Below are 57,671 nucleotides of genomic sequence, written 5' to 3'. Positions count from 1 at the left end.
CCCATCTCTTAAAACCATACCTGTTACCCAAGGAATCGTTCCTGGATTTTTTGCAGTACCATCACCTTTATCAATATCAATAGGATGCTCTACTATTTTTTCTAATTTACCTGTTTCTGCATTTATAATATGAAATCGCTTATCAGATAACCCACTATATGTAAGCTCTACTGCCAATAGTGTTTTATCATCTATAGCAGCATAGTTATCTAAAGTAGATTGAAAAGCAAAATTTGCTTTTTCTATCAATTTACCGCCCTCATCTAAACCATAGGCTATGCATTTGTCATCATCTGAATACCCTGCAGTAAAAACCGTATTTTTTACGTTATGAAAAAATCTCCAACCTTTTAGTGGTGTTCCTTGTCCTTCTACAGAGATTTCACCAGTAGTAAGTGATGCCAATGATGGTAATTCTAAAATATAATCTACCGGAGATGCATCTCCAACAGGAAATGCCTGAAAGCCAACTACATATTTAGAAACAGAAGTTGGGGTTGGATCTATAAGTTCTCCATCATCATCACTACTACAAGAAGTAGCTAGTATTGATACTGCTATTAGCAGCATCAAATATTTAATATAATTTATTATTTTCATTTTGGTGTGATTTATAATTATTACTAGTTTTTATTTGTTAAATAGTATCTTAATTTTACATAGAAAGCTCTTCCGGATTGTTGTATTTCAAAATTGTCATACACTTTCTCGTCTGTTATATTTCTTGCTTGTACAGAGATATTATAGGTTCCCTTTTTAAAGGAGTACCCTAGTTGTACATTATGCGAAAGTTGCTCTGGTATAATATCCCTATCATTAGGGTCTCCTTCTACAAAAGAGGTAAGTGGATAATCATGTACATAGTAAGAACCCCAGGAGAATGTTATTTGGTCGTTTGTAGAAAAAACATCTTTTAAGTTACATCCAATTCTGGCATTACCAAATAGATAAGGAATATTAGCAATCCGTTGGTTTTTTAGAAAATCAACGCCAGAATTATCTCCTACATTGCGATCTATAATATTTTGATAGGTTGCGTTAAGGTCAAGAAATAGAATATCATTATATAATGTTCTGATTTCACCTTCTACTCCTGTACTTCTGGCTGCTGCAGTATTATAAAATCTAGAAAAAATCCCTTCAGATCGAATTGCGACAAAATTTTCTGATTCTCTAAGAAAAACATTAGTGTCAAAACGCAATTTAAACTTATTAATATCTGTGTTTAAAAGAACTCCCAGGTTTGCATTATAGCTTTCTTCTGGTAATAATTCGGGGTTTGATTTCAATAAAAATCCATCTCCAAACACCTCATAGCCATCAGGAATCCTAAATGTTTTCTCAAACGAACCTTTTATCTGAACATGATCAGAAAATTTATAGGTAGATGCGAACCCATACCCTAGTTCTTCGAATGTATTCTCTACTTTAGTAAAACGATCTGCTTCTACAGTAGTAAATGAATCCTCAATAATACCTTCTGAGTTTAGCAAATATCCTTTAGCGAATAGCGTAGTACTCCAGGTATCATCAAACAAGCCCAAATTATATGATACCCCAAATATATTTTTGTCTATAATATGAGGATCATTAAAAGGTATTCTTCCAACTCTGGCAGGATCTTCACCTTTTCTTTTAACATAATTCTTGGTGAAATTAATATTTAACTTACTCTTGTCATTGATTTTATAACTCCCAAAAGCATTAATTAAATGTGTATTATCCTTAAACTCAAATAAGGTTTTACTAAATTCAAGCTCTCCTAAGTTTTGGTCTCCCCTTTCAATAAAATTACCAAACCAATCATATTTTCGAGCAGAAGTATCTACTACTTTGTCATTATTTTGACCAATAGAGGCATACAATTTTACTTTCAATTTTTCCTTGAGTAGATTTGCTTTTTCAAAAGTGACAGAAGCTTTAATTACATTATTCTCTGTAAACACTTCGCCAAAGGGATTCTGGGGATCAATGGGATGTTGAATCTCATTTTTATTGGCAGATGCAGTTATACCAACCAATAATTTATCAGCAAATTTTTTGTCAACAAAACCAGTTTCCAGGCTGATCATTTGAGAATTATATGCGTCATGAAATCGCTTTACATTATCGCGTCTAACTCCTGTATCATTGCCCAGTTCATCTCTTACTTCGATATCATCTATCTTATAATCATTATCAGAGTAATTATAAAAAGAAGAAACTTTTACAGCAAAGCCTTTATTGCTATAATATTGTCCATTTATGGTAGCGCGATGTGTATTAAAAGAACCTGTATCATAGGATACATCCAGGAAATCATTTTTGCGTTGGTTTGTAATGATGTTTACTGCTCCTCCCAAAGCATCTGCTCCTAAATATATAGGAACAACACCTTTATAAACCTCTGCTCTCTCTACCAATGTGGCAGGAAAATTATTTAAGGATAATGAGCTTCCAAAATTTTCTAAAGGAATACCATCAATAAAGAACTTAACTTGTTTGCCGGATAAACCGTTTAATGAAAAATCAAAACCAGAACCCAAACCTCCTCTTTGTCTTACATTAACACCAGGAATAGTCATTAAAATTGAATTAATATCTACACTTATATTTTTAAGCCCCTTGGTTTGTATAACTTCAACTTCAAATGCTTTTTCTCTTGTATTTTGAGCGTTAGATTTTCCCTTTATAATTACATCACTTAATTCCTTTATATCTTCCTGTAACACAATAGTGAGGGATGTAATCTTTGAATTACGTACTACTATCTTCTTTATATATTTCTTAAAACCTACAAAACTGGCTCTTAAAGTATATGATCCTGAAGGTATTTCTATATCGAATTTACCATCAAAATCACTTACAGTTCCTGTGTTTTTGAGTTCTAAAATTTGTATAGATGCTTCGGGAATCGGATTAGAATCTTGATCCAAAATTACTCCTGTTACCCTGCTTTGAGCGTTACAGACCATTGCGTATAAAAACAGAAAAAAAAGACAACTGTTTTTTCTTAAAATAATCACTGACATTACAATTTTTTTTAAACAATTTAGTTTAGACTTTATATTATTATTTATATTTGGTCTAAATAAATTTAATTGCAAAATTAGTATCTAGGGAAAGAGAAAAATGACGCATCATGGATAAAAAAAGACGCAATAAAGAATTGTCAAAAACAACAAACTCAAATCATCAAAATAAATGCACATTAGATACTATTATAGAGCTAATTAACACCCAGGAACACTGTGGTATACTTACAAAAAAATTTCAATTCCTGCCCGAATATGGAGATGGCTATTTAGAGTATAACCATTTTGGCGGATTACATATAGCTATTTTTGATGTATCCTTAAACAAGGATTTTAATGTTTATGGGACACATGTGATAAATGCCCTAGAGCTTTCTTATCTAATTGATGGTGAACAAATCATTAAAATTGATGGAAAAAATTATGACTTGATTTATGAAAGCCAGGAAAGTTATCTTGTTTATATATCCCAAACTTCTGGTTCTATTAAATATCACAAGAACAAATACTTTAAAGAGATTAAAATCAGGATGAGTCCAGATTTTATCAAAAAGCATAAACTCGACTCAGAGTATGGAATCCGTGAAAAATATGAATTAGAAAGACAGGATAAAGATTTCACAAAACCTTTATGTACCAAAACTCAGGAAATACTTGCAGAACTATTAACCGATACCCGACAGGGACTATTAAAGCGCTTATTCCTGGAATCAAAAGTGCTAGAATTACTCTCCCTACAATTAGATATACAAAAGAATACTAAAACAGAGGTCTCAAATACGGATAACCTTATTAAAAAGCTATATGAGGTCCAGTTTATTATAAATTCTGATTTGACCATTCAATATTCTGTTCACGAATTAACTCGTATGGTTGGGCTTAATGATTTTATCCTTAAAAAAGAATTTAAACGCGTTTTTGGTACAACAATCTTTGAATATGCTTTGAATTTGAGAATGACAAAAGCCAAAAAATTATTACAACATGGAAAAAAACCAATATATGAGATTTCAGAATTAGTAGGCTACAAAAATTCTACTCATTTTACTGCAGCTTTTAAAAAACTCGAAGGTATTACGCCCAAAAAGTATAGACAAAGAGGATTAGAAACAATACGGTAAAAACAACTTTGTATTGCATATGTTTATACATCCCAAAAAACTTGACCTACTAACTTATCTGATTACTTCCTAAGATATCATTATATTCTTCGTGAAATAAAACACCTAAGACTAATTCTTCTAATCCATCCAAAATTTCTGGAGTCAACTTAAAATTAATTTCTGCTTTAGGAGTATTACATTTTATGGTTTTATAAAAGTTTTTATTATCGCAGTTTTCACATTCACATCCTTTTCTGGCAGAGCGAATAACAGTGAGAAATGTTTTTATTTCTTTACTATTCATCAAAACGGCAATATCACCTATTTGTAATTGTATTTTTTGCTTTACCTCTTCTTCATTATTTTTTTTCACCGTATAAGCGGTACCAGTACTATTACAATATAATGGATCTAAAATATACATATCTATCAAATTTTGATATTCAAATTTATTGCATTATTTTTATTTAGAATAATTAAAAATAATATATTTTTGTAGAAATATTTAATTATAACCATTATGAAAAAAATAGGCTTGTTCTATGGGTCAGATACAGGATGTACTGATGACATCACAAAAGATTTTGTTTCCCTTTGGGATAGTGAAGAATTAGACGTGCGAGAAATTGATGATGTATCTAAAGAAGATTTTGATCAATTTAGAGTCTTGATTTTAGGATTATCAACATGGTATGACGGAGATCTACAAAGTGATTGGGAGGCCTTTTTTGATGATTTTAAAGAAATTGATTTTACTGATAAAGTAGTAGCTATCTATGGTTTGGGAGATCAAATAGGATATGGAGAATACTTTGTAGATGGTATTGGAATACTAGCCAAAGTCGTATTAGAAAACGGAGGAGAAATTATTGGACATTGGCCCATAGAAGGATATCGATTTACAGACTCTGTAGCTATCATAGAAGAAAAAGAAGATTATTTTTATGGGCTTGCATTGGATCATGATAATGAATCTCAATTAAGCGATGAACGCTTAGAAAAATGGATCCATCAGTTAAAGTTAGAATTAGAACCTTATCTAGTTTTAGAAGAAGAAGTTGTTTTAAGCTAATTAATCATTAGATTTCTACTTTTACTTTTCTAGATTGTGCATTTATGAGGATTTCCATTTTGCGAAGGTCAAATGTACTAATCTTCATGCATGCTTCTACCCATAAATCTGTGATTCTTAGAAGTTCTTCTTTTTGTAATGGAAAAACATTTTTCTTGCTTTTTACATGATGGTATTCAAAGTTAAATCTTTCGGATGCTTTTTTCACAAAACTGTGTAAAGATACTATTGCTTCTCCTTTTTCGGTCAATTCTTCAATTAACCCCAATGATTGCAAATACCTTGCTTTATGAATTTTATCGCTTTTCAAAATTGTATCAGCATCTCCTGCACTAAGTTTTCTCGATAACAAACTATAGGCCCCCATCCCCGGAAATAGATTAAATTTGTTTTCTGGTAAGCAAAACTGCGTTTTTTCTTCTGCAATAATATAATCGTGAGCTAATGCACATTCAAATCCACCTCCATATGCATTTCCCTCTACCAATGCGATCGTTAATACAGGTAGATCAAAAGAAGTATATATATTGTAAATAGCATCAATACATAAATATGCATACGTTTTTAGATTATCTATATTTTTAGATTGTATATTTTCTAAGAAAAACTGAAGGTCTCCTCCCATATTATAAATTCCTTTATGTTCTGAAGCCGAAACGATGAATTTAAGAGGACGATCAGGGTGTGAAAAATAATCCTTTACCCAAGATGTAAATTCTTTAAATTCTTCCAATCCTTTTAAACAAAAATTAGGCATTCCTGTATCTTTGATTTTCCATAATAAAAGCTCATGGCTTTTAAAATATTCTACTGTAATACAATCAAATTGTCGCATGATATTAAGGTTTTTGTAGGGATATTGAATTCTTTGTGATATTATTCTGTTTTTTTGTTTTCTTCGACCAAAACGGCTTATCAAACAGTAATTTTTGGATTCCGAGTGTTAGCATTATATAAAGAGGAATCAAAATCAAAACACCTGCAATACCAAATTGCTGATATCCTAAAGCTCCCATTCCCCAACAAATAATCACCCATTGAATGATGTATATCGTGGTTACTCGTTTACTACAGTAGTATAAAAACTCAAAAACTCTATTTGTTTTTATATAGGTCACCAATATATTCGCCAACCACATTAAGACTAAATTGAATCCTGCTAAATAAATAGTTCCGCCTGGTCCTAAATGGAAATAATCTCCGAAGTGATATTCAAAATTATAAAAACACAACCCTCCGCCAGTCAGCATCAAAAGAACGCCCGCTACAAACATTCTTTTAAATATATATGCATTACTTTTATTTTTCTCTTTGTACCACATTCCAAAGAACACCCCAATGAGTATAAAAGAAAACCAAGGAAATACAGCAAAATATACATTCCACTCTGCTCCCCACATTAGATCTAAGATATAATCCACACTTCCTATTCCTAATCGGAAACCGTGTACCTCCTTGGTTACTACAGCTATTGTAAATGCAATAATTAATGGTACATATTTGTTTTTCGAAAATTTGTTTATAATTCCCATAAATAATAAAGAAACTCCTGCAAGTTGTAATATATCACCTGTAAGCAGCATGTAAATCATGTTATCTACGGTAACAGGAGCTGTCCAGCCATAGGCTTCTATAAAAGCATCTGGCATTGTGCCGATTAAAACGGGTAAAACAAATTTCAGAAAGTTCATTATATATCCTGCTGCCAGAATATATAATGCACGTTTTATAGACAATACTATACTTTGATTTCTGGATAAGGTAAATGACACCCCCATTGCAATTAAAAACATCGGAGTTCCCTTTCCTATAAAATGAACTACTCCTCCTAACCAAGTATTTGATTGTGTAGATATATCACCATATATCCATAAGGTATGTACTATGATTACCATCAATACACTTACTCCCCTTGCTAGATCTATGGCTAAAATTCTATTGTTATTTCTCATTTATCTTTACGCTTATACTTCTTTTTGTACTCGTTTTATTAATTCGTCTCGTATCCATGCTTCGGATCTATAATCACTTGCTTTTTTACCTCCATCAATATGATTCCAGCCTGGGTACATAATCAAGTATTTAAATTTGTCCGATAATTTTTTTGCTGTCTTCATATCGGCCCAAAGTTCTTTCCATAATAGTAACTGAATTTGCCATAAACTCTCACTATTTATACTATCTCCCATTAGTCCATATTCTGGTTTTTCATCATCTAGTTCTACCTGTAGGGTTCCAAAAATTTTATCCCAAATAGAAAAAGTCTCTCCATAGTTTGTGTCTAAGTACTTATGATTTTTTGCGTGATGTACCCTATGTAAAGAAGGAGTTATAAAAATCCACTCTAACCAAGGCTGTCTACCGACTAACTTTTCGCTCACATGTTCATAAAGTCCATATAGATTTGCTATTAACTCTATGATAAAAATCATAAATGGGTCAAATCCTAATAAGGGAAGCCATAATATTGTATGTGGCATATGTAAAAAAATAAGAAATGACCCTCGTACTGCTACTGTTAACTTCATTTCTTCTGCGGTATGATGCACCCCATGGATACACCAAAAGAATCGAATTTTGTGCCCTATAAAATGCAATACATAAAACATAAAATCATATAAAAAATAGGCTAGTATCCATATATACCATTCATATCCCAAGGTAAATAAGCGATATTCATACCCCCACATCATTATTCCCAAAATCACAATCTTACCAAAAAAAATGTATGGAATAGATTCTAATATATAGGATACAATATTTACTACGCCCTCTTTATGGCTTTCTATTTTCCTGGTTATAAATAGAATAATCCATTCTATAACCACAAGAGTTATAATAATAATTCCAGAAATACTCTGAAACTTATCTAACCATATTTGAATTGTTTCGTTCATATCTTGTTAGAAAAAATAGATTAAACTGATCTTCTTTTATATGTTACTTATAGCGTGGGAATGCTTACTCTACTTTTACAATACTCTGCTATAGGGTTTATAAGGGTTCCCACTAGTTGTAAACTCTCTATAGGGTCTGCAAGACTCAACATTTGTTTTGTATTGCTTAGTTGTAACCTATTGAGGCAACATCTGTCAAATTCTGGTGCAAAAAGATCATATTTCTTGAACTGTGGTTCTAATTCAGGATGTTTTCCTTGATATGTGTTTACACAATCAGCAACTAACTCCCAGAATAACGTTTCAGGATATTCACAATATTCTTCAAGTATATCTCCCATAAACCTAAAAAAGCAATCAAATACATCTGTAAAAATTGAAAGTATTTTCATCTTATCAGAAGTTTTGGTATACAATCGTTTTACTTCTTCAGGCAAGTTTAATTCTGAATTAAAAACGATTACTTCTTCGGTAATATCTTTCATTAATATCTTTACAGGAGCATGATTCTCCATCACCATAATCAGGTTTTCCCCATGTGGCATAAAAACCAACTCATAGGTATAAAAACAGTGTAATAAAGGAGCCAGGTAACACTGCAGGTATTTCTTGATCCAGGTTGAAGTATCAAATGGAGAAGCCTGTATCAATTCTGCTAATAATGAAGTATTATCATTATCTATATGTAAAAAGGCAGCCATGGTCATCACTTGCTGATCTTCTTTGATTTTAGATCCGGGAGCTTCTCTCCATAAGGCTGAAAGCATTTTATTATGAGGATTTGTTTTGCCCAAAATCTCATAATTAAGGTTTCTATATCCAACCGTAGCAACTTCGCCCAACATTGTAAAGCCAGCTTTTTTAAGGTATTTATCATCTTTAAACAACTCGGTTATCCAAGTGGTTATATGCGGGGTACTTTGCATATAATATGGAGAAAGACCTCGCATAAACCCCATATTTAAAATAGATAGTGCTGTTTTGGTGTATAATTTATCAGGAGTAGTTTTATTGTATAACGTTCTTATCGACTGTTGCGCAGAATATTGATCTTCTCCTTTTCCCAGAAACACGAGATCCATATTTGCAATATCTGCAGCAAAAATGTGAATGATCTTATTATGCCATTGCCAGGGGTGAACGGGTATAAAAACATAGGATTCCATATCTAATCCCAATTCTTCTAATGTATTATTAAATTTGGCTATGGTAGCGACACCTAATTCTCGCCTCATTAGTGATTTATATTCAAATCCTTTTACTGCGGTAAATGTCGCTTTATCTTGATGACCAGCCAGCCATATAATTTGAAACGAATTATCGGTTTCGGGTGCATATTTAATGTAATCTTCGGCATCAAAACCTATTCGCCCATTATTAGCCACAAAACAAGGATGTCCTTCGGTCATTGCATGTTCTATTACCTGAAAGCTACATTGTGCTAATTCTTTTGAAGAGCATTTTTTATTGTGATATTTATATGCCGCACCAGATAAGGTACTGGTAATTTCTTCGAGATAAGTAGGTAACATATCATCAGGAATCCCCAAAGTATCTTTAAATTCTAAAATAAAATGTATAGCATCTACAGTTACCAGATTTCCATTTTGTCTTTTAACAAGGCTATTCTCATCAATATGCCAATGATCAAGACTTCGTTTTTTGGCTTTAAACTCATAGGTAATTTCTGGTATATCAGAAACCAAAATATAATGACCCCAATATTTTTCCTGATACTGAGGTTTTGGTTGTAAGAGCAATTCGTGCGTAAATTCGCTAATTGCTTTTTTAACAAGGGCTCGATTTACTTTTTTCCAAACATCGAGTCTTAGATGATCAAGATTAACTTCTGGTTGGATTACCATATCTAACTTAGTCATTGGTTTTAGTTTTATGTACTATATTTTTATCTTCTTCTAGTAAGAGAGCTTTCTCGTAACCTTTCTTATCACAAAAAGCTAATGCTGCTGTTTTATGAGGTAATTCAACTTCTTTATGATATTTAAATCCCGCCCTTTTATTAAGTGTATGAATTTTTTCATTTCTCACATCTGGTTCTACAACAATGCGATCCGTTTGAGAGTCACTAAACAGATATTCGAGAATAGTAGAAAACACATGCCAGGTAAAATTTGGAATCTTTTTTTTGACAGGACTAACCAAAACATGCATCCCACAATCTCCTTTCTCTGCCTTATAGTATGCTGAAATAGGATCTTTTAAGGCGTGATAACGTTCCATTAAAAAGATTGGTTGATTATTTAGTATACCTATGAAAGCATCATGATGATCTGATTCGATTATTTCTTGATATGCAAGTCTTACTTCTTCTAAAGTATGCTCTTGCATTCCCCAATAAGTAGCATAAGATCTGGTGACCCAATCGTAAATAGTTTCGGTATCTTTTTCTATATCCAAAAGACGTAAATGTATATCTCCAAGACCTTTAATAGTTTTAGAAAAAATAGTGGTTGGTATGATTACAGCGTTATTCATAAAAAGGAATCTTATACTTGAGAGCTGGGTTTTTCTTTTCTAAAAGCGGCAATAGGATTTTGTAATCGTCCTGCAAACTGAAGTAATGCAACAGGATCATCCAGATCAATCATCTGTTTATTGTTATTTAATTGTAGCCTGTTAAGACACGATAGATGAAATTCTGGCGCAAAAAGATCGTATTGTTTAAATTTGGTTTCCTTTTCTGGATAACGTTCCTGATAATGTTGAATATTTTCTGCTACTAATCCCCAGAAATTCTCTTCAGAATATCCTGCGTGTTCAACCAGGATATGTGACATAAATCTAAAAAAGCCATCAAAAACATCTGTAAAAATTGATAGTAATTTCACATCCTCGGGAACCGGAGCGTACATACGTTTCAGATGCTCTGGCAATTTAACTTCCGGGCTAAGAATACAAGCTTCCTCGGTAATATCTTTCATTAATATTTTTACCGGTATGTTATTTTCTAATACCATAATGATATTTTCGCCGTGAGGCATAAACACCAAATCAAAATGATAAAAACAGTGTATTAGCGGACTTAGATATGCCTTAAAATAATCATGTAACCATTCTGATATGGATAATCCTGAAGCAGCAATAATTTTGGGTAGTAATGCTTCGCCGGTTTGATCAATATGCAGAAAAGCAGCCATTGTCATTGGTTTTTGCCCCTCGTCGATCATACCCATCGGGCTTTCTCTCCATAATGACGCCAGCATTTTATTATAGTCATTATGTGGCCCGAACTCTTTGAAATATGGATTTACATAGCTAACAGAACCTATTTCTCCCAGCATTTTAAATCCTGTTTCTATGATGTATGGATCATTATACAATAATTCTTCTAGCCAAACTGCCATTTTTGGAGCTGTACCCAAATAATATAAAGGCAATCCTCTCATAAATCCCATATTTAAGATAGAGAGAGCTGTTTTGGTATATAACTTATGGGGATTCGAAATATTAAATAATGTACGTATCGATTGTTGAGCGAGATATTGATCCGGACCATAACCCAAACAAATCAGGTTTCCTTTGGCAATCTCTGGAGAGAATATATTAGCTAATTTATTAAACCATTGCCAGGGATGCATCGGAATAAAGTAGTACTCATCTGGATCAAAACCCTTATTTTTTATTACAGTATTAAATGATGAAATTGTATCTGAATCTAATTCTTGTTGAATTAAGACTTCATATGGTAAATCCTCGATAGCAGCATATACGGCACTACTTTTATGACCTGCTAACCATATGAGATAAAAAGAATTTCCGGCTTCGGGAGCATACGATCTATAGTCACTACTATCAAATCCTATTCGGCCATTATTAGCTACAAAACCAGGATGACCTTCCATCATTGATTGCTCGATAGTCTGAAAATCTGCAGAGACCAAATCTATTGCTAAAGGGTTTCTTTTTACATGTTTAAAAGCACTTCCATACAAGGTGCTAATAATTTCTTCGAGATATACAGGCATTGTAGTAGTATCAATCCCTAATTTGTCTTTAAACTCTTTGATAAACAAAATAGCATCTAGCTTTACCGATTTTCCGCATTCATATTTCTGAATAGAAACTTCGCTAATCCATAAATGATTTAAAGCCAATTGTTTTCCTCGAAATTCATATCTAATCTCGGGGTTATCGGCTTCCAGAGTATACATACTCCAACCATCTCTTAGTTTTTCTACTATTTTGGTTTGTATAAGTAGCTCATGACTAAATTCACATATTGCTTTTTTGATTAGTAAAGTATTTACTTTAACCCATAACTCTGGTTGTATATGGGATACCGATTGTTGGGGCGAAACGGCGTTGTCTAACGTATTCATTGCACTTCGTTTATGGATTTGTGGAAATAATTTAAGTTGGTTATGTTTTTGTCTGGTTAAGAAAGCGAGTTGTGCCGTTTTATGCGGAAGCTCAACAATCGTATCAAGCTGAAATCCTAAACGTTGGCAAATCGCAAACATCTTTTTATTTCTTATATCGGGTTCTACTATAATTCGATGTACTTTTTCATCCCGAAAAACAAAATTCATGATCGTATCAAACATATACCATGTGAAGTTTTCAATTTTACCTTCGGATGATGGTGCTACTATAATATGAATCCCGCAATCATTGTTCTGGGCCGGATAGTATTTTCCGATAAGATCTTGTTGTGGATGATAACGTTCTAATACAAAAACGGGACGTTCTTTATATACACCAACAAAAATATCATAATGATCTGGTAGAATTAATTTAGCATATTCGGCTTTTACTTTCTCGACCGAACTCTGTTGCATACCCCAGAACACGGCATAATCCCGATTTACCCAATCGTGTAATACAGTACTATCTGTTTCAATATCAAAATGCCGTATATGAATATCCCCAAAGCCCATATAAGACGATGAAAACTCATATCCTTCTTTTGCAGGTGTTATTAAACTTGTATGTTCTTGAACTGACATATAAAATCTTTATGTTTTTGCTAGGTCTTTTACTCGTGTTCTAGATGTTGTTCTGTGAAATATGAAATAGTACATTCCGAGTGTGATCAAAAAACCTGCTAATGCTACTCTAAACGGAATTTGTAATCCATGATGATCCACCAAAATTCCAACCGAAAAAGAAGCTAGTAATACTCCCAGATTCTGAAAAAAATGCACTTTACTGTAATCAATAGCATAAGAATTCGGAGAGCTGAATTCAAACAATAATACATCAAAACGTACAACTCCCTGAAAAATCGCCCACCCATAAATAATTCTTCCCAATATTACAATCGTTTCAACAGGGAGTCCTTGAAGTATTAGCCCTATCATTCCCAGGAATAATGCCGATAGGATACTCTTATTTTTATATTTCGGAATATGCTTTGTATTAATCCAAAGGGCAATTAATGCTACAAAACCAGGTATAGCATATATACATCCAGAAATTAATTTACCATCATAATCAGAAAGGCTTTCCCAGTATAGTGAGAAAAAAGGACGGATTAGAAAATCACTAAAATATAAGACCATTGTTACTAACCCAATCTTAAGGATAAAACCTTGGGGAATAATTTTATCCTTAGCATCAAGAGTTGATTGAGTTTCAATAATTTTATTTGTATCATATTTTTTGCTACGCAGTACATACATACTTATTCCCATTTGCATAAAATCTCCAGCAGCCATCACCAGAAAAATATAACTGGCATCAACAAGGTCTACTGTCAATCCGCCAATCACTGCTCCTAAAATCCCTCCCAGATGTACAACAACAGAGAGTAACCCGATGGTGCCTGTATGTTCTTTTTTGGTAATAATTTTTAAGATATAGGGATATACCAAAAGATAGCTTCCTTTAAATATTACCATAATCAAGGATATGATCCAGAAGTTAATATAAGAGGTCGTCCAATAACAGTATAATGCTAATATTCCTGCAATACATTGGGTATATACCAAAATATTAAGCTCGGCCATTTTTTTGGATATGTAAGCCCAAAACGGAAATGCAATCATCACCATAAAACAAATAGCTGCAAAATAATATCCTACATATTTGGGGTCTGTAACCCCAAATCGAGCTTCAAAAAACTGTGGGTAAAAAGGGTGTAACAAATAATCGCTTACTACCGCTACCAGAGTCATGAGGATAAGGATTTTTTTTAAAGTCATTGTAGAGTTACAATTATAAACCTCACAGGCTTGTGCTGAACTTAATTTTAGCACCCTATAAGGTTTGTGGTTTACCTTAAAACAGGTTCTTCCGTATTAATTTCTTCTTCTTGGGTTACTTCAAATTGCTGAAAAGCAATACGTTTTTCTATCGGGTAATATTCTTTTCCTGTTAGTTCTTTAATGATAAAAGAATTGCGATAACATGCCATTCCTAAATCTGGAGTTACGAACCCGTGAGTATGTAATTCTACATTTTGCACATAGATATCCTTACCTTTCTTATCAATACTATAATTGCGATGTACAGCGTATCTGTTTTTATCATCCCATTTAATATGATCTGTTATACCGTCTACAAATTCTGGTTTCTGATAGGTATAGCCAGTTGCTAATATTAGTGCTTCTGTTTGATGGCAGTATCTTTTATTTTGTTCAATTTGGTGTAATTCAAGATCAAAAGTGTTTTGATTTTCATTATACTCTGCTGTGGTCAATTCAGAATTAGTACGCAATGATATCTTAACATCATTAGTCAATTGCTTGGTATAAATCATATCATAGATATCTGCAATTAGATCTTGGTTAATTCCTTTAAAGAGATGTTTTTGATTTTGAATTAAATGATCCTTTTTATCCTGTGGTAGATTATAGAAATAATCCACATACTCTGGAGAAGTCATCTCCAAAGTTAATTTAGAATACTCTAATGGAAAAAATCTTGGAGATCTGGTAATCCAGTTTAATTGATATCCTTTTGTTTCAACATCTTGCAAAAGATCATAAAAAATCTCTGCTGCACTTTGCCCGCTACCTAATATGGTTATAGATTTTTTGGATTGTACTACTGTTTTACTCTTTAGATATGATGAAGAATGAAATGCTTTTCCTTCTAATTGTTTGCAACATTCTGGAACATAAGGTTGAGTTCCTGTTCCTAAAACCAGTTTTCTTGCTTTGTATATTTTTAATTCATCAGTCTGTGTGCATTTCGAGGTAACAACATAGTACTCTTCTTTTTCATTATATTGTATATGAGTTACTTCGGTATTAAAAAACAAGTTGGGTAATTTTTGTATCACCCATTGGCAATATTGATTGTATTCATTACGAAGTAGTAGGAAATTTTCTTTTATATAGAAAGAATACATCCGCCCTTGTTTTTTTATATAATTCAAAAAACTAAATGGGCTGGTAGGATCTGCCAGAGTCACCAGATCTGCCATAAACGGAATCTGTAATGTGGTATCCTGAAGCAACATCCCAGGGTGCCAATCAAACTTAGAGTTTTTGTCTAAAAAAACTCCTTCCAACTCATTAATAGGTTCGGTCAAACAAGCTAATCCCAGATTAAAAGGACCAATACCTACCGCTACAAAATCTATTATTTTAGTATCATTCATCATATGTTGTTTTAATTATTTGTGGCATAGATTAATCCTTGTTCTTTAATCATTTTAATAACCTCTATCAAATCTTCCTTTGTCGTTCTCGGATTTAACAAGGTAAATTTTAAGTAGGTTTTATTATTTAGTTTGGTACTTGCTACAGAAGCTTTACCATCATTAAAAAGTGTATTTTTAATATACAGATTTGCTGCATCCAATATTTTTTCATCGGATACGCCAGGGATTTTAAATCGAAACACAAGAGTACTTAGTTCTGGTTGATGTGCTACTTCAAAATAAATATCATCTTTAATGATATAATAAACTTCACGGGCCAGGTAATGTACTTTTTCCAGAAATCCTCCCAAAGTTTTAGTTCCGGTTACTTTTAAAGTAAACCATAATTTTAAAGCATCAAATCGTCGGGTAGTCTGAATAGATTTTTCAATCAAATTTGGATATTCTTCATCCCGATTTTCTATAGGATTAAGGTAATCTGCGTAGTAAGAAATATATTTAAAATATTTTGTGTCTCTAACCAGAAAAGCACTAGAGCATACCGGCTGAAATAAGGTTTTATGAAAATCAATAGTCATCGAATCAGCATATTCGACTCCTTTAAACATATGTTTATGGGTATCGGTCAAGACATAACATCCTCCATATGCTCCATCTACATGAAACCAGATATTATATTCTTTTGCAATTTTAGAGATGGTTTGTAAAGGATCAAAACTTCCAAAATCTGTTGTTCCTGCTGTAGCAACTATTGCTATTGGAATATTGCCTTGTTGTTTTTCTTTTTCTATAGCTTGTACCAGAGCATTTACCTTCATCTTCATCTTATCATCGGTATCTATAGGTATTACAGAATCATATCCCATACCTAATAAAGCTGCATTCTTTTTGATACTGAAATGTGCTTTATCTGAACAAAAAATACGAAACTTACTTACCTCATCAGACCACCCATTCTCTTTTAGGTTGATACCATAATGTGTAAATGCATAATGATCTCGTGCCATCAAAAGTGCCTTGAAATTAGACTGTGTACCACCACTGGTAAAAACTCCATCTGATTCTGCAGGAAAATTCATTTCGTTACAAATCCAACGAATCATCTCTTTTTCTATTAATGTAGCAGATGTACTTTGATCCCAGGTTTCGATAGCTGTATTAACAGATGAGGCTATTAAATCCCCTACTAATGCAGGTAATAAAACAGGGCAATTAAGATGCGCTACGTAATGAGGATGGTGAAAAGAAATTGCATGATCAAGAAACACATCCTTGATTTCTCGTAATGCCTGATCTAATGTTAAATTGGCATGTGAATTTACAGAAATACCTTCTTTACGGGACTTTAGCATTTCTGCGGATTCTCCGCTATAGAAACAATCATTATCCAAAAAGGTTTTAATATATTGAACAGTTTTTTGTATGTACTCTTCGTATTCGTGTTTAGAATGAGTATCAAAAAGGTAGTCAACCGCAAGGTCAGGTTTAAGGGTAATTTGGGTTTCCGACAGCATAGTTATTTTTATTTGGTCTAAATAAATTTTAATGCAAAACTAACTATCATTTGAAATAACTAAATGACGGAAACTGGATAAAAAATGACGTGAATATTTAACTAGGTGTTACTTAATACATACCTAATATTATTTTGAAATTTTATAGATAAATACCGAAGTGGTTTAAACATTTAAACTCTAATACTTATGGGTTAAACACTAAACGATTTAATAAAGTATTAATTACTTTATGCTATATTTTATTTAGAGATAAACACATAAACAATTGATTTTAAGTATATTACAATCAATAACATAAACAACAATATTCATTTACCTTATTTAAAAAATCTAAAACACTTTATTTTAAGTAATCCGAAATTTCAACATACTCAACATCCTCTCTATCTTCATAAAAATCTTTCAAAACAGCTCGATGGGCTCCTCCTACAATAACCAAAAGTCTATCATCTTTTTGTGTTTGCATATCAATATTAGCCATAATATGAAAATTGCGTTCCCACCATTTCGAAACAAACTTTACTCCAATATAAGTTGAATCAGAAACAAACTGAGCAGTTCCTTTTAAATATTGATTTTTATTTTTTAAATCTTCTTTGTTAGAATTTTTATAAGCAAAATACTCTAATAATGTTGTTGTTTTTAAACGTTTGGAATCTTGTTTATCATTTTCTTTAATACTTGATAGAAAAGTTTCAAATTTTTGCTTTTCATACTTTTCTGCATATTTAGACAACGGTGCAAAAGGAAGCGACATTTTTTGATCTATGCAATAGATTTTTTGATGCCCTAACTCTTTGGCAAGACGAAAACCTAATTGATCAATTTCATTAATGGTTAAAGCATATATGTCTTTAAGATATTCTTTATAATCATCATTGAGTTTATCCTCTTTTCTGTAAGGATACTCAACCATAATTTTTGTTGGTTTATATGTTTTAAGTGCCTCTATTAGCAAACGAATTTCTTTTTGTCTTTTATCAGACTTAAAATCATCAAGATCCATTGATGAATAATCTGAAGTAGTAGCAAAATGGAATGTACCTAATAAAGCAATGTTGGGTAATTCTACTTTTTCTTTAGATGATTTTGCCTGTTTGGTATTCTCACATGACAGGAACAACACAATAATAGAAAGCAATATTACAGAAAACGGAGTTTTAAGATTCATCATGTACCATATTTATAGTAAAGATGTTAATTTACTTAAGTTGTTACAGAAAAGGTCTTTTCGTGATAAATAACAATCAAAGAATGATATGTAATCGTCGTTTTTTGAAAGATAAATTCTGAATGTTTCTTAAATCCAAGTGAAACTTCTCGCAAAATGCTTATTATCTACCTCTAATACATGAGTAAATAATTATCAAAGTATTTTTTGAGAGTTCACTTAGATATTCAAGAATAAGAGTTAGAGTTTATGTAATACCTCTTTTTTGATTAAACTGATTGATATATAGTTATTTTTTTGATTTCACTATACTCTCAATCGGTTTCCCCGCATTTTCAACAGGGTATTCATTTCCCATAACCGCAGCAACTGTTGCAGCTATTTGGTTACTGTACAACTGTTCGGTATTTTTTACTTCTCCCAAAGCAGTTATTCCTTTTCCGAAAGCAACAATCCATACTTGTCCAGCATTTTTTATCTTTGTTCCGTGGCTTTTCCAGGTGTCCAGAGGCTCTGTTCCTCTACCATGATCTGTAGAGATAATAAAGACGGTATTGTCTTTATAATATGAATCCTGTTGGGTAAACTCCCATAATTCTTTGATCATACCATCTGTGTTATGAGCCGCTTTTAAATAAGCTTCATAGTCTCCGTCATGAGCAAAATCATCTGTTTCACCATATGCGATATAGACTAAATCAGGATGGTTTTTCTTCATATACTCTAGCGTATAGTGATGAGTAAAAGCATCTAAACGAACCGTACTCCAAGGGCTTGGAGTCTGATCCTGTAACTGGTTTAAAAATACTTCTCGTTGACTAAGATTGTTTCCTTTGGCGGCCTCAAAACCTGCATTAACAGGAACTCCTGAGCGATCTTCGTTTACGATATACGGAAATACATCCCAGCTTCCAAAAGCTGCTACTTTTCCTTTATAATTTGGCAGATTATTTGTTATTTCCAATACCGTTCTATTTGGATTATTTATCTTTTTATTGCTGTTGATATTCTTATCATCGGCAACCCCGGTTAAGATCTCATTATATCCCGGATATGAAAACCACATCATATTCGTTAGATTGACTTTACTTCCTGCATTTCTATTTCCGTGTAGTTGTCCCATAGAAGCAATATCCTTCCAAAAAAATGGCATTAGAGCCTCTCTTCGGTCTTTTGCTTCTGATCTCCAAAAATCTGCTTTTAGCTTCGTCGTATCATTTACATATGTCTTATTCGTTACTAATAGTGAATCAGGACCAGTATAAAGTTCTTGCCAACGTAATCCATCCAAAGTGATTAAAATTACTTTTGGCGAATTTTCTTTTTGCGCATTACCATTAACTGCAAACAAATGCATAGCAAAAACGACTATAAAGATTATATTTTTTTTCATTCGTTATTTTCTTAAATGTTAGTCTAAATTACAATATCACTTAACTAAAACCTTGTGATCATTAGTTCTCCCACCAGCCTTTTATATTGATATCGTTGCCTCCCATCTGGGAAATTGCCTGCTCATAATTTTCATTATTAAGTGTTTGCTCGCTATCAGGATATAAGAAACGTACAGGTACACGATCACTGTTTACATTATCTGGTCCCGGAACAACTACCGAAGGTAACCCTGTTCTTCTAAAATCATACCAGGCTTCAAGACCGACCAAAAATGATGCTAACCATTTCTGAGTGATTATTGTTTCCAACTTATCATCATATGCTACACCAGTTTGTGCAAGATAAGCAGTAACATCCTGATTAACATCCCAGTACTCAAAAGATAATCTCACACCATCTTCATATAATGTTTTGGCATCTGCCGTAACCCAGCCTCGTTGCGCAACCTCTGCAAGTATGAAATGTACTTCGGCTGCTTGTATGATTGCGGCTTTTACACTATTTGGAGAATCATAAAAGAATGATTGATTTATTCTTGATACATTACTGGCACCCCCATTAAAAGTTGATGCATTATCTTCACTCAATCCATTAGTTAATCCTACAAAAAGACCTGGATCATCATCAGGGTTATCTGTGGGCTGAAACCACTTTGATAGACGTTGGTCGTTAAATTGTTTTAAAATGCTCTCACTGGTTTCACTAAGTCGGTGTTCATCAAATCCACCGATTCGACCAGTACTTATAGGCCATGAATCTATTTGTGTCGTTGCTGGGTATGATACCGCTGCATTATCTGCATTGGTTGTTATAAAAACACCGGTATCTACTATCTCTTTCATCTCTGAAGAAACATCTACTTTGTTCGAAATCCTTAAAAGATAGCGAAGTCTTAAAGAGTTTGCCAGTTTTCTCCATTTTTCAAGGTCGCCTCCATACAAAACATCACCACCAAGGATAGGCTGTCCGATTGCCAATTGTTGTTCTGCCTTTTTTAAATCCAGAAGAATTGCAGTATAAATATCTTGTTGATTATCATACTTGGGAGTGAAGTTCCCGTCTTTACCATCTATCGCTTCCGAAAAAGGAATACTTCCCCAGTTATCTGTTAGAATAGAAAAGACATAAGATCTAAGGATTAATGCCATCCCTTCGTAACTTGTGTTTTTGGTCTCTTCTTGCAATGAAGTTTTTAAAATAAGGTCAATTTCCGGAAGAATCCCGTAGTATTCATTCCACAGTCCAGATTCTGAGCCCCATTCATAACGGTCAAAACCTGTAAAATTGATCTTTGCTGTCAACTGGCCTACAATATTTCCTCTATCCCATCCAGATTGTGCTGCTCTATTAGCAACAGTAGAGATAACTGTAGATAATAATAAATCTGAACTTACTTCTTCAGGTTGGTTGGGATTAGCATTCGTTTCTTCAAAATCATTAGTACATGATAGCACTGATATCAATATCGTTACTCCTAATATTATATATTTTTTCATCTTTTTTACTTTAGAAAGTTACATTTAGATTAATCCCATAGCTTCTGGAGCTTGGCAATGCCATATCTTCAACTCCTGGCACGATAGTCCCTCCATTGAAAGAAATGGTCTCTGGATCAAAATGAGGGTTTTCTGTCCATAGCGCTAAATTTCTACCTACCAATGATAATGACAGGCTCTTAATGATAGTCTTTTCAAGAATTTTTTGAGGGAAGTTATACCCTAAACGTACTTCTCGTAGTTTTAGAAAAGAGGCATCAAATATCCCTATTTCTTCGTTTCCACGATTATAACGCCACCAATAATAATCTCGTCCAGAAAGCACTACATCATTTGGTCTATAGCTTCCATCTGCATTTTGGATAACACCTTCTGAGATGATTCCTGTTTCTCTTCCAACAGCGGTAAAATCCATCATTCCCGAAGTACCGCCGATCAGGGTTGTTCTAGACATGATTTCTCCTCCTTGTCTCCAATCAAATAAGAAACCAAAATTAAATCCTTTATAACTAAATGTATTCTGCCAACCTACAGTAAAATCCGGATTATAATTTCCTAATTTTTTTAAGTTTGGATCTCGCACAGAAAAGCCATCTTCATTGTGTACGACCTGACCAAAAAATTGACTACTAGGATCATCTACCGTTACCAGACCTGTACCGTAAATATCTCCCATTCTACCTCCAACTTGGGCTAGTACATTAACATAATTAGAGGATATCTCATACGTATCTAAATTATCAATCAAAGATTTTACTTCACCACGTGCGCTGGTGAAATTAACATTGGTTTCCCATGTAAATCCATTTTTACTTTTTATAGGCTTAGCATTTAACACAACTTCAAAACCAGTATTTTCGATTTCACCCGCATTAATAATCCTTGATTCGAATCCAGAAGTATTAGACACAGGTAAAGTCAGGATTTGATTCTTTACTGTAGATTTATAATATGTAACATCAAAACCTAAACGGTTATTAAAAAAACGGATATCTGCTCCAACTTCGGTTGATGAAGCTTCTTCTGGTTTCAAGTTTTCATTGCGCAATATATCTGACGCATTTACACGTTGAAAATTACCAAAAGGCTCATTAAACGAAAATGTGTTTCTAAGCGCATAAGGATCGGTGTCATTACCAACAACAGCCCAGCCACCACGAAGTTTTACAAAAGAAAACATCTCTGGTAATTCTACCATATCAGATATTATAGCACTAAGACCGACAGATGGGTAGAAATATGAGTTATTACCCTTAGGTAATGTACTCGACCAATCATTTCTTCCTGTAATATCCAGAAAGAGAAAGTTTTTATATGAAAAATTGGCAAATGCGTATAATGAATTGATTTTACGCTTATCATTAAATTGTGTTTTTGACAATGGTTCTGCCGAATTTTCGAAATTATAAATTCCAGGGACTGATAATGAGTTTGCACTAATTCGTTTATATCGATTTTCTTCTTCTCTGGTATTACCTCCCACAGATAATCCCATGGTAAAATCTTCATTTAGGGCTTTATTATATTGCAGGAGAAAATCGGTGTTTTGTTCTTTGAAGAAAATATCATCTTCTCGATATTGTCCTTTTGCAAATCGCTGTGTACTATAGGCTCGTCTACTGGCACGTAGTTCACTAAAATAGTCAACACCTGTACGTAACATAAGAGATAGACTAGGTGTGATATTCATATCTACCCTAGCATTACCAAAAACACGGTTTTTATCAAATCCATTTGTGTTTTCATTTAATGTAAAAAATGGATTATCATGCCAATTATAATTGTAATTAAACTGCTGCCTCCCTTCAAGACCAGGTTGCCAGTAATTGCGAAGTGAATTCATATTAATCTGGCGTCCAAACCAAACCCATAAATACATGATATTCTCTGTACCGTAAGAGTTGTTTGGCCGATTATTACTTTTGCTATTGACGTAGTTAACCGATGAAGAAACTTTTAACCATTTTGTTAAATTATAAGAACCGTTTAGCGCATACGTTCTTCTGTCATAATCTGTATTTGGCAGAATGCCCTCACTTTCTAAATTTGTTAAGGAAAGTCTTAGATTCCCAAATTCATTCCCTCCTGTTAAAGCCAGGTTTGTTGTTATTGTTGATCCTGTTTTAAAAAAGTCTTCAATATTATCAGGATTAGATTTCCATGGTGTTAGGATAATTTCATCTGCAAAAGTACCATCAGAATTTCTTGGTCTTACTGCAAAATCTCCTGCTCTAAAACCACTTGTTGTTGGGCTATCATGCTGAGCAATCAACTGTCCATTTAAACGTGGTCCCCAACTCTCATCAATATTATCATTTATACCGCCTCCAAATCCATCAAGAAAGGTAAATTCTCCTCCAGCACCCTGGCCGTATTGATTTTGATATTTTGGTATTCTTAATGCATTTTCAAAGGTTACATTTTGCGTAAAACTAATTCCAAGCCCTTTTGTTCTTTCGGCAGACTTCGTAGTAATTAAAACCACCCCATTTAATCCTCGAGATCCATAAAGAGCAGTTGCATTAGGCCCTTTAAGAATAGAAATAGACTTAACATCATCTGGATTAATATCCTGTGCTCCATTACCATAATCTGTTTCAAGGTTTCCTTCGGCCCGATTACTAACAGTACGGTTACTTATCGGGATACCATCTACTACAAACAAAGGAGAGTTATTACCCGGGATAAGTGAACCTTCTCCGCGTATTGTAATTAACGAAGTTGATCCTACACCTGATCCTCCTCCTGTTATTTGAACTCCGGCTGCACGACCTGCTAATGAATTAGTAACATTAGTTTCTCTTGCCGTTGTAAGTTGATCTCCCTGCACTTCTTGTACCGCATAACCTAATCGTTTTTTTTCTTTCTCTATACCCAAAGCTGTGACTACAACTTCATCCAAAGCTTCTGCAGAAGCAACGAGTTCAATACTCCCTAAATTTTTAATTTCCCCTGGATGTATTGTAATTGAAATCTCCTTATCCTCAAAACCAAGATAAGAAATAGCAATACTATATTGTCCTTCCTGAATTCCGATGATTTCAAAATTACCATCAAAATCTGTTACTACCCCCTTTTGAATTTCCTGAAGCATAATATTTGCTCCGGGAAGCGGGGTTTGACCGTCTGTAATTATTCCCTTAATACTAGATTCCTGACCGCTGACTACCGTAGAAAAAAAGTAAAATAATACTGAAAAAAGTGTTAATGAACTTTTCATTTGTTAAGTTTAAATTTTACTAATACTAAATTTACTGGTCAAAATTGTACATAAATTTTAATATTAGTAAAATAGAAACATTATTTAATCATTACTATAATAATGACAAATCGTAAACCTAACGTTAAAAAGATTAACTTAATTTAACCTCCGTTTCTAGTTTTAAGAAATGAGTTACTCTTTTTGAAAAAATTATTACAAAAAGAAATGATTGGCAAGGAAAAACATGTATTAGAACTAAAATCTATATTTGAAAATTATACCCCTGTAACTAAAGAGTTCTGGGTATTAATTGAATCGATTTCTATATTTTTAATCCTAACAAAAATGAAGGTTATTAAGAAATGAGGAAATTGTAACAATACCTACATTTTGTGTTTAAAAGAATTTTTAAAACAAACTCATGATTATCGTCTATTCTTATGCCTTCTTACGTCTACAACATTAAAAATCTTTGCAACATCTTTTAGATGCACTTCGATATCATCATAGTATTCATTTAAAGAATGTAGGGTTAGGATTCCTTTTTCAACATCATGCTCTATAATTCTTTTTAAAAGAATTCCCTCTTCTTTATGCACGATTACAAAATCCCATTTATTAATATGTAATTTACTACTCCAAAAATCCTGTCTAACATCTCTGCAAAGGATAAGGTCACCTTCTAGATAACTTTCATAACTACCGTTATCCATCGAATCTCCTTTTACTTCAAAAAACACATAATTACCTTTATATTGTCTATCTGCTAAATATGGCATTTTTGGTAATTCTCCTACATAACCTTCATTCTCAAAACCGCTTAAATATCCTGCATATGCATATTGGTTTACCAAAGGAATCATCATAACATTAATAGAATTCGATTTGATCTGTTCTGTATCACTAGTAGATTCCATATCATGAATCATTTCTGCTGTATCATTATTAAGTTTAATATTTTGAACTACAGCCAATAATTCTAAAGGCGGAACTTTTAAAACGTCTGATATTTTTAGAAAAGCTTCTAAAGTAATAGCCGTTTTCCCTTTCATATAATTGAAAAGAGTTCCTTTCTTAATTCCCGTCTCTTCAATCAAATCCTTGATTAACTTACCTTTTTCGTCTGCTATTTCCTTAATCTTTTGTAAATCCATGCTTAAAAAGTTAACATTATAAACTTTATAGTTTAAAAATATATTGACACTCATTAATAAGTGTAAAATATTAAACTTAAAACTTGTTTAGTTTAATATTTTAAACTATATTTGTATTGCTCACAACCAAATATACAAAAAAATGAACAAAAAAGCATTTTCACCTGTATTAAGTACTATAAAATTGAATTACTCCCTATACTACCACTCTAAAGAAGTTGAAAATTTTGAATTCTAACAAAAGCTAAAAATTTGTCATAGATCAAAATCGAAGTGGATTAAAAACAGTAATCATAAAAGAAAAACTTAGTTATGGGTATTATTATTAAACACATTAAAACTATAGAACGAATAGATCAACTCACTCGTTTACAAGCCACAGGATCACCAGAACAATTAGCATCTCGTCTGGGGATTTCAAAAACAAAACTCTACCGTATTATAGATCTCATGAAAGAATTAAATGCTCCTATTAACTATGATGTTTCCATACAAAGTTATGTATATGTAGAAGAGGTGGGTTTTAAGTTCGGATTCTACTTAAAGGAACAAAATTCAAATACCAGGTCTCATCTAGCACCTGTTTTGTGATTTATGAGTCTTAGGTTTAAGAATGAATATATAATTCCCGATTTTTAGTGCATTCCAATACTATATAATCAAACTCTCTTTTTTTAGTTTTTTTCAACTTATTTTTTTTCAGTTTATAAATATTTAGTTTTTGATGACAGTTCGTTAATTTCTGTCATGATTGTTTCACTTTTAAGAAAAGTACTGTCTCTTATCGAGAATAATTGCAAACCTTCTGATTTTAAGCAACAACCATCCTTTTTTCCCTTCTTTTTTATGGTTAAACCCTTACTTTAATCCCTAAAAACACCCCTGTAAATCCTTAAAAAACACGGGTTTATACCTATAGGAAATGTTTTGGTTTAAAGGTATCTTAGTACAAGAGTACATTCATACTCAATATACCAACTTACACACACAAATCGAAAAGTAAATAGCAATGCTAATAAATTTCAACTATTTCTTTAAACCGGGGTTTTACGGATTTACTACTAAGAGAATTATATCATTAAGTATAATTATACTCTTTTTACATTTCCCAAATCAGTCATCATGCGTTTTAGCATCCTGTCCTGTAGTGAAATTTAATACCTCTAATATTAATACTATTGCTTTGAAAGAATTTCAACCTCTTGCTGTAGCAATTGAAACGGCAAAACTCAATACCTGTAAGATTGAAATTACTAGTTTTACCGGAGAATCAATTACTGTAGCCTTTTCTGGACTTCCTGCTAATCAACCATCAACATACAAAAATTTTATAGCTATTTGGGAATCATCTGTTATTCCCTGGACAGTAGAACCTATAAGAATGATAGAAATAGGGGTTAATACCCAAAGTGGTACCGTTACTATAGATGGTCTTACTATTACGTATAACAGCTATGTAGTCGGATATGGAGTAGGTTCTGGAACAGGAAATATTTGTGCCAGTGCAATTCTAGGTGCAGGAGGTATCAAGGCACCGCTGTCTAATGTACATATTGGAATTGAAAATTTAGGACAAACTTCATTATCTGTTTTCTATCAAACTCTTTCTGGCTACCTACCCAAAGAAAATGGGAATTGGGTTGGATTATGGAAAGGCTATGCCTCTCCATATAATCTACCTCCTGATGCTCTTATTAGAACAAAAATAGATAGCTATTCTAATCAAGGGATCGTAGCGCTAAACAACTTATCGTTGGGTAGAGATACTGAATATACTTTAATATACTTCATGGGAGCAGATAATACCACGGCTGCAGCCATATTAAATTTTAACACAAGTGATCCGGCATCGGATAAATAGATACATTTTTAAAACCTAAAATTAACATTTAAATCTAAACAATTATGAGTACTGCAACATTAGAAAAACAAGGAAAATCAACAACGGTATTAACTACAAAAATTGAGATTACTACCATTACGGCCAATTCTCTTGACATTACTTACGATACTCTTTCGGGGAATCAACCTAATACTTTTGGGAACCAAGTAGTATTATGGCAGAACAGTAACGAGATACCATTTGGTACACCACCACTTCAAAGCAAGATCATACCGAGTAATACTCAGGCTGGATCTTTAAACTTTGATGGTCTAGACCTTAATAACAATAGCTACATTGTTGGGTATGCGGTTGGTCCTACATTAAACGATCCTGCACAGACTTATGGAAACATTTGTTCTTCTTCATTTATTCCTGCTGCTGGACAACCAAGTCCTACTAATAATTTTGAAGGAACAATCGTTAACGTAAAACCTGGTACAACTAGTGTATCTTTTGGTTTGGAAAATTTCCCAAATCAAATCGATCTTAAAGGTAATAGTGCCTGGGCAGCTATCTGGCAAGCAGGAGCTCCTTCTTACTACGCTCGTCCGTTATCTGCGGTTCAGATCACTAGTAATAATGGCGGAGCTTTTAACAATGTTAATATTGGCAGAGGCCTTACCTACACTATAGCTATTTTCATGAGTGGATATAATCCTACTGGGAATAGTAATCAGGAAACTATGGCTGCTGCCTATACGTTTACTAATTAATAGTTCAGGTCAATCATTATCTCCTATACATTATGATCAGGAGTAAGCATTAATTTGTGTATTCAGAGAAGTAAAGGCCTATGCATGTATAGGTCTTTACTCACCTGAATTTCAGAAGAATTATCCCGATCATCATCTATGCTTTTTTGTCTAAAAACAAACTAGTAGTGCTCTTATATTCTCTTAAAACAAGGAAAGGCTTATCGCTTTTATCCATCTTAATTAGTTAGACATGACAGTTTTCTCTAAGAAGTTTATCAATCAGTTATACATCGCTGAAAATGCAATAGGTGATCGTGGTTTTATTGCTTTTGTTACTCCAGAAGGTATTGATCCTCCCGATGGTACTATTTACCTAAAAGATGCTCTGAGTAATACATATTATAACGGAAATTTTGTGTTTTCTGCACAAGCACCTTCTATTGAAAATGATGCAGATGCTCAAATTTTTGTAAAAAACATAAACGAGTTAATTTCCTCTAGTTCTGCTAATAGAGCAATGATATGGCTTGAACAGATTGACATCAATGAAATCGACAAATCTAACACATCACTCATGGGGCTTAGTGCAGATGGTTCTAGTTTAAATACTGGATTACAAGCACCTCTTACCTCAAGTTTAAACCTTACGATACAAAATGGAATGGATCTCATTTTGGATGATGCTTCCAGCGTAATTACTCTTAATGGTAACCCAGGTAATCTGGTCATTAATTTTTCAGGAACTTCCTCTCCAAAAACTATTCCTACCAAAATAGGATACATCGATTTCTCGGGAGAGTTACGTGGCTGTATACGTTTTTCTAATTTTTTTATCAATAGGCTTTCTCTTTTAAATGATCTAAAATGGGGGTTTCAATATTTATTTCCAGAAGAAGAAGGAGATGAAGACTCACTATCAGAATGGTTACCATTAGCTCAAAGTACTCCTGCAGGAGATTATCTTGGTTTTAGTGTTGTTATTGATCCATCAGATGTTACTAATGAAACCTTTGATCCCTGTCCTAATGATGATTCTTCTGTATGTAATATCAATACTGCATACAACTCAAGAAGAACTTATTTTAACTTTACCGGCAAAAACAGCGATCAAAGAGATACTACCTTATACTCTTATTTCACTTCTAATTACGGAAATGAAATAGCACTATTACCTAAACAAGAAGCTAACAATATATATAACGCCCGTCTGGTAATTTCTACAGGGGCTATTAATGATAATAGTAATACAGAACAATTTCATTTTACTCCCGAAGGAGATTTTGAAATTCAATTTCAAAAAGAAACAACCACTGGTGAATACTACATGATGTGCGGTCTACAGGGTACAGAATTTTTCACCTTGAGTCAAAAAGGAGATACCATTCGTTTTATTTCTAAAAATGCAGCATTGGCACCTAAATTCCCTTTTGAAGCTGCTTCATCTGTAAAAGCGCCAGAATCACCAACTGCACCTTTATTAACTCATTCAAAAGAAACTTCCTGGGCAACTATACTAAATACTTCTGGCAATACGGTTACCTATGTATCTCAACCAAAAGGTTCGGCTCTTTTTGGAGAAGGTAATTCTTCATATAAATACCAGGATTTATTTGTTCATAATAATTTAGGGTTTACATATACTGCGGATAACACAACCCTATTTCCGATAGTTCCATACCTGGGGTTAACCGTAGGGAATGGAGTCACTTCTTTTTCTGAATCAGATACTGAAACGTTTGAAAGTCAAATCATCAGTCAAACCCGCAGAGGTAACATCGGAAAAGCAAGCACTAATACATCATTATTGTCTGCAAAACAAATGGTAAATAAAAACGGAGTTACACCCACTACTTCTACAACTCCTTCAGGGCTTCTGGCCAATACAACACAAAGCGGAGGACAAACCCTATGGAACGAAGTTTTCTTAGGTCAAAATACAGATCATAACGAAAAGTACAAACTAGAGTTTTTAAATCCTGAAAATGAACTGGTCGAGGCACTACAAACCAGTGATCTCTTTTTAGTCACTGCGAATTCAGAATATTTAGGAGCATTAGGCGAAGAAGACCCTCTAACAGCTACATTTAATAACATCATGAGTATTGATAGTTGGCAATTACAAGCCAATGTAGGGCAAGGAAGTGAATACAACAACTACAAAAACATCATGATCATTAAAGGTCGTAAAGGTAAATTATACGACCCTAATCCTGACTCAGAAATAAGTGCTAAAGAAAGTCTCGTTGCTAATCCCAAAAAATGGACACAACGTGATCAATTTGGTTCTCCATCTACTATTAATTCTGAAGGAGCTCAACAAGAACCAGATACCGATCAATTGATCATACTATCACAATGGTTGCAATCTTATTTCAAAAAAACATATGAGCAATCTGACAACGAATATTTCTCTAAATTTAATGAAATCGCTATCGATGAAAACTGGACAGGTATTCTGGTATTGCGAATGGATATTAAAGAAATCCCAACGAATCTCCAGGGCATCATGGCTGGGATCACTAATCCCGAAGCATTTAATGCACATCATTTTGCTGTAGAAATAAGCCCTGTAAAAAAAGGAGATACCAAAAATGCAGGAGCCGTTGTTGATCAATCCAGTACTATGTTTGGTTTGATTTATTATGTAGATCCAGACTTTGATGACACCATTAATCCACCAGAAACCATCTCTCCGACTACTGCAGATACTTATGACTTTAGGCTACTATCGCTAAAAGTTTTATTCGAAAATACTGCAGTAAAAAACTTTGAAAGTTATTCTCAATTAACCATCAATAAACTTTTTGATAGTGAAGTATTAAGTATGGGAAATCCCGAAAATATTTTCAAAAATATTTTACTCAAAGGTAGTTTTCAGATTAATAATGGCAATGCAGTATATAGCATGGGTAGTGTTGAAGATAACATCTTCCTGTTTGATAGCAATATCTATAATAAAATAGAGATCACTAATGTACTATTAACTACACGAGACTCCCCTAAAGAAGGATATGATGAGTCCTGGTTTAGTATGCAAGGATTCATTGATTATAAAATTATTGAGAATACAAGTGATTCAGAGAATATAACCAATTTTGATATTTTCTCTTTTGGAAGTCCTGATAACGATAACCTCACTCCAAGAAGTGGTCTTAATTTCAGCAATCTGGGGATTTCTATGGTTTATGAAATTGCAAATCCACAACAAAATAAATCTCTGAATTTTGATGCAGGAGAAATTACCTTTGATATCACCGCCAGTACAGCCAGAAGCGAAAGTTTGTTTATCAATTTTGCACTGGATCTAAAGGGTTTAATTATCGGAAACAGTGAAAAAAGTCCTCAGGACAAAGGGTTCTTAACCGTAATCCCCGATGTTAGGTTGTCTGGGGTTGATAACTCTACCTGGTATGGTTTGGATTTTAAACTAAATATGGGGACTCCCGGGGAATTGGCAGGTAAGGTAAGTTTAGACTCTTTTCTGCTATTAAGCTGGGCACCCGATAGCACTGGAGATAATTACAATGCCAACATTGGCATTTCTTTACCAGGTACGGGAGGAGGAGCAAAATTGATTAGTTTACAATCGGTACTCAAACTCTCTATAGGACAGCTTCGATTGGCATTTGACGATAGTCAGAAATCATTCCTTCTTATGTTTACCCAAATCGCTTTGAAGTTTTTAGGCTTACTTAAAATTCCGCCTAATGGCTCTTCTTTATTTTATCTATTTGGCAATCCTAATTCTGGAGGAAAATCATCTGGACTAGGCTGGTATGCTATGTATAATAAAGATGATCCCAGCACTATAAAAAGCCTAAAAAGTAATAAGAAAACAGCAACACTAGTAGAATAGTGTAGACACGACATTTATAATCAACATATCATAATTCTGTAAAGAATTACACAAATCATAAAAATATTTTAAGATGGGCGACTTCAATGATCTTTTAACCAAATTAATGCAAGGGCAGGAAGCTAGTGAGTCTACTACCAGTGCATCAATAAAGGACATGCTTACACTTATAAAAAGTAAGGATGAGCTACGATTTTATGTAGACGGTACTCCAAATTTTGGGCATCAGGCCACTACAGTAAATATTATGAAAAGAATAGTTGATGCTACAGACTATTCTAAAAATATTCTAATGATCTATTCTGGAGCAGATACTCCAGACAAATTGGCTATATTACTTACCGATCTTATTCCAAAAGATATATTGACAACTAGTATAACCTATGGTAAAGCCACCATTACTTTTTTAGAATATAAAGATACAAAGCTAAATCTGGAGCAAATCGATTTTGGATTTACTGGCGGAGCCGATAACAGTGAAGTAAATTATGCAGATCTTTTTAATGTCACCTATTTTTTAAGACTGCAACCTTATTTATGGGAAAAAGCACCTAATCAAATAGAACGTAAAGATAAAGACCCATATGATTTAACAAAAGAATCAGCTTCATTTGCAGAATTAGCGTTTAAATTCCCTGCTGATTCCTTAACAACCGTTCCAGAAACTTTATGGACATGGTATGCCAAAAATCAAACCTATAATCCTGATTTAAAGATAAGATCTATAAATGCTGAGTCGATTTATAATGCCCATACTACTAAAAAAGAACTTCGACTTTGGCCAATATATGGTTTGCATCAGTTTTCTAGTCCAGCAGAAATGACTTTAAACTTAATCCTTTCTGCTTTTACCGCACAAATGAGCAGCAATACACCCATCGCGCTTTTTATACTTAGTGATATTGCCAAAATACAAGAAAAATATCAGGAAATGCCTTTCGATTATGCCACTGCATTTGCGGATGATCTCAAGAACAAGAAAGTAACCTTACCAAAATTAAAAGCAAAAATCCAAGAAGTTTACATCGATAATGATATGTTTGGGGCTTATGCTCAATTAAGTTTAGATAATTTTATTCTTAAACTGGGACAACAAGTAAAACCATTAATGGATGGAGGATACACATTATCATTAGTAGAAGGTTATAAAAATGGCAGTTATGTAAAAATTGATGACCTAACCAGTACACTTACCGGGGCAGGAAATAAAGAAATAGTGGCTATCACTCTCGGGCCAGTCCCTCAGGAAGTTTATAATTATTACTATGCCAATTCGGGATTACCCGGAGTTTTTGAAGGTCAAGGGTCTTCCAGTTTACCTATTAGTTTAGGACGACCCTTTCTACAAATTCCAAAAACAGGAGAAGAAGACAGGGCTAATTACCCTTCGACTTTATCTGCTGTAAATTATTCACCCGTTGCAGAAGCAGCAAAAACTGCTGCATTAAACATCAGAAATCAAACTTTTAATACCTATCTAAAAAAAACAAATCCAGGTAAACCCGAAGCGTACTACAATGCATTAGCTGTTTCGGGAACATTTATGGTTAATTCATATACAGAATCTAATGATGTACATACCTATTTCGCGAATTTAGGAGTCTATTATCAACAAGATATCCATGATAAATTAATGCTTGGTCTGGTAGGAGTAAAATTAGTCTTACCTATTGTTACTTTATTAGCATCTTCAAAAGCTCGTACCAAAACCAGTTCTGATACGGATCTAATGGTTTTAGAAGAAGAGGCACTTACATTAGAAGGTGTATATAATAAACTTATCAATAATTATAGTAATGGTGGTGTAAATATCCTAAATGCATTACCAGATACATATTTATCATCTTTTTTCAAACTCGTAACAGGTAATTTGTTTTTTATTACCGTAGCCAAAGATGATATTACAAAAGAAAAAGACGGGGATATGGTAACACAGGTTACCTTATCCAAAGGAACAACAACTGCCTTTGGTCCTGATTTTAATATTACATTAAATTTTACCAGTCCCGAAGAATCGGTTGTGACAGAGATTGAAACGGAAATAGATCAAAGTTGGAATATCGACGGAATCCCTTGGATAGGTTTCGAAAAACCTGGTTTCAGTTTAAAAATTAACGAAGCCGGAAGTGCGGTAGAAGGAGGTTTGAAGGGGAATATTATTGGGTCTGGAAAAGATGCCAATAATGATCCTATTATACTGGAAACAATGATTAAATACCCTGAAGAAGAGAACACCTGGCTTATTACTGGTGGTTTTAGCAGTCCTCTTAGTGTATCCAGTTTTTTCCAGATGGCCGGAGGTATTAATCTGGTTCAAGTACTTCAACCTCCTTTGAATGGAATCGCAGGTTTTGGCTTAAAAGACATTCAACTAAACTATAACAATCAAACTCATGCATTTGATTATATGTCGTATGCAATGAGTACGGATACACCGTGGGAATTGTCTGCAAACCCTCTTTTTCAAATTAATCCCAGCGTAGATGTACAGGTCTATAATGTACAGGACGTAGCGAACAGAAAAATTGAATTTACGGTAACCGGTGATTTTACAATAGGAGAAGGAACTGTTAGTGTTTTAGGTACCTACCCCGATTTTAAAGTCCACGGAGGTCTAAGTGATGGTGTAATCCAGCTTAGTGACCTACTGAAATTATTTGGAGCAGGACCATTGGATTTAGAAACCGCCGTGACCTTATTGGACTTTGACCTAAAACCAAATGAAAAATACTATCAGTTAAATACCATTCTTGAGGCTGATAAACCATTAGTTATAGGGCCACTTTTTACGATTAATAAACTAACAGTTAATATAATTCATAACACAGGTAATAATGAAGTTAGTATCGGAGGTGAATTTGTAGTGTTACCCGAAAGTATGAAAATTGGACTATCACTACAATCTTCCTATGCTACTGGAAATGGTTGGACATTTACAGGAACACAGACTTCTGGAGCTCTAGAAATTGGACAGTTACTTACTTTCTATATTGCACCAGCCTGGAAACCTAATGATGGATTTGATTATGCTATTGATGGCCTTGGTTTTAAAATCCAATCAAAAACCAAATATTGGGAGTTTAGCGGTAAAACTGCTAAACCCTGGGAGATTGATTTTCTTGATCTTAGTGTAGAAGGTAGCGCTATGGTAGCGTATGGTAAAAAAGATGAGAAAACTGAAGTAGGATATTACGGTAATATAAATGCTGATGTTACCTGGTTGGGTATTAATTTTCAGGCATTTTATGATTTCGATCCTAGTGTAAAATCCTTTGGGATTATCTGGGAATTCTTAAAAGGTGAAGTAACAAACACCGGCACCTCTGCAAAACCTCATTATGTAGCAGAATTAAGCTTTACAGAATCTACTACCATAGGTAGTATGATAGAAAAAATGGTTTCCTGGGCAACAGGAACTCAATTTGGGCTGGCTGCTCCCTGGGACCTTCTCAATAAAATACCACTTAACAATCTGAGTCTAAAATATGATTTTACATCAAAACAGGTTGGTTTCAGTCTGGGTATAGGCCCTATTTCATTAGGATTCGCTACTATAGAATCTATTGGGGTTACCTACAAATCAAATCAACCTGATCCAAAAGATAATGGGGTGATGGTTACTTTAGATGGGAGTTTCTTATGGCAAGACAAACCTAAGGAGCCTTTGACCTGGGATGCCGCCAAACCAGAAACTACGCCTTCTCCTTCGGGGCAAGGTAACAAATATCTTGATTTGAAATTACTGGCATTAGGTCAACATGTTACAATTCCTGGTTTTCAAAGTGTCGAAAAAGTACAGGATGCTATAAAAATTATGAGAGAAGATCTTCCATCTACAGAGCCAGGAGAAATTCCCGGTATCCAATTGGATGCTAACAGTAACTGGCTGGTAGGAATGGATTTTGGAGTACTTAAGCTTGAGGAAGATAAAAAATCTACATCGGCAGTGGCATTGGCAAATGGATCTGAAGCTAGTAGCAGTGGTTACTTTATCACCATGCAGATCGTTTTTAATGATCCTAATTTATATGCGCTACGCCTAGCTCTCGAAGGAGAACCCGCTCGTATTTTTAAAGGTCTGGATTTTCAGATTTTATACAAAAAAATCAGCGATACCATTGGGCTGTATAAAGCAGAAATCGCTTTACCCACAGTAATGCGAAAAATACAGTTAGGTCAGGTTAATCTTACATTACCAATTTTTGGCATAGAATTATTCACCAATGGTGATTTTCAGGTAGATATAGGATTTCCCTGGAAAGAAGATTTTTCCCGATCATTCACGTTTCAAACCCTGATTTGGACACCGATAGGTATCCCGATTCCTGTAATGGGTTCTGCCGGAGTTTATTTTGGCAAACTCAGTAGTGCTACAACCAATAAAGTACCAGATGCTACTAATGGTACTTTTAATCCTGTTTTGGTATTTGGTTTCGGTATGCAGTTTGGATTTGGGTATGATTTTGATGCTGGTATTTTGAAAGCAGGATTTAGCCTTACTGCAGTAGCAATTTTAGAAGGAGTTCTAGCTAAGTTTAATCCGTATCAATTAACAACAACCTCTTCATCTAATGATGCCCAGGTAGCAGAAGCGTATTACTTCTGGTTTAGAGGTACAGTAGGTGTCATCGGAAAACTATATGGTACTATTGACTTTGCTATCATTAAGGCAGATCTTAATATTGACATCAGGTTATTGGCTCAATTAACCTTTTCTCCATATGATCCTATTGTAATTCAGTTATCAGCCTCGGTAAGTGTCTCACTAAGTATAAGTATAAACCTGGGGTTATTTAAAATAAAGATGCACTTCAGTTTCTCTGCAAGCATCAGTCAAAGTATTACGATCAAAGCAATAGCAAGCAATCCGCCTTGGCAAACTGCCTCATCTGGTATCGCTTTAAAAGCGTATGCGCAGAATGAATTACAAAACGCGAAACAACTTCGTATCACTTTACATAACCCACTTACAGTAGCATTGACTCAGGTAACACCAAATTGGTCTAACCTGGAAAAAGCAGCAGCAGTTGTGCCACTAACAGGATATTTGGGATTGGGACTTACTATGGCAGGTGATAAAGCTACTCAACTAAGCGAGCAACAAGCATGTTATATCTCTATGCTCTTCTTAGAATCCATGACACCACCACAAGAAAACCGTGTTGACGGGTATCAAAAAGCTTTTAAAGACACCGCTGATTCTTCTTTTGAATTACTAAGTAAAGAAATTTTTAGATGGACAGTTGCTGCACTTCAGAATGGTCCTATCTCTAGTGAACAAGTAGATACTACTCCTGTTACCAGCTCACAATTAACGCAATTATTAGCTTATTTTAGTGATCCTTCAAATCCTAGTCCAATTCCAACAGAGGCTATCGATTCTTTTATGACAGATCAGTTTAATTTGCTTATTCAAGAACAACCACAACAAGAAACAGATGTCAATGCCACGTTCTTCCCAATGGCATTATCATTAGAATTATCGACACCAGATTATGGTACCGATTATAAAGGAGTAACTTATGATTTTGAAAGTTATAACACTATTTCTTCTACATATATAAGTGATCTTAGAAAATACTTCGATCAGTTAGCAATCCAGATGCAAGAGAAAGATCCTGCTACTTTTGCTGCCTTTGCAGAAGGGGAAGATATTTCTGTAGGTAATTTTGTATTTAGTGACTATTTCTTATTGATTGCCAAACAAATGGTTCAGAATGCTCAGGATTCTTTAAAAGATTTTAAATATTACACCAATAATGGGGATAGTCCAGATAGTATAGTAAAATGGATTAATGATAATGGTGATCTTTCTGGCGAAATGGCCTATACTGTTGATGAGCTTTTTAATGATAATTCTGGAATAGCATTAAATTCTGGTAAAACCATGCATATCCCTAATAGTACATATACTGTACAACAGGGGGATACCTTTGACAGTATTGCTAATCAAGCCATTTACGGAAAGAGTTTTGATGGAAATAGCCTGGCAATGCTAAACAAAAAAGCTCAAAACATTCTGCTAGAAGGTATCGCTATTAGTTTTACGTATAACAATTATACATACGATTACACCACTTTACCTTCTCAATCTTTAACCGAAGTTGTTGATGTTATCAATGATACCGTGCCAAAAGGAAATCAAATTGATATCGATATTTTGATTACTGATGGTGGTATTGCTTCTATAGCAAATTTATTACTTCCTGTCGCTACATTGAGTATTCCTTTAATTACATATCCTACTATTGAAGGAGATAGCCTGAGAAGTATTGCTTCTAAATTCAATGTTACTCAAAAGGATCTGGCCAAGAAACCAATTGACAAAACTTATAATAATGGTGAGATTGCAGATCTATTTGATTCTGCTACATTGGATATGGCCAATCTGGAACAGTTTAAAGTAGGAGAATTACTTAAAGAAATTCAAGCTACTCAAGGCATACAACACTTGTCTGGTATGACTTCTCGATATTACCTGGCTGGTCTTAAACTTCCGGTAGATGGAGTCACTCCAAACTATAAAGGTATGTGGGTAGAAGATAATAAAGGTGTTTTATCATACGGGGATCTCGAATCCGCAGGACTATATGCACTAGATGGTCAGCAGTTTCCTATCCCCACTCTTACAGAAGGTAATAATTTTGAAATTACCTTTAGCAAAAAATCAGATACTCTAAAATGGTTAGCGTTTAATGGTAGTGATCCTTCTAAAATGGTGATCACTATTAAACCCGATAGTGATGATGCAACTCGTATAAATAAGGTTGCTGAATATGCTACCAAAAACAAACTAAACACAGGTCTTAGTTTCTTAGGTGTTAATGATTTGTTTACAAATAGTGAAGCTAGTTATCCATATACATCAGAGATTGTTTGGAATGCTGCTTCTTCTATTAACTTACCGTATGGAGGTACTCCTCCTGGAGTACCAGCATTAAGTTTATGGCCATTACCAGATACGTTACTTCAACTACCGGATCTAAGCACCAGAGCGGTTAATCCAAGAATGGAGTTTTTAACAGGCCAATATGATGAGGTATCTAAAAAAATGATCAATCATGATGTTGCATATTATGGACTTGGATCTCTGGTAGAAGTTACTATAAAGAAAGTTCCTGTAGTTTCTGATAGTCCATCCACACAAACCACGTATGAAGTGGTTGGGGCAAACAGTAATAACGCTAATATTCTTGAAAAAATAGTTAGCGAAATTGGGGATAACAATTCGTTAATTGCCAGCTTGATCCCTGCTTATGCAGTTGACTCTAATGGAAGTACACCAGACGGTATCCAGACAGATGCACAAAATGCACTCACTATGGGATTAGCCCAGGTAAACCTTTCTACGGAAACCAGGCCTGATATGGCTTTTGATCTCATGCTAAAAAGTGCAGCACTTACTGAAGACGAAAAAATGCGACTGCTCAATACGCAAACAGACTTCTTACGTTTACTATGGCAAGCCAGTATTACCAGAAACGGAGGCTATTATTTATACTACTATAATGCAGATAGTAAACAAGGGCTTCCAGATCGTATTTTTGATGATAACGGTGAGGCGACATTATCATTCATTGTAATGTATAACAAACCTTCTGAAGAAAGTCTTCAAAATACAATAACTTCATATATGAATGTTTTTGCTAATGGAGAGGCTATTAACAAAGATAACTCTGTACTCTTTGCGCAATCAAATCCTAATATCATAAAATTAGCATCTACTAATACACAAACACTACGTGAACTGGCCTATGCTTACTACGGAAATATTGCCGATATAGCTACCGACAATCAGGAGTTGATCCTTAGATCTACAATTAAGTTAAATATCAATGAAGGCATCTATGAAGTTGGAGTTGGTGGTAATACGCTTCAGGAAATTGCTACTCGTTTTGAGACTACTGTTGCTGCTATACAGGAAATCAACAAACAGAAATCAGGTAGTGAATTACCTGATCAACTAAACTTGTTTGATTCTATTTTCTTACCACAGCTTACGATCACCGTAGGTACCAGCCCTGGCGGCACTACCTTCACTTCATTATCCGATTTTTATGGCGAGAATATTTCTTCTATAGCCAATTACAATCAGGATGTTGTTGGGATATTTGCCGATAGTCAAGACATTACAAGTACCGGTGGTCCAAAAATCAGAACAGCTACCGTTGCAGCAGGTACTACTTCTATAGATGCAATACGACCAATACCTGCTCCTGTTCCCGATAATCCAAAAACAGCAGATTTTGGAGAACTATTCTTACAAAATGTCTATAGTTCACTAACCTACCAAGTGGTAGCTAATGATTATTTTAACAGTAGTAATATTGGTTTACCTTCTGGTCCGACAACAGACGCAGAAGATACAGAGAGTACCGATAAAATCCAGGTTCCAAAAACACTAACAGCTGATGATACCTGGGACTATCAGGTAAGTATACCTTATACTCGTTTTAGTAAAGAGGTAGTCGCTTCAGAAAATGATCTCCCAGATGGAAACAATAGTCCATATTTAGGGTTAGGTGATATTCTGCAAGTCAATTTTGCATGGCAGGATATTTATGGTAACAGTATTATAAGCGAGTTATCAGATCCATCTGCAACCAGTAAGGAACCATTAAATGAACCTCCTGTATTAACAGGATATACAGATGCTATTCTTGGGCTTAACCAGTGGCCTTCAATCAGTTCTTCCTGGTTAGTAACCGGAGAAGAAGGACAAGCTAAACTGGACATGGGATTAAATTTTGACCCTAGTTATTATCAGGGACTAATCTCTACAACAGCAAAAAGTAGTACTACTATACTAGGTCAATATACTGTAACTGTAGATGAAACCAGTGCTATAGACAAAACTAATTATACAATTGATCAAAATGTCAATATCGAGTCGATTGTTCTTAATACCGATAAAAAATCAGTTACCATTACAGTTGATAACATTCCCGAAAATGTAGAAATCACAGTTACCATAAGTAATGTTAAAGCCGATTTAACAAATCCTAGCGATACCGATGTTCTTGTATTTAACGGTTGGTCTAAATTTAGCGCTGATAATGATACCGATCTGGCAACCTCTACAGTGATAGAGCAAGCTACCAGAGATTTACAAACTTACACTCAGATTTGGTACCAGTTAACAGATCCTAATGGTATTGCTTTTCAATTAGAGCCTACATTAACTTCTGATCCTTTTGTACTAAGTAAAAATGATGTAAACAGCCTGGTTCAAGAATGGATTGCTTCTATCTATCTATTCTTAGCCAATCGTAGTTTGGGTGAAATTACTACTGCAACACCAGATGGTGATCACACCATATCTTTCGACATAGATGCTGCACAGGTAAATACCGATCAAATATTTAGATTAGAGTTAAGTTTTACCATCGAGCGTATCGGAGGTTCTATTTCTGGTGATTTTGAAACTACCGGAGGCATTAAGTCTGCCAGTACTAGTATTCCGCCTTTATCAAAAGCAGAAGCAGGAAAAACAACAGGTTTAGAAGACTTTGCTGCTGGTTTCGAAACTGCTTTATCTAAAAATGATGTATATCAACTTAAAGTTACTTCTGGTGTAGACCGTGATGAGAATCTAAGTAATGCCGGGGGTACAGAAATATGGGCTACTCGATTAGGTGTTGATTCGGCTACCAGTATTGGATATGAGGTCAACGATACCAGTAACCCAGTGATTTTTGCACCAAAACCAATATCTAATAAGCTAGAGACAAAAGATCACATTCCTATCTATTATTTTAATCCTAAGACAGGTATAGATTTCTCTACTCCTTCTACCTATACTGATTTTAAAAATATTGATATGGATCTTTGGGGTAAACAGATCTTTTCGAGTATCGATGATGTATTAACTCCAGAATTTACAGCTGCTATTCAATTAGTTGATAATTTCGGAAGCACAACATTCCTTACCGATATGTTGGCCAACAAAAAACGACTGGCAGAAATCCTTAAGCTATCAATGGTACCTGTTTTTGCAGGGCAGACAGCAGATACATCTAATATTCAGGAAACCTTCTTACAGCAATTATTGGTTAAACTTAGTAATGCATATACCACTCGTGCCGGAATTCAATTTGCTGCCACAGTACAGGCAGATACCGTTCCCGAAGATGCAGATACTCCTCAACTATACGGAAATATCAATCTGAACTTTGTCTTTATGGGGGTAGAATTAGATCAGGAAGAAGCTACTATAGTGTATCTTTTCTTCTCTAATTTTATGAGTAAAGAAGAAGCAGAAAAAATAAGCAATTATACCGTTTCTGATGATATACATGTTTTAAACGCTTCACTCCTTAGCGAGAATAATCGAATTGTTCGTTTAAAATTAAGTGCCGATGCTGTAATCGACAAAACTATAGTAACCATAACAGATAAATTGTTTGATGAAGTTGGAAACGTTATTACGCCTCCACTAAGTCATACAGTGCAGCAAAAAGTTGATGGCGGTAACTTCAGCTCATCCTTTAGTCTAAGTTCGCCAAAATTGGCATTAAGTGAAAGTAAAGATGCCAAGCTGCCCTTCCTGCTTTCTTCTCCAGACATCATTAGAGGTACCGAGAATGAAGTATTATCCTATGTAGACCTGGATATTACCTATGCTGGCTTTGCTATCGAGCATCAAATTAGTTCGGTTCCGGGAATCGAAGATTATAAAGCTTCTTCATGGCTAAGTTTTATTTCAAAAAGTAAAACCAATCCATTAGAAACTTCATTAGGCAATTTTAAAGTTCCTTTGATTTTAAGGTCCTTCCCTACTGCACCTGCAATGGTTAAGCAAGAAGGTTCTTATCCTTATACGACCAATACGAATACGGTAGTTGATATCCTGAATTGGAATTACCAGATTACGTATTCTCAATCCTTCCACTATCCTCAGGATCAGGTTGATTTTGAGATTCTATTTAATGTTCAGGAAAATATAGCTAAAGCTCTTGCCAGTTTTGAAGATGCATTTGCGCAGATGGCCGAGTTCATTTCTGTTTTTCCTAACATCAATCAGGTATTTAATGATACATTAATCAAGATCGATGCTACGACTACAGATGCTTCTCAGTTCGAATCAGCAGCAGTAGCCTTATCCTCTTATAATAAAATGGTTTCCAAAATGGCAGATGCCGCAGAAAACAGTAATGGCTTTGCGCTTAATACTTTTAATGAGCTATTAAAACAAGGCTATACGGCAGATCCATATTCTTTTTATATCAAAGAAAGCTCTACAACAATAGAAACCAATACAGGAGTATTATTAGTTAATATTTTTGGTACAGTACCAGAAGGAATAGGTATCCCAATTGTGAATATACCTGATTACAATGCAATTTCTATTGATCCCGAGGATGGAGCCAGTTATAGTTATTATTATACTTCTAAAGATACAGGAAAAATCCTTGAAGCTTCTATTGGGCAATCTATAGCAAATCGTGAGGTACTTATCCCTACGATGAATATCCTAAACAGACAGGATGCTGATACCACTGCAAACTTGAAGCGTAATGTAGAATTGGTGCCCGGTAAACCATCTGCAGATGATTTTGTATATACGACTGGTAATATAGGGTTTTCAAATGCTTTTCACCCAACTATAGATAGTAGCAAACCACTAAATATCGCAACGATAAATAATCCGTCCAGCCCGAATGTTGGAACATTAGAACAACAGCTTACTATTTTATTTGATACGTTATTAGCAGAAAACTCCCAGGATACTATTAGTATTTTGATGAATGCCAACTATAGTTATCAGGCAAACACTAAGTTAAGTGATATTTTCCTTCCGGTAATTATGCAACCATTACAGTCGATACAGGTACTAGGCGATGGATCGGATAAAGCACTCAAACAAATGATTTCTGATTGGGCAAATAGTATTAAAGAATGGTATAGTACAAATCAAGTAGATAATACCGAAGCATCACTTTGGTTTGATCTTACTATATTTTCTAATCTAACGGCACAACCTAAACCATTAATTCGATTAAGAACATTAACATTATCACTAGATTATATTACAGACATGTAATACATATGTAAAAACAGGCGAGCCAACCAAAAACTCCATACGACTAGTCGTATGGAGTTTTTCTTCTTTCAGGCATGTATGAACCTGAAGGGTCCGATATGCTCTTATACCAGTTCTGTTTATATCTGCTATAAAAATATACAACAAAAGGAATACCAACAAAGGGCTTTACACAGGATATATTGTTATGCACTTTTTTTAATATCATTCCAAGTAACTAACTTGATATTGTTCTTTTTAAGTTTCGACCTATTTTGCTCACTTGTAAAGAAGTCAAAATCGATTTGTCTCCATTCAGAACCAAAATTTGGATGGTTAACGGTTACCCCTTTCATTTCGTTATCATCAAATGCAGGATGAATTAAAATAAGGTTCAATCCACTTGTCAAATTTCCTAAAATTGAATTGTAATAATCGTTTAGTTTATTAGTCTCGAAATATTTAAGTTCTCCAACATAAGTCCTGTCAATTAGAAAATCTCCTTCTTTAATATTTAATTCAGGATTTAGTCCAACCATTTTCATCAATTGTTTATTTATTAAAACAGGAAGATCATATTTTTTCCCTAAGTCTCTATATATGTCAAAAAACTCAGGACTTGTACCAATGCTATACATATGCGAATCAATGTGTGTTGGTTTTAATCCAAATTTGATTGCTTTTTCGATTTGTGCTTGCAACTCATTTTTAACATCTTCGGCAGATGCGTTTTTTCTAAGTTGTTCTCTTTTTTTGTAGAAATGACCATTCTCGTCAACCAAACTTGGAACCTTAGAAACAGGTAAAACAGGCCCAAATCTATAATTTTCCCATTCACAGGTTAGTGTCAAGTGAATTCCATTATCAAATTGTGGGTTATTTTTTGCAAATACTCCCATTTCATAAAACCACGGACACGGAACCATTATGCTATATGAATTCACAAAACCTTTCTCTAGTGATTGAATTGTTGCTATATTTTCAGAATGCGAAAGTCCTGCATCGTCTGCATGGATTATCAATAATTTTGCATTTTCCTGAAACCCCAATTTTTGTGCTAAATTCATTCTTAATGGATGTTTTTACTCTTTTGTATTTTGATTGTTCATAACGTTAAATGTAAAAGCGTTTTAATGCTTTTTACATAGTGTTATTTACTATTTGTTTGATTAACTGCATAAAGACGTGTTTGGCTTCCTTTTCCTTTGAGTTCTATACTGCCAAGTTCAGAAAAAACAAAACCTAAATTATTCAAATCGTTTTTTAAACTCTCAGAAATCAAAAACTCTTGCTTAAGTTCATTGCATTGACCTTGAATCCTTGCAGCTGTGTTTATAGTGTCTCCATGATATGCAATTTCTTTTTTGTATTTACCTACCTCAGCCACAGTAACAATACCCGAATTCATTCCTGCTTTAAAATGTGGGATACAATTATAATTCTTTAGGTAATACTCCTTTCGTTTATTCAATCGCTGTTTAAAATTGAAATAGACTTTAAGACAGTTTTGCCCTCTTATTCCGTCCTGAAGCTTCCATGTCAATATTACTTCATCGCCAACATATTGGTAGATTTCGGCTTCGCTTTCGACAGAGATTCCTAAATCAATAAAGCAGTCTTGAATCATTTTGCTGTATTCAACGTGACCTAAATTTTCGGCATGCATTGTTGAGGACTGAAGGTCAAGAAACATAAAAATTCTCTTTTCTTCTCGGGGCGTATAGAATCTGCCGCGAAAAAGTTTCCATAAATTATCACTTCCCAAAAAGAGATTTACTTGCCTTAGACCAAACATGAAAATATCGACAGATACTATATATAAATAAATAGCAAAACTACCAGGTTCAAATGCAAACTGGAGAAGCCCAATATCTTCACCGAAGATAAAATATGCTAATAGTATAATAGATGCAACAAATAGAATAGCAAATAGAATACGAAGAATCAACAACTTTTGAAATGCTATCTGTTTATATCCGTGTTCTTCGGTCAATATTTGAGCAATACCTGAGATACTTCCAAAAATGGGTCCCATAAAAAAAGAAGCAAGGATCGCCCTCCAAACTTCCATTTGAATAGACCCCAACTCTTTTGTGCCTTCACCCCGAACAATACTTAAAAAAATGAACGCAATAGTCCATCCAATAATATATTGTTTCAGGATTTGTAATCTGCGTTTATTTCTGAACTTCATTTTATTGTAAATAACAGATTAGTATATGCTTTGTAGCGTATTTCACGTACTAAGATATAGTAAATTAAAAACAAATAAAATGATAACAAATATTTTCGTAAATCAGCAATTAGTAGCTATGAAGTATATACTATGTTGGCTAAAGTACGAAACACACCAACTGTAATTATCTCAATTATTTTTTCGACTCAGATTAAGCACAATAACTTCGTCTAAATCTCAAAAACTCATCAGGTATAGCCATAGTTCTGTTTCATTTTTATAACAAAGTATAGTTCCAAAAAGGCACATTTTATTGGGTACATCCAAGGTATACGTCATATTACTTAGTATCGCTACGCCAAACCAAAGTAAACACAAATTAAAGCAATGGTGTTAAAAAAACCATGTACAGCAATAACAAACCACAAATCGTATTTACGCAAGTAGAATATCAGAGCTATGAGTGCTCCGGTAATCCAAGTAACAAGCTGTCCTGTAATGCCTTGTTGCCAATGCATGAAGCCAAAAAAACCAGTAACTAGGACAATATTAAGCACTATACTGATTTTGCTTTCTCCAAAGAATTTTACAAATTGTCGCATAAAATAACCGCGAAAGATTATTTCTTCTCCAAATCCTGAAGTGGCCCACACTATTAATAAAGTAACTAATAAGGCAGGAAGATTTCCTTTTAATTCATCAAAACTTGAATAATCTATAGGAACTCCAGTTAGTTTTGTAATTACAGGAACCAATGCAAAAAAATAAAAAACAAAGAGCCCTAGTGCAACTAATGGAGCAAGTACGAAAATGTTTTTGGTTGTAAATTTTTCGCGTTGAAACCCAAGTTCTGAAAATGCTTTTCCTTTGTATTCTATGTAATTTGCTATGATGATTAGTATTGAAGCAATAATATTTGGAAGGAAACTTAAATTAATTGGTCCAAACCATAAAAAGCAGATGATTGCAAAGGTAATTGAAGGAATTAATATTTGTCGTAAGGTGATTTTATTCATTGTTTTTTGATTTTAAATTCTAAACGAAATAATGAACAAAATCTCTGAAATCCCCTTTAAACACTTATGTTTTTACTGAATGGTCGAAATTTATAACTGAATAGTCGGTAGTTTTTGGCATCTTTTATTGAAACCAATCCATAAATGCTTTTCGCTTGTAACGACTGATATTGATTTCAGCAATCGTATCCTTTTTAATGAAAGCTTTTAACCGAATACGTAACTTGCCATTTTCAATCTTTTCAATTAGGTCTACAGTATCTTTGTGAATGATAATTTGCCGATTGGCTCTAAAAAACAATTGATCGTTTATTTTTTCTTCGAGCTCATTTAATGTAAAATCGGTATTAATTGTTGTGCCGTCATTTTGAAGGGTATATACAATTTTGTTTTCGCTGTAAAAGCACGCAATATTTTCATAGGTAAGCTTCTTTATTTTCACGCCGCTATCAATAGTAATTTCAGCATCTCTTATAGATAACTTATATAAATTGTATATGTCTTGAGCATACAATAAACCTATGAGAATAAAACATAATAATAAAGTAATTAGTAAACCAATTAATAAATAATAGAACACTGTCTGTCCGCCTACAACTTTATCTATAATAATATTTATAGGAATATACATGATTGTAATATATCCTAGAGTAGAAACCATAAACCGTACGATATTGACAATTTCTATCTTTTTAGAAAAATGTTTTTTCTTGTAAAATTTAAAATTGATATCCGCTATGATTCCAACGAGAATAGATAAAACAATAGTCGACATAAAACCTTCTATGGGAAATCTATACGATTCACTATCCAGAAAATTATCACTCGCTGCTAAATGATTTGCTACTAAAGAAAAAATAAACGATCAATTGCTTTCTGAGACCAACGCCATGCAGAACTACTGATACATGTATGCCATACTGTTTTTACTGTATTCTTGGTTGGTTGTGTAGTACTCATGAATTAGAAACTCTTTTTTTATCAGATTCAAAAGTAAAGAATAATTTCTCTATAGAATTTTCGCCAAGAATATTGCTCGTCATTTATTAAATTCAATCAAATTTTGACGTGTAATCGTAAAAAAAGTGAGTCTGATTAGGTAAAGGTTGCTTTGAAGAATATCCCTCGAATATTTTTGCCAACGATATGCGTATGGTTTGTTGCGTTTGGTTTAGCGACTAATTTAATAAATAAAATTGCCGATAGTTCTTTTGCGAGTGATTTTCCGAAATGAAAACCCAAAGCAATAAACTATACACCTTGTTGGCAACAGTTGCTTTTAATTTTTCATCCATTTCATCAAGTCTTTCGTAATTTCACCAAATCGGTCAACGTTATCGACTATGAATAGTTGCGTGGTTTAGGACTTAACTTTGCAAGTACACGGCGAACTGAAAATATGCAAGGATTTTCTGAAATAGGCGAGAATAAAATTGATTATAACCGTTGTTGTAGGTAGTTTTAATTTCTTGGAAACTCGTGTATTCTAACAAAGCTTTTCGTAACTAGACTGTCTGAATTCAAAAGTTTAAGGGATATTTGTTCATTATTATAATCAACTTTCCAAAAACTTCTTTTAATTTTACTGTTATAAGGGATTAATTCAATTTCAGGTTTGTGTCCATGAACATTGTATACACCATTTATTTTTCCGTTTGATGAATTAATTAGGAATTTTTTGTCCCAACGTAAAAATAAATATTCATTATTTTCAACTGATTCATCAAAGAAAACACCATTTCCTTTTGAATTTTCTAATTTCCAAAGACCTAATAAATGATCTCCATAAGTTTTTGGGAGTTCATTTGTTTTCTCTAAAGTGACTACCACATTTTGTCCTTCTTCAATTCGTTTCCAAATCATTTTATTATTATCAAAAGAAACTTTAAACGGTTCATTTTGATCAATTAATCCATTGGTGTTTTTAATTAATAATTCTCTTGAATTTTTATTAAAATCCCAAGTTCCATTTGAATGTTGAAACCATCCGTTTCCAGTTTGTTGTGTAAAATCATTATTAAACTTAGTCCATCTAGCATTTGGAGTCATTTTCTTATCACCTACTTGAACATTTTTAACAACCCAAAGTCCTTCAATATTCTCTTTTTCACTACATCCATAAAACAATGTAGTAAGTAAAATTAACATAATTATTTTTTTATCCATAATTCATTTCATACATTACCTAAAACGGTTTGGGCTATGGTTTCGTTACAGAATCGTACGCGGGTATAATTCTGTCGTAATCTAAAGCTAATTAATTCAGCCGTAAAAAAATATACACGTTGTTGGCAATAGTTAATTTTTTATTTTATTCTATTTTTTTTAAGAGCCTTTCTAAAATCTCATCTTTTTCATCTAAAAGATGATCTTTAATAATAATATTGGGAACAACACCCTTGTTATTATCAATACCACTTACTCGATTAATTTTCCCTTTAGATATGTCCACACTTATACCTGTTTTAGGTAATTTATAATTAAAAATAGAAGCATAAAGGTTAGGATATTCTCCTGTTTCTTCTCCTACTATAGTGCCAAAACCGTGATCCTGAATTTGAGCAGTAGTAACTGTAGATTGTGAATACGATTGGCGATTGACTAATACATATACTTTGCCTTGATAACGTTTAGCTATAGGTTGTGGCTTATAAAAACCAAAATCGTAATCGTAAATTTCTCCATTTTTATGCTCCAAGATATATTTCCAATATCTTTGAGTAGTATCTTTGGTTTGTCTAGTATGTTCTTTTAGTAAAGTGCTAGTTTTAAGTTGAAACTTAGATGACCATAGAAAAGGTTTGTTAGCAATGTAAGAAACTAAATAATCTCCAAACTCATCATCACCTCCTGAGTGATTTCTTAAATCGATAATCAAGTTTTTTTTATTTTTTATTTCTATAAATGAAGAATCTATAAACTGTTTATACTTATCTAAATTTCCGCCAAAATCTCCAGGTCTTATATATGCTGTATTATTTGAGAGCATTTTTAATAGTTTATCATGCTTTATAATATCATCACGTTTCATTTCATATTCTTCTATAGCCTTTATAGATTTAAGCCTGTATGTTGATTGCTCCCCTTTTTGGATGACCTTTACTTTAAAAGTGATTTGCTCTCCAAAGACTAGCCAATAAAACCTAGGAAGAGTTAAATTTTCTAACTGTACATTTTTAAAATACAAACGTTCAGCCGAAATTTGAGGGTATATTTTCTTAAGAATTTTATTTATTGGTATATTATTAATGTTTGTTAATTCATCGCCAATCTTTATACCCAAGTTCTTTGACCAGTTTTTTCTAATCAAAACCTTACCATTTTCAATTGCTACTTCTAGGGGGAAAATAGTACCACCATTTTGAGCAAAGGAAATATAGGATTGGACAGGAAATGGAATCCTTGTGTGTCCATTATTAGCTTTTGATACAACTTTTTGAAATATTTTTACACCTTCTAAAATACTAAAGCTATCCTTTTTAACTTCATGTTTAACTTTGCTATAGTTTTCTTCAAATTCAGATTTGCTTGTGTATGCGTATAGGTTGATATGCGTGTTTTCTAGAGAGGTTTTTAAAAATTCTAGATCAGATAATACATCTGTTTTTGAAAATTGATTTTGAACTTTAAAATTAGTTTGGTTTGTGTTTTTACAACTAAGTATTAAAGAAATTAAAATTACGATATAATATTTATTCATGATGTTTTGAATTTGTGTGCAAAACTATACATCATTTTAGTGCTAATCGTCCAGATGCTTCTATTAGGACTTGTTTTTTAATTTTTTAATATACTGTGTAGGAGTTAGTTGTGTGATTTTTTTAAAAGCATTGTTAAAAGTAGATTTAGAATTAAATCCACTTTCAAAAGCTAAACCTAAAACAGAGAATTTTTGAAAATTGTAGGATTTAGCAAGTTGTTTAAATTCATTAACCCGGTAAGAGTTAACTAAATCATAGAAGTTTTGAGAATAATTTTGATTGATTTTTAAAGATACTAGTTTAGGCTTCATATTAAGCAACTCAGCAAGTATGTTAAGATTTAATTCTGGGTTAAGATAAGGTTTTTGAGCATCCATTAACTCATTAAGTCTTGATATGAAAACTTTGTCTTTCTCAACGAAATTTGCTTTAGTTTTTTTTGGAAATTGTTTTAAGAAAACAAAATCGCGTTCTTTTTGAAGATAACCTTTAAATCCTATCCAGCACGTTGCTATAGATAGAATTACAAAGTTCGGCAAAAAATAGTATTCTCTTAAACTACGGTCGAAGACAAATCGATCTATTTCCGTTATAACATTCCATAAAACAAAATAGGAAGCATAAATAATTATTGGAGTTTGGAGCCATCTAAGAGTAAGATTATCAATTTTTGAATAATATTCTTTAAGCTGTTTCTGGTGTTTTACTAAAATGGTTAATGAAATAAAACTATAAACAAGAATAGAAATTACTCCTAGCCATTGTTGGGTTAAATATACATATGAATAGGTTGGTAGTACATCTAAATACAAACCATCAGATCCAGTTCTGTAAAAAGTAGTTCTGTAAAAAATAAACTCCAAAACTAATGGAAAAAAATGCAGATAATGTATTCGCTTAAATTCAAAATTTGGATCACTAATACATTTTGTGTAAAAATAGAGCGAGGGGCCAATACCAAAGAGCATTTCTAATTGAATATAGCGAAATACATATAATAATCCCTGATCTTTTAATACATTTACTAAAACAATATTTACAACAATAAGTGCAAAAAAAAAGACTAGTAAAGCTAGAAAAATATTAGCGAGTCGTCTGGGGCGTTTAAAAGCAATTAACCCACTTAAAACCAATGCCTGCAGACCAAATACACACATAATAGTGAATAAAACGGGATTGGACGTAATCATTTTAAGTTAGTTTTAATTGTTGCCAACAATTGGATATACCGCATCATTGGGTAGTTTTATTTCAATTCTTTCTCCATTATGACAAATGGAATAATTTCCTTCAAGATTTCGATCATTTTGACAAGCAAAAAACAGTATTGATATTAAAATTATATTCCAGAGTTTAAGGTTCATTTAATAGTGGCTAACGATTCAAGTAAAAAATCGTTTTAATGTTTTTTACTTTTGTGTTATGAGGTGTTTGTTACTGATTCAATTATCTAACCTTAGATCTGATAATAAAGGCAGTTGAGTAATTCTCTCTACTCCCGTTTCAATTTTGTTTTCTTCTAGATTCAAATATTCTAACTTCACACAATTTTCTAAAGGAGAAATATCTTTGATACTATTCTTGTAAAGATTTAGCTTTCCTAGACTAGAAAGATTAGCAATGGGTAGAATGTCTTTCAGGTCATTTTCTTTGGCTTCTAGATCAGTTAGTTTTTTCAGTTGTTCTATCCCTGCTAAGCTCTGGATTTTACATTCATTGACATCTAATTTTACTAATTGTATTAATTTAGAAATAGGTGTAAGACTGGCAATGGGATTATTCGAAATACTTAGTTGCTTAAGACCTGTTATATTCTCAAGTGGGCTTAAGTCCGTTATCTCGTTGTAGTCTAAATTTAGATATTCTAAGCCAGTCATTTTGCTAATAAATGAGATGTCTGTTAACCCTTTGTTACTAATGGATAGAGTTTCTATTGAGATTATTTTCTCAATAACGGTGTTAGATGTGTTATTCAAGTCAGAATTGAATATCCCATTCATCATCAATAATAAATTTTTAATTTCATCTGGCACTGTTTTCCACCATTCTTGATTATCAGAAAGCGTATTTTTAGCGGTGTTATCGCTGTTAAACCATGATAAAATTTCTTTAACAACCTCACTATTTGGCGTATTTGTGTTGGATAGCTTTTGTAGTGTTTGAATAACTTTTTCTTTTTTACCGATGTTTTCATCTCCTTCAACAATTTTTAATACTTGCTTGTAAGTGCTTTTTGCTTTTTCCTGATCTCCAATGTGGATGTAAGCTATTCCTAAGTAATGTTTTTTGTTAAACAAATGATCAGTATCTTTTTGAGGGTATTGTTCACCAAGTTTTATGAGTGCATTAAAATCTCTTTTTTTGGTAGCATAAAGTTCCATAAGGTTTAGAAAGCTGTCTCCATTTGATTTCAGTTTTAGTCCTTTTGTGTACCAATCAATTGCTTTTTGACAATCTTCAAGTTCACTGTAGGAAACCCCAATCATATTGCAGGATTTTTCTAATAAATCATTGCTTTCTTCTTCGGTTTGTAGGGTATCTGTTAATCTATTTTCTAGAGTATCAATTATTTTTTGCGCATACGTTTCACTAGAGGTAAATAATTCCAACTTCGCAAATGAATCCAGAACAGAATGATAAACATCCTGAAAGGTATCTTCTACCAGTTCAACATTTTCTGAAATTTCTCTTTCAAAAGTGTTCAAAAACTTCGCCCCCTCATTTTTAAGTTGGTCTGCCCATAAATCCAACACCAATTTTTTGTCCTCCTCTTTTTCTATGAGCGCATTGACTATATTTTGTCTTATACTTTTCTCTGGGAGGTGATAATCAAATGTAGAGAGGTAACTCTCCAAAGAGATAACATCAATGACCTTTATATTTGAGAGATGTTTTTGTAGGTCTTTATCCTTTTCCAACTTCAGAAAGGTAATCCCAAGAATCACACGAATTAGAAACCATTCAAGGTTACGGCAGTCATCCTCATCAAAAGGCCATTCTTCTCTTTCAAACTCTATCCTATACCCTTCATCATCTTCAAAAGGAATGTTTTCTAGTTCGCGATAAACACCTTCCAAGGTCCAGTCATATTTGTTTGCTTCTGGATCATCCTGATATTCCCAAAAGTCATCAGTTGGGTCAGTGCTCAATCCTAATCCATAACCTTGATCAGTCCAGTTTAGTTGAATGTAGCAATAGGGCTTAGGTGAATAGTTAAGAATACCCGATTTGTATACTTTATAAACTCTTTTTTTTAGTTTTTCAAACCATTTTTCTTCCTTTTCCTCTGATACTTCTTTGTATCCTTTTTTCGTTTTAGCTTTCACTAATTTTTCGGCATCATGTATGGCTTCAGCATTATCGGTAAAGGTTTTTGTTTTTGATTGACCACTGGTCCCAATTTTTCCAAATGTTACGGTGTGCGCATTGGTAATTACCTCAATGACCCAAAACTTGGATGATTTGTCATCTATATATATTAACTGTTTTTTCATAACTATGCTTTTATGCTGAATCTGGTTTTAGCAAAATACATAAGCTTTATTATCCAAATGCCCCTATTTTCCGTGAAAGTTGTTTTTAATACCTCACAACGTTGTTGCATACAAACCCGCAACGACCTTTGATTAAGCACTAAACCGCAATTATTTTTATACGGTGTTGCCAACAGTACTTATTTCCACTTTTCTATTAATTCTATCACACCTTTTTTAATTCCGCTATAAAATTCTCCGTTTTTAAATTCAGGTATTATTTTTTCTTCAATTACTTTTTTACAAATTTCGTCAGTCAAAATTAATTCAGTTCCAGTTCCAGTCGCAATTCCGATTTGCCTGCAAGGGTTACACACAACTATTGTCAATCCGTTATTTTTTTCGGCTGTTCCAACTCCCCAAGTTTGTCCTAAATCCGTTGCAAATTTTTGGATGTCGTTATATGGTTTTATGCTGTCAACTGTAACCACCACAATTTGTCTTGTCGTTTCAATATCGTAATCATAAAGAATTTTCGATAATTCAGTCCGTTGTGATTCCGTAAAAATTTGTCCGTAATCATTTATAATTCCAATTGGTTTTGGAATAGAACTTTTTTCCGTGTCCGAAAAATTAATTTCAGTTGTCGGTTTTTTAGTTTCCGTTTCTTGAGTAATTCCTTTGCAGGAAAGAAAATTTAAAGTCAAGAAAAGGATTAATATTTTAGTTCCGATTTTCATTTTTCGTATTGTTGGCAACGTTATAAGTATGTATCGTAGCAGAGCAAAATGTTACCTTGCTATCGACTTATTTGCGCTGATTTTATAACTTTTTCTCAATAAAATCTTTGCGCCACTGCAAATATACAAGAACCTTTGGGTTATCACTTAACTGCTGTGACATCATACTTGATGTTGTGTAGTGTTTTCATTTTGTCCAGTTTTCTAATGTTTTAGTTTTTTGATCATAAAATAACTCAATTCTATATTGATCTTTATAGGGTTTTCCATTCCACTTTACAATATCAAATTGTAATTCAGTTAATTTTTTTCTGATTAGACGAGTACATTTTCTGTGACTAAAGGAATACCAAAAGTTTTGCCATTTTGTGTCCAGATACGGAACAAATTTTACTTTGTCTACAATTCCATTCTTTCCAATAGTTACGTAATATTCGTCATCACATTCACAGTCCGAAAGTACAGTCCAATCCAGTTTGTTTATAGATTCGAATATTTTTTTAGTTACAATGTCTTTTTTTAATCTTGAAATTCCGTTTTCTAAATCAACATAATTTTGAATTAGCTCCCAATTTATCAATTTACCTTTTTTAAAAGTGAGTTTTTCTTCTTTTCTGTACGTTCTGCTAAAAATTCCATCCCATTTAAGCATTTCGTCTTTTGGAATTGTCAAATAAGAGGAAAACCAATTAGCAAATACTTTTCCGTCTTTGTATTTTTTTGGAAAGGTTTTTTTCATTATTTCTTGCGCATTGTCCACATTCTTAATATCAATAAGAAATAATTTATCATCATTTAACTCCCAAACCCCTCTGTATCTTCTCCATAAGTTTAGTGAAACTCCAATTTCGTTATTTATGGTTGATATATTATCAATAAATTGTTTTTGAACTGATTTTTTTAGTTCATTAATGGGTAAATGATAGATGTAAATCGTGTCTTTTCCAATTAGTAGTAGGTCAGGCAATTGTGGACTTGCAGCGAAAATAAGATTTGAAAAAAGTAATAGAGTAAAGAATGATTTCATTTGTTTGGTTTTAGTTCTCCGAAATATAAATCCGTTCTCTTGAAAAGAAAACCAATAATGAGTGAACTATACTTTTTGGTGAGTTAAACCTATTTTCCAATGCTACACAACGCCAAATATATGAATCGGAGCAAGGCAAACACACCTGAACCAATCGATTTATCTGCGCATTTTTATTTCTTATTCAATTTATAAAAATTTAGCGCCTTTGCAAAAAGGAAATGACCTTTAGATTGGCACCAAACTTTGCTCTGATTTTATATATAATGTTACCAAACGGTTTTTTTTACGTTTAGTTTGTCAAACGTCAGTTTAAGAAATTCCACTTTTCAGGAAGGTGTTTTTTCCACCCCTTGTCAAAAGTGTTCCAGTATAATAAGTCATTGTCATTCCAGAAAACATATATGATTTCACCTATTTTAAAGGGTTTACTTAAACTGTCAGCATACCGTAACTTTCTGATCGTATAATCTTCGTTTTCCAGATTGATTTTCACATAAGGGTAATTAAGTTGAGTATAGTCATTTCTCATCGGTCCCTTTTCTCTTCTATATTCAACAACCTCTGCCTCAATTTTTAAAGAATTAGATCTTAGTTTGATAAATTGAATTTTAGTATAGGTCAGATAACCTAAAATTCCAATAATAATCAATACAACACTCCAAATTCTCATTTATTTTTTACTGTTTTGTAACGTTTAATATATGTGTCGTAGCAGGGCAAATTGTTACCTTGCTTTTCGATTTTTCTGCGCATTGGTTGCTAACTTTTACTTTTTGCAAGTATTGCGCCTAATCAAAAATACAACAACCATTCGATAGATCACTTAGCTGCTATGATCACATATATGGTGTTACAACATGTTTTCTATTGTCTGTTTAACTTTTCGATTATTAGAATACATTATGACAGCTCCACATTTTCCGTTTACACCATACAATTCCGTGGCTGAATTTCCATTTAATACTTTAATCTCCTCAATGTTTTGTGGTTCCACTAATTCTAAAATTTCATTGACTTTAGTGTATTCCGTTGGATCTAGTTGATATGATTGTTTTTTAAACTTAAGGGCAAACACTATTTTACATTCGCAACATCCTTTTTTCATTGCTCTCATCAATGATTTTGTTTTTTCGATATCTACTCGGCATCCAATTATATTAAATGCATTTTTGCGAATGTAGATTGAGTCAGAAAATATTTTCTGCTTAATTCTCGTAATTTTTTCAGATTTATTAGTCAACTGCTTAAATTTCATAAACCATTCAGCGTTCTGTTTTTCAGTCAGAACAGGTCTTGATTTCGTTTTTTGTGAAAACGTAAAGCCATTAATTAATAGGATTATTAAAATGCTTAGTATTTGTTTCATACTCCTTTCACGCACAATTATAATGCCAGTTGGATACTGATTAAAAAAGATTAGTGAATTTAGGTAAGGAAATATTTTTTGAATATGTTGTAACGTTAAGTGTATGTTTTGTTTGGCGAT

Annotated in this window: 37 protein-coding genes (1 of these 37 running past the window's edge); 7 read left to right on the top strand and 30 right to left on the bottom strand. The window is 33.4% G+C overall.

The genetic code is table 11. The features are described from left to right. Together Z054_RS28990 and Z054_RS0120725 are read right to left on the bottom strand one after the other, a co-directional pair. Nucleotides 1–600: the 5' portion of a DUF4374 domain-containing protein gene (locus Z054_RS28990; RefSeq protein WP_035092946.1), read on the bottom strand. 672 nt of this gene lie to the left of the window's left edge; only the first 600 of its 1,272 coding nucleotides appear in the window; its start codon is at nt 598–600; its stop codon lies off the left edge, out of view. A gap of 23 nt (nt 601–623) precedes the next feature. Further along, nucleotides 624–3,011, bottom strand: coding sequence for a TonB-dependent receptor (locus Z054_RS0120725; protein WP_084050504.1), 2,388 nt, complete (start codon nt 3,009–3,011; stop codon nt 624–626). Nucleotides 3,012–3,121: 110 nt separating this feature from the next. On the opposite strand from Z054_RS0120725, the gene Z054_RS0120720 reads away from it, so the two are divergent. Continuing rightward, entirely contained in the window at nt 3,122–4,135 is a 1,014-nt protein-coding gene (locus Z054_RS0120720) for a helix-turn-helix transcriptional regulator (protein WP_024771947.1), read from the top strand. A 49-nt stretch (nt 4,136–4,184) separates the two neighbouring features. Here the strand turns inward: Z054_RS0120720 and Z054_RS0120715 are convergent, their stop codons facing one another. Further along, nucleotides 4,185–4,541 (bottom strand): hypothetical protein, encoded by a 357-nt coding sequence (locus Z054_RS0120715; RefSeq protein WP_024771946.1) that lies wholly within the window; start codon nt 4,539–4,541, stop codon nt 4,185–4,187. 96 nt (nt 4,542–4,637) lie between these two features. Here Z054_RS0120715 and Z054_RS0120710 point away from each other — a divergent pair, with 96 nt between their 5' ends. Further along, nucleotides 4,638–5,189, top strand: a complete 552-nt coding sequence (locus tag Z054_RS0120710) for a flavodoxin (RefSeq protein WP_024771945.1) — start codon at nt 4,638–4,640, stop codon at nt 5,187–5,189. Between the two features lie 7 nt (nt 5,190–5,196). On the opposite strand, the gene Z054_RS0120705 is transcribed toward Z054_RS0120710, so the two are convergent. The 14 genes from Z054_RS0120705 to Z054_RS0120635 all read right to left on the bottom strand — a co-directional run bounded on the left by Z054_RS0120705 (nt 5,197) and on the right by Z054_RS0120635 (nt 25,591). Then, on the bottom strand, nt 5,197–6,024 hold the full coding sequence (locus Z054_RS0120705; RefSeq protein WP_024771944.1) for a crotonase/enoyl-CoA hydratase family protein: 828 nt from the start codon (nt 6,022–6,024) through the stop codon (nt 5,197–5,199). A gap of 4 nt (nt 6,025–6,028) precedes the next feature. After that, nucleotides 6,029–7,141, bottom strand: a complete 1,113-nt coding sequence (locus tag Z054_RS0120700; RefSeq protein ID WP_024771943.1) for a heparan-alpha-glucosaminide N-acetyltransferase domain-containing protein — start codon at nt 7,139–7,141, stop codon at nt 6,029–6,031. A gap of 12 nt (nt 7,142–7,153) precedes the next feature. Further along, nucleotides 7,154–8,086, bottom strand: a complete 933-nt coding sequence (locus Z054_RS0120695) for a sterol desaturase family protein (protein WP_024771942.1) — start codon at nt 8,084–8,086, stop codon at nt 7,154–7,156. A gap of 47 nt (nt 8,087–8,133) precedes the next feature. Further along, the gene (locus Z054_RS0120690; RefSeq protein WP_024771941.1) at nt 8,134–9,966 is read right to left on the bottom strand and encodes an IucA/IucC family protein; all 1,833 of its coding nucleotides are present in this window, start codon (nt 9,964–9,966) and stop codon (nt 8,134–8,136) included. Then, nucleotides 9,959–10,582 (bottom strand): GNAT family N-acetyltransferase, encoded by a 624-nt coding sequence (locus Z054_RS0120685; RefSeq protein WP_024771940.1) that lies wholly within the window; start codon nt 10,580–10,582, stop codon nt 9,959–9,961. The genes Z054_RS0120690 and Z054_RS0120685 overlap by 8 nt, the downstream gene beginning before the upstream one ends. Nucleotides 10,583–10,593: 11 nt before the next feature. Next, a complete protein-coding gene (locus tag Z054_RS0120680; RefSeq protein ID WP_024771939.1) occupies nt 10,594–13,053 on the bottom strand; it encodes a GNAT family N-acetyltransferase in 2,460 nt (819 codons plus the stop codon). Between the two features lie 9 nt (nt 13,054–13,062). Next, nucleotides 13,063–14,304, bottom strand: coding sequence for an MFS transporter (locus tag Z054_RS0120675; RefSeq protein ID WP_241461436.1), 1,242 nt, complete (start codon nt 14,302–14,304; stop codon nt 13,063–13,065). 17 nt (nt 14,305–14,321) lie between these two features. Next, a complete protein-coding gene (locus tag Z054_RS0120670; RefSeq protein ID WP_024771937.1) occupies nt 14,322–15,653 on the bottom strand; it encodes a lysine N(6)-hydroxylase/L-ornithine N(5)-oxygenase family protein in 1,332 nt (443 codons plus the stop codon). Between the two features lie 11 nt (nt 15,654–15,664). Then, nucleotides 15,665–17,170: a pyridoxal phosphate-dependent decarboxylase family protein gene (locus Z054_RS0120665; RefSeq protein WP_024771936.1), complete on the bottom strand. Its 1,506-nt coding sequence runs from the start codon at nt 17,168–17,170 to the stop codon at nt 15,665–15,667. Between the two features lie 343 nt (nt 17,171–17,513). Continuing rightward, the gene (locus Z054_RS0120660) at nt 17,514–18,347 is read right to left on the bottom strand and encodes a DUF5694 domain-containing protein (RefSeq protein WP_152538633.1); all 834 of its coding nucleotides are present in this window, start codon (nt 18,345–18,347) and stop codon (nt 17,514–17,516) included. 286 nt (nt 18,348–18,633) lie between these two features. Continuing rightward, nucleotides 18,634–19,737, bottom strand: coding sequence for an alkaline phosphatase family protein (locus Z054_RS0120655; protein WP_024771934.1), 1,104 nt, complete (start codon nt 19,735–19,737; stop codon nt 18,634–18,636). A gap of 61 nt (nt 19,738–19,798) precedes the next feature. Next, a complete protein-coding gene (locus tag Z054_RS0120650) occupies nt 19,799–21,235 on the bottom strand; it encodes a SusD/RagB family nutrient-binding outer membrane lipoprotein (protein ID WP_024771933.1) in 1,437 nt (478 codons plus the stop codon). A 10-nt stretch (nt 21,236–21,245) separates the two neighbouring features. Next, nucleotides 21,246–24,455 (bottom strand): SusC/RagA family TonB-linked outer membrane protein, encoded by a 3,210-nt coding sequence (locus Z054_RS0120645; RefSeq protein WP_024771932.1) that lies wholly within the window; start codon nt 24,453–24,455, stop codon nt 21,246–21,248. Nucleotides 24,456–24,862: 407 nt separating this feature from the next. Continuing rightward, nucleotides 24,863–25,591 carry a LexA family transcriptional regulator gene (locus tag Z054_RS0120635; RefSeq protein WP_024771931.1) on the bottom strand — a complete coding sequence of 243 codons (729 nt, stop codon included), beginning with the start codon at nt 25,589–25,591 and terminating at the stop codon, nt 24,863–24,865. A 312-nt stretch (nt 25,592–25,903) separates the two neighbouring features. Here Z054_RS0120635 and Z054_RS30480 point away from each other — a divergent pair, with 312 nt between their 5' ends. The 5 genes from Z054_RS30480 to Z054_RS0120610 all read left to right on the top strand — a co-directional run bounded on the left by Z054_RS30480 (nt 25,904) and on the right by Z054_RS0120610 (nt 44,070). Continuing rightward, nucleotides 25,904–26,182: a hypothetical protein gene (locus Z054_RS30480; RefSeq protein WP_024771930.1), complete on the top strand. Its 279-nt coding sequence runs from the start codon at nt 25,904–25,906 to the stop codon at nt 26,180–26,182. A gap of 418 nt (nt 26,183–26,600) precedes the next feature. Further along, on the top strand, nt 26,601–27,452 hold the full coding sequence (locus tag Z054_RS0120625; RefSeq protein WP_152538632.1) for a hypothetical protein: 852 nt from the start codon (nt 26,601–26,603) through the stop codon (nt 27,450–27,452). Between the two features lie 44 nt (nt 27,453–27,496). After that, complete coding sequence (locus Z054_RS0120620) at nt 27,497–28,189, top strand: hypothetical protein (protein ID WP_024771928.1); 693 nt, start codon at nt 27,497–27,499, stop codon at nt 28,187–28,189. Nucleotides 28,190–28,421: 232 nt separating this feature from the next. Next, nucleotides 28,422–32,027: a hypothetical protein gene (locus Z054_RS0120615; protein ID WP_024771927.1), complete on the top strand. Its 3,606-nt coding sequence runs from the start codon at nt 28,422–28,424 to the stop codon at nt 32,025–32,027. 73 nt (nt 32,028–32,100) lie between these two features. Beyond that, nucleotides 32,101–44,070, top strand: coding sequence for a LysM peptidoglycan-binding domain-containing protein (locus Z054_RS0120610; RefSeq protein WP_024771926.1), 11,970 nt, complete (start codon nt 32,101–32,103; stop codon nt 44,068–44,070). 185 nt (nt 44,071–44,255) lie between these two features. Here Z054_RS0120610 and Z054_RS0120605 read toward each other — a convergent pair whose 3' ends face one another. The 13 genes from Z054_RS0120605 to Z054_RS31840 form a co-directional block, all read right to left on the bottom strand. Continuing rightward, on the bottom strand, nt 44,256–45,116 hold the full coding sequence (locus Z054_RS0120605) for a polysaccharide deacetylase family protein (RefSeq protein WP_024771925.1): 861 nt from the start codon (nt 45,114–45,116) through the stop codon (nt 44,256–44,258). 83 nt (nt 45,117–45,199) lie between these two features. Continuing rightward, complete coding sequence (locus Z054_RS28980; protein WP_024771924.1) at nt 45,200–46,243, bottom strand: adenylate/guanylate cyclase domain-containing protein; 1,044 nt, start codon at nt 46,241–46,243, stop codon at nt 45,200–45,202. Between the two features lie 335 nt (nt 46,244–46,578). Continuing rightward, nucleotides 46,579–47,241, bottom strand: coding sequence for a CPBP family intramembrane glutamic endopeptidase (locus Z054_RS0120595; protein WP_024771923.1), 663 nt, complete (start codon nt 47,239–47,241; stop codon nt 46,579–46,581). 124 nt (nt 47,242–47,365) lie between these two features. Beyond that, nucleotides 47,366–47,902 (bottom strand): LytR/AlgR family response regulator transcription factor, encoded by a 537-nt coding sequence (locus Z054_RS32500; RefSeq protein ID WP_241461435.1) that lies wholly within the window; start codon nt 47,900–47,902, stop codon nt 47,366–47,368. A gap of 800 nt (nt 47,903–48,702) precedes the next feature. Then, nucleotides 48,703–49,389, bottom strand: a complete 687-nt coding sequence (locus Z054_RS0120585) for a hypothetical protein (protein ID WP_152538631.1) — start codon at nt 49,387–49,389, stop codon at nt 48,703–48,705. Nucleotides 49,390–49,552: 163 nt separating this feature from the next. Continuing rightward, nucleotides 49,553–50,941, bottom strand: a complete 1,389-nt coding sequence (locus tag Z054_RS28970; protein ID WP_035092945.1) for a S41 family peptidase — start codon at nt 50,939–50,941, stop codon at nt 49,553–49,555. Between the two features lie 63 nt (nt 50,942–51,004). After that, nucleotides 51,005–52,132, bottom strand: a complete 1,128-nt coding sequence (locus Z054_RS0120575; protein ID WP_084050498.1) for a helix-turn-helix domain-containing protein — start codon at nt 52,130–52,132, stop codon at nt 51,005–51,007. Nucleotides 52,133–52,144: 12 nt separating this feature from the next. After that, complete coding sequence (locus Z054_RS31845; protein ID WP_161635320.1) at nt 52,145–52,306, bottom strand: hypothetical protein; 162 nt, start codon at nt 52,304–52,306, stop codon at nt 52,145–52,147. A 78-nt stretch (nt 52,307–52,384) separates the two neighbouring features. Then, nucleotides 52,385–54,436 carry a leucine-rich repeat domain-containing protein gene (locus tag Z054_RS0120565; protein ID WP_024771920.1) on the bottom strand — a complete coding sequence of 684 codons (2,052 nt, stop codon included), beginning with the start codon at nt 54,434–54,436 and terminating at the stop codon, nt 52,385–52,387. 179 nt (nt 54,437–54,615) lie between these two features. After that, nucleotides 54,616–55,155 carry a TPM domain-containing protein gene (locus Z054_RS0120560; protein WP_024771919.1) on the bottom strand — a complete coding sequence of 180 codons (540 nt, stop codon included), beginning with the start codon at nt 55,153–55,155 and terminating at the stop codon, nt 54,616–54,618. A gap of 187 nt (nt 55,156–55,342) precedes the next feature. Beyond that, nucleotides 55,343–56,182: a hypothetical protein gene (locus Z054_RS0120555; RefSeq protein ID WP_024771918.1), complete on the bottom strand. Its 840-nt coding sequence runs from the start codon at nt 56,180–56,182 to the stop codon at nt 55,343–55,345. A 307-nt stretch (nt 56,183–56,489) separates the two neighbouring features. Continuing rightward, nucleotides 56,490–56,855, bottom strand: coding sequence for a hypothetical protein (locus tag Z054_RS0120550; RefSeq protein WP_024771917.1), 366 nt, complete (start codon nt 56,853–56,855; stop codon nt 56,490–56,492). A 180-nt stretch (nt 56,856–57,035) separates the two neighbouring features. After that, nucleotides 57,036–57,671 (bottom strand): hypothetical protein (locus Z054_RS31840; RefSeq protein ID WP_035092944.1); only part of this gene is annotated, 636 nt, incomplete at its 5' end.

The sequence above is a fragment of the Aquimarina macrocephali JAMB N27 genome (assembly GCF_000520995.1).
Classification (GTDB): Bacteria; Bacteroidota; Bacteroidia; order Flavobacteriales; family Flavobacteriaceae; genus Aquimarina; species Aquimarina macrocephali.
This window is presented reverse-complemented; position numbering and strand designations above follow the sequence as displayed.

Coding starts and splice junctions, on each gene's coding strand:
- Z054_RS0120725 (WP_084050504.1), bottom strand. CDS start 3,011: ATGTCAGTGATTATTTTAAGAAAAAACAGTTGTCTTTTTTTTCTGTTT.
- Z054_RS0120720 (WP_024771947.1), top strand. CDS start 3,122: ATGGATAAAAAAAGACGCAATAAAGAATTGTCAAAAACAACAAACTCA.
- Z054_RS0120715 (WP_024771946.1), bottom strand. CDS start 4,541: ATGTATATTTTAGATCCATTATATTGTAATAGTACTGGTACCGCTTAT.
- Z054_RS0120710 (WP_024771945.1), top strand. CDS start 4,638: ATGAAAAAAATAGGCTTGTTCTATGGGTCAGATACAGGATGTACTGAT.
- Z054_RS0120705 (WP_024771944.1), bottom strand. CDS start 6,024: ATGCGACAATTTGATTGTATTACAGTAGAATATTTTAAAAGCCATGAG.
- Z054_RS0120700 (WP_024771943.1), bottom strand. CDS start 7,141: ATGAGAAATAACAATAGAATTTTAGCCATAGATCTAGCAAGGGGAGTA.
- Z054_RS0120695 (WP_024771942.1), bottom strand. CDS start 8,086: ATGAACGAAACAATTCAAATATGGTTAGATAAGTTTCAGAGTATTTCT.
- Z054_RS0120690 (WP_024771941.1), bottom strand. CDS start 9,966: ATGACTAAGTTAGATATGGTAATCCAACCAGAAGTTAATCTTGATCAT.
- Z054_RS0120685 (WP_024771940.1), bottom strand. CDS start 10,582: ATGAATAACGCTGTAATCATACCAACCACTATTTTTTCTAAAACTATT.
- Z054_RS0120680 (WP_024771939.1), bottom strand. CDS start 13,053: ATGTCAGTTCAAGAACATACAAGTTTAATAACACCTGCAAAAGAAGGA.
- Z054_RS0120670 (WP_024771937.1), bottom strand. CDS start 15,653: ATGAATGATACTAAAATAATAGATTTTGTAGCGGTAGGTATTGGTCCT.
- Z054_RS0120665 (WP_024771936.1), bottom strand. CDS start 17,170: ATGCTGTCGGAAACCCAAATTACCCTTAAACCTGACCTTGCGGTTGAC.
- Z054_RS0120660 (WP_152538633.1), bottom strand. CDS start 18,347: ATGATGAATCTTAAAACTCCGTTTTCTGTAATATTGCTTTCTATTATT.
- Z054_RS0120655 (WP_024771934.1), bottom strand. CDS start 19,737: ATGAAAAAAAATATAATCTTTATAGTCGTTTTTGCTATGCATTTGTTT.
- Z054_RS0120650 (WP_024771933.1), bottom strand. CDS start 21,235: ATGAAAAAATATATAATATTAGGAGTAACGATATTGATATCAGTGCTA.
- Z054_RS0120645 (WP_024771932.1), bottom strand. CDS start 24,455: ATGAAAAGTTCATTAACACTTTTTTCAGTATTATTTTACTTTTTTTCT.
- Z054_RS0120635 (WP_024771931.1), bottom strand. CDS start 25,591: ATGGATTTACAAAAGATTAAGGAAATAGCAGACGAAAAAGGTAAGTTA.
- Z054_RS30480 (WP_024771930.1), top strand. CDS start 25,904: ATGGGTATTATTATTAAACACATTAAAACTATAGAACGAATAGATCAA.
- Z054_RS0120625 (WP_152538632.1), top strand. CDS start 26,601: ATGCTAATAAATTTCAACTATTTCTTTAAACCGGGGTTTTACGGATTT.
- Z054_RS0120620 (WP_024771928.1), top strand. CDS start 27,497: ATGAGTACTGCAACATTAGAAAAACAAGGAAAATCAACAACGGTATTA.
- Z054_RS0120615 (WP_024771927.1), top strand. CDS start 28,422: ATGACAGTTTTCTCTAAGAAGTTTATCAATCAGTTATACATCGCTGAA.
- Z054_RS0120610 (WP_024771926.1), top strand. CDS start 32,101: ATGGGCGACTTCAATGATCTTTTAACCAAATTAATGCAAGGGCAGGAA.
- Z054_RS0120605 (WP_024771925.1), bottom strand. CDS start 45,116: ATGAATTTAGCACAAAAATTGGGGTTTCAGGAAAATGCAAAATTATTG.
- Z054_RS28980 (WP_024771924.1), bottom strand. CDS start 46,243: ATGAAGTTCAGAAATAAACGCAGATTACAAATCCTGAAACAATATATT.
- Z054_RS0120595 (WP_024771923.1), bottom strand. CDS start 47,241: ATGAATAAAATCACCTTACGACAAATATTAATTCCTTCAATTACCTTT.
- Z054_RS32500 (WP_241461435.1), bottom strand. CDS start 47,902: ATGGTTTCTACTCTAGGATATATTACAATCATGTATATTCCTATAAAT.
- Z054_RS0120585 (WP_152538631.1), bottom strand. CDS start 49,389: ATGTTAATTTTACTTACTACATTGTTTTATGGATGTAGTGAAAAAGAG.
- Z054_RS28970 (WP_035092945.1), bottom strand. CDS start 50,941: ATGAATAAATATTATATCGTAATTTTAATTTCTTTAATACTTAGTTGT.
- Z054_RS0120575 (WP_084050498.1), bottom strand. CDS start 52,132: ATGATTACGTCCAATCCCGTTTTATTCACTATTATGTGTGTATTTGGT.
- Z054_RS31845 (WP_161635320.1), bottom strand. CDS start 52,306: ATGAACCTTAAACTCTGGAATATAATTTTAATATCAATACTGTTTTTT.
- Z054_RS0120565 (WP_024771920.1), bottom strand. CDS start 54,436: ATGAAAAAACAGTTAATATATATAGATGACAAATCATCCAAGTTTTGG.
- Z054_RS0120560 (WP_024771919.1), bottom strand. CDS start 55,155: ATGAAAATCGGAACTAAAATATTAATCCTTTTCTTGACTTTAAATTTT.
- Z054_RS0120555 (WP_024771918.1), bottom strand. CDS start 56,182: ATGAAATCATTCTTTACTCTATTACTTTTTTCAAATCTTATTTTCGCT.
- Z054_RS0120550 (WP_024771917.1), bottom strand. CDS start 56,855: ATGAGAATTTGGAGTGTTGTATTGATTATTATTGGAATTTTAGGTTAT.